Origin of the sequence: Virgisporangium aurantiacum (assembly GCF_016863635.1) — a bacterium.
Taxonomy (GTDB): domain Bacteria; phylum Actinomycetota; class Actinomycetes; order Mycobacteriales; family Micromonosporaceae; genus Virgisporangium; species Virgisporangium aurantiacum.
The window spans coordinates 56,872-113,049 of record NZ_BOPG01000037.1; the positions used below are offsets into that span (position 1 = coordinate 56,872).

Genomic DNA, 56,178 nt, shown 5'->3' on the forward strand with positions numbered 1-56,178 from the left:
GCGTCCTGCGCCCGGCGATGGCGCGGGCCGCCGGCGCCGTGGCCGACGTCGCGGTCACCTGGATGACGCCACCGGAGTACGTGCGCGACGTGCTCAACCCGGCGCTGGCCGCCGGCGCCGTCGGCCGGCGCCGGCCACCGCGGACGGCGACGGTGGTGCACGCGGCCATCGCCCGGCCGGGGCGGGACCCGCGCCGCCTCGCGCTGGCCGGCGCGCGCCGCCACCTCGGCGCGCCGCACTACACGGACATGTTGCGGCGGGCCGGGATCCCGGCCGATCCGGCGGATCCGGAGGCCGGAGCGGCGGCGCTCGTGGACGCCGGCGTCTACGCGTACGGCACCGCGACCGACGTCGCCAAGCAGGTGCGCGCCTACCGCGACGCCGGCGTCGACGAGGTGGTGCTGAACCCGGCCGGGGTCGCGCTGACCGAGGGCGGCGACGCGGCGGTGGCGGACCTGTCCGAGCTGCTGGCGGCGATCGGGGACGACGATGCATGACCTACCGGCCACCACCGAGGCGCCCCCGTTCGGCGCCCGACGGCTGCTCCTGTTCGGGACCGGTTCCCTGTCGGTGGCGTTCCTGCCGTGGTGGCTCACCTGGCTGCGGACGGCCTACCCGGCGCTGGAGGTCCGCACGGTGGTGACGCGCAGCGCCCAGCGGTTCGTCAGTCGGCACGCGCTGACCGCTCTGGCCGGGCAGGCGGTGCCGCTCGACGCGTGGCCCGACGAGCGCGACGAGCCGGTTCCCGGCTCGGTGCACGTCGACTACGCGAGCTGGCCCGACGCGATCGCGGTCTACCCGGCGACGTTCCACTTCCTCGCGCGGTTCGCCCTCGGGCTCGCCGACACGCCGATGCTGCTGGCGTTGCAGACCACGGCGGCGGTGGTGGGGGTGGCACCGGCGGTGCCGCCCGGCGCGGTCGACTCGTTCACCTACCGGCGCCACCTCGCGGCGCTGGCGCGGCGGCCGAACACCACCGTGGCCGGCCCGGTGGAGGGCCGCAGCGCGCACACCGGCGACCGGGCGATCGGCACCGCCGCGCCACTGCCCGTGCTGCTGGCCAACCTGGAACTCGTGCGCCGTAGCGCCGGCGGCAACCACACCGGCGAGCTGCGGAAGGACGCGATCCCATGGCCGGGCTGATCAGGCGGTTCGGCACGGGCTACGTGCGCACCACGGTGCTCGACGCCGGCGGCGGACAGTACGTCTGGATCCGCCGGCCCGGCCCGGACCGGACCACGATCGACCGTCCGGGCGACGCCCTGCGGGCGACCATCGCCGGGCTGCCCGGCCTGGCAGTTCCCGAACCCGACGCGGAGTGGGCCGGACCGGACGCGGTCGTGTACCGCGTCGGCGGACAGTCCTCGGTGGCCGCCGCGTTGTTGGCGGAAGCCGCAACGGCACAGACCATCGACGTCGCGGCGATCCTGCGCGACACGGCGGCGACGCTGTCCGCCCTGCATCACCGCGCGGCACCGGCCACCGAACGGCTGCCCGCCCCACCGGGCCCGGTACGCCTGCTCGCCTGGCTGCGCAGCGGAACCGGGTCCCGGTCGGCGGCGCGGCTGCACGGGCACGCCAATGCGGTGCTGGGGCACCGGCGGATCACCACGGCGATCGACTGGTGCGCGGACCTGATGGCCGGCGACACCCTCCTGCACGGCGCGCCCGGCACCGGCGTGCTGGTACCGGACGGGTCGGGACCGGCACTGCTGCTGACCGGGGAGGACCTGTCCCGCGGACCCGTGGAGGCCGACCTCGGATGGCTGGTCGGCGAGTTGGTGGAGCACCGCGAGACCCGGCACCGCCCCGACTTCGACGACCTCGTCGCCGCGTTCCTCGGCGGCTGTCGGTCCGATGTGGACGGTGCCCGGGTCGGCCGGGCGGCCGCGCTGCGGTACCTCACGCACACCCACGACTTCGCCGCCTACGTGGGCTGGCACGACGAACTGCTGACGAGCCTGCGGACGCTGGCCGGCGTGCTCGACGACGCCGGGCGCGGTGCGCTGCTGCCGGAGGTGAGCCGGAGATGACACAGGTCGTGGAGCGGGCCGGGCCGGTCCGGCACCGGCTCGCCAACGGGTTGCGGGTCACCGTCGTGGCCGACCGGACCGCGCCGGTGGTCGGCGTGGCGGTCCACTACGGGGTCGGCTTCCGGTCCGAACCGGAGGGACGGTCGGGCTTCGCGCACCTCTTCGAGCACCTGATGTTCCAGGGCGGGGCCGACCTGGACGGCGACCACTTCCGTGCGGTGGAGGGCGTCGGCGGGCGCTGCAACGCGTCGACCCGGCAGGACTACACCGACTTCCACACGGTGGCACCGGCCGACGCGCTGGCGCACCTGCTGTCGCTGGAGGCGGGCCGGATGCGTGCGCCGCGGATCACCGCGCGGGCGATCCGGGCGCAGGCGGCCGTCGTCACGGAGGAGATCCTCACCAAGACCCAACGGCCCTACGGTGGCTTCCCGTGGCCGCTGATCTCGCCGGTGCTGTTCCGGACGTACCCGAACGCCCACGACGGGTACGGCGACCACACCGCCCTCGCCGACGTGTCCGTCAGAGACTGCGAGGAGTTCTTCGCGCGTCACTACGGCCCGGGCAACGCCGTGCTCACCGTCACCGGCGACGTCGACACCGACCGGACCCTCGACCTGGTGGAGACGTTCTTCGGCGGCATCGCGGCGCGGCCGGCGCCGCCCGCCGGTTCGTGGTGGGAGCCGGAACCGACCGCGCGCCGGGAGGAGGACCACCGGGACGCGTTCGCGGCGCTGCCCGCGGTGGCCCTCGGCTACCGCGTGCCCGACCCCGCGGCGGGACTGCGACCGCTGGTCGCGCTGGCGGTTCTCGCCGACGTCCTGGTGGGCGGCCCCCGTCCCCGCCTGGCGGCGCGGATGCGCGACAGCGCGGGCCCGCTGTCGGCCCGGTGCGGACTGTTCGACTTCGCCGACGCCCGCGACCCGGAGCTGTGGATGCTCACCGCGGTACACCGGCCCGGCGCCGGCCGGGAGGTCGTGGCCGCCGTCGACGAGGACCTGCACCGGCTGGCCACCGACGGCCCGCCCGCCGACGAGCTCGCGCAGGCCGTCGGACGGCGCGTGAACGCCCACCACCGGGCCATGGACCAGCTCGCCAACCGCGTCCGCGCGCTGGGCCGGTTCGCCGTGCTCTTCGACGATCCGGGCCTGGCCGACGCGCTGGTCGTCCACTATGGACGGTCCACAGTGGATGACGTCGCGGCCGCCGCCCGGTCGCTGGCCCACGACCGCCGGGCGGTGCTGACGCTGACACCGGCGTCGGCCGGAGAGAGCGCGGCCGGGGAGGACGCGCGATGATCGTCGACCGTACGCTCGCCAACGGCCTGCGGGTGCTGGCACTGCGCCCGGGCACGGGTCCGCTCGTCGAGGTCCGGCTGCACGTCCCGGCGCCGGCCGTCACCCGCCGGCAGATCGCGGCCCAGGCGCTGCTGGCCGCGTGCCTCACCGCGCGGCACACCACCGGCCGCACCGGATCGGCGTCGGCGGCCGGCGCCGCGGCGGAGTTCCGGGCCTGGTCCGACTACCGCCGCGTCGGAATGTCGGGCAGCTGCGCGGTCGGCGGGCCGGAGGCGGTGCTGCGGCTGGTCGCCGACGCGGTGACGGGCCTGTCGGCAACGGAGACCGACTACGCGACGGAACGCGGGCAGCTCGTCACGCGGCTGCGGCTGGGTCTCGCCCATCCGGACGCGCCGGTCCGGCTCGCGTTGTGGCGCCAGCTCTTCGGCGACCATCCGATCGGGCTGCAGCTGCCCGACGTCGACGAGGTGCTCGCCCTCGACGCCGACGACGTGGCGCGGCACGGCGCCGCCGCCCTGCGGCCCGACGGGGCGACGCTGGTGATCGTCGGACCGACCGACCCGGACCGGTCGGTGCGCCTGGCCGGGGACCTGCTGGGTGGCTGGCCGCCCGGCCCGCCACGGCCCGCGGTCCCCGCGCTGTCCGGCATCCCCGAGGGCGACGTGCGACCGTTCGCGCGTCCCGGCGCCGGCCGGGCGCAGATCCGCCTGCGCGCCGCCGCGCTGCCGCAGGACGACCTCCGGTACCCGGCGCTGATGGTGGCCTCGAACGTGTTCGGTTCCGGCACGTCGTCGCGGTTGGTGCGGGAACTCCGCGAGGACAAGGGATACGTCTACGGCGTCGCGTGCTTCTTCGACCCGGTGCCGGGCAGCACGCTGGTCGCGCTGGAGGCCGACACCGCCACCGGCACCGCGTTGCCGGCGGTCGGTGCGCTCGCCGCGGAGCTGCGCCGGCTGTTCGACAGCCCGCCGACGGTCGCCGAGGTCGACGCCGCCCGCCGGCGGGCCGTGGGCGCCGCGGTGACCAGCCTGGCGTCCCGGGCGGCGCTGGCCTCGTCCCTCGCCGAGCTGGCCGCCGCGGGGATCGACCCACCCTGGCTGTTCGGGTTCGCCGACCGGCTCCGGGAGGTCACCCACGACGCGGTGCTCGACGCCACCGCGCACTTCGCGCCGCACCGGTTCTCCGGACTGGTCGCCGGCGACCTTCCGGCCGATACCCACCTGGAGATGGCATGAGGCAGTTGCTGACCTACGTCCGTCCGTACGCCCGGGGGCTGCTCGCCGGCGCGCTGCTGGTGTTCGCCGGCGGCCTCGGCGCGCTCGCCCAGCCGATGGTCGCCAGGTACTTCCTGGAGGCGCTCGCCACCGGTCGCTCGGTGACCGGCTGGCTGGTGCTGCTGGGCGGCCTCCTGCTCGGCGCCGCGGCGGCGAGCGCGGTCGGGATGTACCTGATCGCGCGCACCGCCGAGAACGTCGTGTTCAGCGCGCGGCACCGGCTGGTGGCGCGGTTGCTGCGGCTGCGTCTGTCCGCTGTGGACGGTGCCAAGCCGGGCGACCTGCTGGCCCGCGTGACCGCGGACACCACGCAGCTGCGCGCGGCGGCGACGATCAACCTCGTCGACCTCGCGGTCGGCGCGTTCCAGGTGATCGGCATCATCGCGATGATGGCGTACCTGGATCCGTTGCTGCTGGCCGTCGTGGTGCTCGTGTTGACGTCGATCATCGGCTCGGGATACGCGCTGATGCCCCGCATCCGCCGGGCCAGCCTGCAGGCGCAGGAGGCGATCGGCGCGGTGGCCGCGTCGATGGAACGCGCGCTCGGCGCCTTCCGCACCATCAAGGCCAACGGTGCGGAGGAGCGCGAGACCGCCGCCGTGCTGGAGTCCGCCGGCCTGGCGCGGCGGCGCGGCCTGAGCGCGGCGCGGTGGATGTCGATCGCCGGAATCTCCACCAGCCTCGTGGTGCAGGTGTCGTTCCTGGTGGTGCTCGGCGTCGGCGGCGCCCGCGTGGCCAACGGAAGCCTGGAGATCGCGGCGCTGATCGCGTTCCTGCTGTACCTGTTCTACCTGACCGGTCCGGTGAGCCAGGTGGTGCGCGGCGTCGCCGGCCTGCAGGTCGGGTCGGCGGCGCTGCGGCGCATCACCGAGGTCGACACCATGCCCAGGGAAAATACGGACGCCGGCACGCTGCCGGCTTCGCTTCCCGACACGGGAATCGCGGTCTCGCTGCGGAACGTGTGGATGCGCTACCGCGACGACGGTCCGGCCCAGCTCGCCGGCGTCAGCGTCGACCTGCCCGAGCGCGGGCTGACCGCCGTGGTCGGCCCGTCCGGCGCCGGCAAGACCACGATTCTCGCGCTGCTGGAACGGTTCTACGACCCGACGGCCGGGCAGATCCGCGTCGGCGGCGTCGACGTCCGGGACTGGCCGCTGGCGCGGCTGCGCGACCTCATCGGGTACGTCGAACAGGACGCGCCGGTGCTCGCCGGAACGTTGCGCGACAACCTGGTGTTCGGCGCGCCGTCCGCCGGCGAGCGGGACCTGCGCGAGGTCATCGCGCTGACCCGGCTCGAACCGCTCGTCGCCGCGCTGCCCGACGGCCTGGACACGCCGGTCGGTCACCGCGGCGGCAGCCTGTCGGGCGGGGAACGGCAGCGCATCGCGATCGCCCGGGCGCTGCTCCGGCGTCCCCGATTGCTCCTGCTCGACGAGGCGACATCACAATTGGACGCGGTCAACGAGTCGGCGCTGCGCGAGGTGATCACCGCCGCCGCCCGCACCACCAACGTGGTCGTGGTCGCGCACCGACTGTCCACAGTGACCGGTGCCGACCGGATCCTGGTGCTGGAGAACGGGCGGCTGCGCGCCGCCGGTACCCACTCCGAGCTGATCGCCGGCGACGACCTCTACCGCACCCTCGCCACCACGCAGCTGCTCGCCGAGGCGGACAGCATGGTGCACTGACCGAATCGCCATGCCGACAGGCCCATCCGGTCCGGCGCGCCGGGCGAAGTATGTCCGTGGGCATTCTGTGCGGGGGCTGCCTCGGCACGTCACACGATCGCCTGCCGCTGATCGGGCGGGAGCGCGAGCTGGAGTCCATCGCGACGGTGATCGGGACGGACTCCAGCGTCGTCCTGCTGGGCGCCGCCGGGGTGGGAAAGACGCGCCTCGCCCGCGAGGCACTGCACCACCGGAGGCGCGCCCACCAGTGGGTGGTCGGCACCCGGGCTGCCGCCTCCATCCCGCTGGGCGCGGTGTCGCACCTGCTGCCCGACGGCGGGCAGCCGGGCGACACGGCCTCGCTCGTGCGCGCGGTGGCCGCCCGCCTGACCGCGCAACCCGGCGTCGTCGTCGGCGTCGACGACGCGCACCTCCTCGACGACGCCTCGGTGGCGCTGCTGCACCAGCTGGTGCTCTGCCGGGCGGCGACGGTGGTCGCGACCGTCCGCACCGGCGACCCGGGCAGCGACCCGCTCCTGGCGCTGTGGAAGGACACCGGTGAACGCCTCACCGTGCACCCGCTGCCGGACGAGGCCGTCGACCTGCTGCTGGCGCAGGCGCTGCCGGGCCCGATCGACCCGATCAGCCGCCGCCACCTGCGCCGGCTGGCCGCCGGAAACCCGTTGCTGTTGCGGGAACTGCTCGCCGACGCGCGCCAGTCCGGAACGCTGGCGACGCGGGAGGGGATCTGGCACTGGCGCGGCCCGGGCCCGGCCGGAGCGCGCGTCGGCGACCTGGTGCTGACCCGGGTACGCGAGCTGGACAAGGCGGCGCGCGCCGTCCTGGAGATCGTCGCCTGCGGCGAACCGCTCGCGCTGTCGGTCGTGGAACGGTTGGCCGGCACGGCGGCCGTCGACGCGGCCGAGCGCAGCGGCATGGTGGTGGCCGAGCGCTCCGGCGACCGGACCGTGGTGCGGCTGGCCCATCCCCTCTACGGCGAGGGGTTGCGGTCGGCCATGCCGGTCGCGCGGGCGCGGGCGATCTGGCGGGATCTCGCGGTCGACATGGCCGTCCGGCCGATGCGGCGCCGCGACGACGTGCTGCTCGCCGGCGTGTGGGAACTGCAGTCCGGCACCGTCCGCCGCCCGGACGTGCTGCTGGCCGCGGCCCGCCAGGCGATGGCGCGCTTCGACCTCGCGCTCGCCGAGCGGCTCGCCCGCGCCAGCCGCAGCGCCGCCACCGCGGCGAGGGGAAGCGGCGGTGAGCGGGAGGCGGACTGGCTGCTGGCCGAGATTCTCCAGTTCCGCGGCCGGGGCACGGAGGCCGCCGCGATGCTGCCCGACCACGGGTCGACGGTCGCCGATCCGGCCCGGGCGGTCACCCGGGCGATGATCCTCTACTGGGGGCTCGGCCAGCGCGAGGACGCCGAGAAGGCGCTCGACGCGTCCGACACCGCGGAGGCGACCCGGTCCTGGATCATGCTGTTCGACGGGCGGTGCCGGGAGGCGCTGGGCGCGGCGGAATCGGTGCTGCGCGCCCCGGACTCCGGTGACCAGGCGGTGATCTGGGCGGCCATGGGCGGCGGCTTCGCGGCCGGGTTGCTGGGCCGCACCGACCGGGCCGCCGCGATCGCGGAACAGGGCCGCGCCGTCGCCGACGCGCACGCCGAGCAGTACCCGTGGGGCCAGGCCCAGGTGGCCTACGGCCTCTGCATGGCGCGGTTCGCGGCCGGCGCGGTCGGTGCGGCGCGGGAGATCGCCGACGCGGGCTACGGCGCGGCGGTGGCGCGCGACGCCCGCGCCATGGCGGGGCTGTGGGCGGCGTTCCGCGGCGTGGTGGCGAAGGCCGCCGGGCGGATCGTGGACGCCGGTGACGCGCTGCGCGAGGCCGTCGTGCTGCTGGAGGACGGGGACACGTACCAGGTCACCCGGGTCATCCTGGCCGAGCTGGCGGGTGCGTACGCGCTCGCGGGCGACGCCACGGCCGCCGCCAACTGCCTGGCGCGGGCCGACGCCATGCGGGCGCCGGTGAACCGCCTCTTCCACGCCTGGATGGAGCTGGACCGGGCCTGGGCGACGGCGGCCGGCGGGGCCCGGTCGGCGGCGGCCACGCTGGCGCTGCGCGCGGCGGACCTCGCGCGGCGCACCGACCAGCCGACGATCGAGGCGATCTGCCGGTACGACGCCGCGCGCCTGGGCGAGGCGGCCCGGGTCCAGCAGCGGCTGCACGTCCTGGCCGGAGAGGTCGACGGAGAATTCGTCGCGGTCCTCGCCGGCGCCGCGCGGGCCCTCGCCGGCCGCGACGGCGCCGGGTTGGACCGGGCCACCGGGCAGTTCGGCGAGCACGACCACCGGCTGCTCGCGGCCGAGACGGCGACGGCCGCCGCACAGGCGTACCGGCGCGACGGCCGGGTCGGCCTGGCGCACCGCGCGGCGGAACGGGCGGCGACGCTGCGCGCCGGCTGCCAGGGCGCCCGCACGCCCCTGCTCGACCTGGACGGGCCGGCCAGCGTGCTGACCCCGCGGGAGCGCGAGATCGCCACGCTGGCGATCGGCCTGCCCAGCCGCGAGGTCGCCCGCCGGCTGGGCGTCTCGGTACGGACGGTCGACAACCACCTCGCCCGGATCTACCAGAAGCTCGGCATCACCGGCCGGGCCGAGCTGCGCGCCATCATCCGCTGAACGGGCTCATCGGGCCCAGACGTCCTCGTCGACCAGGTTGCCCTGTTCGGCGCTCACGTCCCGCGCGACCTCGAACGCCGCGGCGGCCTCCGGCAGCTTCGGCGCGCCTTCCAGTGCCGCGTCGAGCGTCTCCTGCGAGTCCCAGCACCACATGTCCACCCAGGTGCGCTCGTCGACGCGGATGATCCGCGCCTCGGCGGGACCGGCGAACCGCGCCCGGGTCGCGGCCAGGAGATTCCGGCGCCGTTCCAGGACCCGCGCCGCGTCGCCGGGGTCGGCGGTGAACCGGGTCGTTCGGATGATCGTCATTTCTGTAACCTTCCTCTAGAGTTAGACTCTAGTGTTACAGTACGGCTATGCCACTGGTCAAGAGCGCCGGCAAGAAGGGCGAGAAGTCGCGCCAGACGCGGCAACGGATCACCCAGGCCGCGTACGACCTGTTCGTGGAGCAGGGGTACGGCGCGACGACGCTGCAGCGCATCGCCGAGCGCGCCGGCGTCGCGGTCCAGACCATCTACTTCGCGTTCGGCAACAAGCCGTCACTGCTCAAAGAGGTTGTCGACGTCGCCATCGCCGGCGACGACGAGCCGATCCCGACCCTGCAACGCGCGTGGTTCCGCGACGCGCTCGCCGCCGACACCGCCGAGGCGCATCTGCGCGCACACGTGCACGGCACCTGCCAGGTGCTGCGGCGGGTCGCGCCGATCATGGACGTGCTCCGCGGTGCCGGCGAACAGGACCCGAGCATCGCCGGGTTGTGGCCGCAGGACGTCGACCCCCGCATCGTCGTGCAAACCACCGCCGCCCGAAGCCTCATGGGCAAACCCGGCGCCCACACCGGACTGTCCGAACAGGACGCCGCCGACGTGCTGTACGGCATTCTCAGCCCGGAGCTCTACCTGCTGTTCGTCCGCGAACGAGGCTGGACACCCGACCGCTGGGAAGCGTGGGCCTACGACACCCTCCGAACCCACCTCCTGGCGTAGGCGGCGGCTGCGGTCGCGGCGGCCGCCGCTTGACCTTGACACGGTGACAAGCCCTTCACTGTGCCCGGGAGGTGGTCCGGATGACCAAGGCAATTCGAGCACTGGAGAGCGGCAACCCGTCGGTGCGGCTGCGGGCGGCGATGGCGATCGGCGCGAACCCGGATCCGCGATACGTCGAGCCGCTCGTCGAGCGGTGCGCGGTCGAGCCCGAGTTTTCGGTGCGCGAGATTCTCACCTGGGCGCTCATGCGGCACCCGGCGTCGGTCACGGTTCCGCGCCTCGTCGCCGAACTCCGCCCGGAGCGGGCGGAGGAGCGGGCGCAGGCGCGGAGCCAGGCGTTGCACACGTTGTCGAAGATCGGCGACCGGCGGGCGTGGCCGGCGATCACCCGCGCGCTGCTCACGGACGCCGACGACGAGGTGGCGCGGAGCGCCTGGCGGGCCGCGGTGGTGCTCGTGCCCGAGGACGAAAAGGCCGGGCTGGCCGGCGTGCTGGCGTCACAACTCGGGCGCGGAAGCCGCGAGACGCGGTTGAGCCTCAGCCGGGCCCTCATCGCGCTCGGCGAGGCGATCACGCCGATCCTGCGGGAAAAGACAGTGGACGCCGACCAGAGCGTGCGCCAGCACGCGATCGCCACGGAACGGCTGCTGCACGACCCGGACCTCGGGTTCGAGTTCGCGATCGAGGAGGCGATGCGTGTCGTGGCCCTCGGCGTGGCCGGCCGCGAGGGAGACTAGGCGGTGTTGATCGGCGAGGTGGCGCGACGGTCCGGGGTCAGTGCCCGCATGCTCAGGCACTACGACCGGCTCGGGCTGGTGCGGCCGACGGGTCGTACCGGGTCCGGCTACCGGGAGTACTCCAGCGACGACATCCGGCGGATCTTCCACATCGAGAGCCTGCGGTCGCTGGGGCTGTCGCTGCGTGAGGTCGGGCGCGCGCTCGACGATCCCGGCTTCACGCCGGCCCACCTCGTCGACGACCTCATCCGCCAGACGCGGGACCGCATCGCGAGCGAGACGGAACTGCTCACCCGGCTGCGCCGGATCGGCGCGGCGGATCCGACCGGCTGGGAGGACGTCCTCCAGATCGTCGCGCTCCTCCAGGCGCTGGGGTCGGAGAGTGCCGGGAAGCGGCAGCGGGCCGCACTGTCCTCAGTGGACGATGCGGCGGTACCGGTGGAGGCACTGGTGGAGGCGGTGCTCGCCGAGGCCGACCCGAACGTCGCCGGCGCGCTGCGCTGGGCGCTGGTCCAGTCGGGTGGCGGGGCGGTGGCGCTGCTGGCCGACGGTCTCCTCGCACCGGACGCCGAGGTGCGCAAGCGCGCCGTCCAGTCCCTCGCCGAACTGCCGGACGGCGAGGCGACCGCGCGGCTGCGCGACGCCCTCACCAACCCCGACGCCGTGGTGCGCAGGTACGCGGCCGTGGCGCTCGGGTCCCGTGGGGAGGTCGAGGCGGTACCGACGCTCGCCGACATGATCGTCGACGAGACGAGCGACGCCGACGCCGCCGACGCGTTGAGCGCGCTCGCGGGCGATCCCGCGTTGGCCGACCGGATCGCCACCACGCTCGTCGACCGGATCGCCGCCGGCACCGTGGACCCGTCCGCCCGCCAACGGCTCACCCAGGCGCTCGCGGACATTCCCGGGCCCACGGCGTCCGCCGCCCTCACCGACCTGACCCACGACCGCGACCGCGCCGTCGCGCTCACCGCGACCTACGTTCTGACCCTGCGGGGTCGGGACGGGCGGTGACCCGCCCCGACCTTTACCTACTCAGGTGCAGGTCCAGATCGCCGGCCGCTCCAGGTCGGCGGCGCTGGAGGTGCCGCCGATCCGGCCGTCCTCGGTGACGGTGACGGCCCGGTTGGACCCGTAGAGGTCCACGTCCTCCGGATCGAGCGGCAGCGCGCGCCACTCACCGTCCTTGAGGTAGCTGGCCCGCGCGATGCCACCGGCGAGGCGGTCCAGCGGGAGGTGGCCGGTGTTGGCGACGACCAGTCCGGCGGAGTTCACCGCGACCGGGAACGCCGGCGCCGGCGGGATCGGGTCGCTGCTGAAGTTGTTCGGTCCGGGCGCTAGCGCGGGCAGTGCCTGCGCGACGCCGTTCTCCCACCGCAGCGGACCGGTTCCGGCGCCGCGCCCGACCACGAACGGCCCGGCCGTCGCGAACGCGTAGCCGCCGGTGGTACCCGGCTGCCCCGGCAGGGGTGTGACCGCGGTGACCGGTCCGGCCACCGCCCGCCCCGGCGCGTCCGCGCGTCCGGTGAACCCGACGACCCGGCCGTCGGCACCCACGTCGCTGAGCACGCCCGCCGTGGCGCCGAGGTCGCGCACCGTGCCGGGCGACGAAACCGACCAGGTCAGCCCCCGCGTTGTCTGACCGGTTCCGCTGCCGAACGTGGCGAATCCGACGATGACGCCGTTGTCGTCGACCGCCGTCGCCGTGGTCGAGGTCGCGCCGGCCGGCTCGGCCAACCGCACCGGTGTGGCCGGCGCACCCGCCCGCCACAGCACCGCGTGGTCGCCCGCCCCGCTCGCGTTGAGGTTGCCGACCGCGTCACCTGACCCGTTGACGTCGAAGGCCGTCGCCCACGGTTCCGCCGCCGTGCCCTCGAGATGTTGTTCCGTGGCACCGGTCCAGATGACGCCGACGGACCCGAACGACCACGGCGAGGTGACCGACCAGTGCCGCCAACCGGCGAACCGGTTCACGCCGTCGCTGCCGAGGATCTGTCCGAACCCCGAGAACCAGCGGCCTCCCGGCGGTCTCGGGAGCGGGTTGTCGAACTCCAGCACCGATATCCGGTAGGTGCAGTCCTCGGCGGCAACCGCGCCGGCGGCCGGCGGTGACGCCGTTCCGACCAGTCCCAGCGTGCCCAGATAGAGGGCAGCCGCCATGAGTTTTCCCCGTGTCACAACCGATCCCTTCATAGAGATACACGATCGTCGATCGATCGCGGGAAGTGATATTGCCCGGGGAGGTACCGGTCGTCAAGTCGCATCAGCGGTGCAGGATCGTCTCCCGCGTCATGCGCGCCAGCTTCTCGGGGTTGCGCACGACGTAGAGCCCGGTGATGAGACCGTCGTCGATGCGCACCGCCATGACGGTGTCGACCTCGCCGTCGCGGTGGAGGACCAGCGCCGGGTAACCGTTGACCTGTGCCGGTCGCATCGAGGCCGCGATGGTGGACTGGCCCAGGAACGCGGCCACGTCGCCGGCCCCCACGATGGGCGTCAGCACGGCCCGCGTGACCCCGCCACCGTCGGCCAGGAAGACGACGTCCGGCGCGAGAATGTCGAGCAGGCCCTGCAGATCGCCCGTTCCGGCCGCCCGTCGGAACGCCTCGATCGCGGCCCGGGTCTCCGCCTGGGAGACCACCTCGCGTGGCCGGCGCGCCGCGACGTGTGCCCGCGCCCGGTGCGCGATCTGGCGGACCGCGGCCGGGTTCTTCTCGACGGCCGCCGCGATCTCGTCGTAGTCCAGATCGAACACCTCGCGCAGCACGAACACCGCCCGTTCGGTCGGCGTGAGCGTCTCCAGAACCAGCAGCATCGCCATCGAGACGCTGTCGGCCAACTCGACGTCCTCGGCCACGTCGGGCGCGGTGAGCAACGGTTCGGGCAACCAGGGCCCGATGTACGACTCCTTGCGCCGGCCGAGCGTGCGCAGCCGGGTGAGCGCCTGGCGGGTGGTGATCCGGACCAGGTACGCCCGGTGGTCGCGCACGGTGTCGAGGTCGACGCCGGCCCACCGCAGCCAGGTCTCCTGCAGAACGTCTTCGGCGTCGGCCGCCGAGCCGAGCATCTCGTAGGCGACCGTGAACAGCAGGTTGCGATGGGCGACGAACGCCTCGGTGGCCGGGTCCATGTGTCTTTCCTTTCAACCGCGTCGTGCACCTGACGCCGCTCGGCACCGCGCTGTGACACCCGCTCTCGATGACCCACGTCACACGGCCACGCCGTCACACGGACCGCGTCGCCGGCATCTCGTGGTCGTCAACGATTTCCGGTACGGAAGGAACATCTCATGAGCCTCGAGAACTTCACCGGCGACATCGTCGAGCCGGGTGGGGCGGAGTACGAATCGGCCAGCCGCACGGTCCTGGCGTCCGGCCGCCCGGCCCGGGTGCTGCGGCCCGCCAGCGTCGCCGACGTGCGGGCGGCCGTCCGGTTCGCCGCCGCCGCGGGGCTTCCGCTGTCCGTGCGGGGCGGCGGCCACTCGTTCGCGGGCTTCGGCACGAACGACGGCGGCGTCGTGATCGACCTCGGCCGGCTCGCGGGCGTGGAGGTGGTCGACAAGGACCGGCACCTCGTCCGGATCGGCGGCGGCGCCACCTGGGGCCAGGTCGCGGCCGCCCTGGCCCCGCACGGCCTGGCGATCTCGTCGGGCGACACGAAGAGCGTCGGCGTCGGCGGCCTGACGCTGACCGGCGGGATCGGCTGGAAGGTCAGGAAATACGGCCTGGCGCTGGACCAGCTGGTCGCCGCGGAGGTCGTCACCGCCGATGGTGACGTCGTGCGCGCCGACGGCGGCGACCTGTTCTGGGCGTTGCGCGGTGGCGGCGGCAACCTCGGGATCGTGACCGCCTTCGAGTTCGCGGCCCACCCGACGACCGACGTCTTCCACGGCCGGATCGCCTTTCCGGCAACGGAAGCGGCCACCGTGCTCCAGGGCTGGGCCGACCACCTCCGCACCGCCCCCGAGGAACTCACCTCGATCGTGACGCTGGCCAACCCGTTCATCCCCGACGGTCCGGTGGAGGTCCACGTCGCCGTCGACAGCGACGACCCGGCGTTGGCCGCCGCGGCCCTCGACCCGATCCGCCGGCTCGGCACGGTGATCGCCGACGACGTCACGCAGATCCCGTACGCGGACGTCCTCGTCGACGGCATGGTCCCGCCGCCCGGAATCGCGTTCGAGGCCCGGAGCGCCTTCGTGGACAGGGATTCGGTGCCGGACGTCCTCCGGATCCTCGCGGAGACGGCGACCTCCGGACGGTCACCGATCATCGCCGTCCGCAGCGTCGGCGGCGCCGTGTCCCGGATCCCCGACGACGCCACCGCCTACGCCCACCGCCGGGCGGAGCTGATGATCGTCACCACCACGGCCGGCCCGAAGCCGGTGCTCGACGCCGCCCGCCCCGCCGTTGACGCGACCTGGCGGCGGCTCGCCCCCCACGTGATCGGCGCCTACGCGAACTTCCTCGCGTCCGCGACGGAGGAGGACGTGGCCGCGATCTATCCACCGGAGACCTACCGCCGACTGGCGGCGGTCAAGCACCGCTACGACCCCGACAACCTGTTCGCCGGAAACCACAACGTCCGTCCCGATCCGGGAGTGTGACGCGGCGGCACGTTCGGGCCGCGCCGGCGACGTTCCGGATTCGCGGTGTCGCCCCGGCTCACCGGTTCGGTGATGATCTCGCCCCCCGGGTTCCGACCAGCCGAAGGTGAGTGACTTACGTGGGGGAGTGGGTGGCGCTGCTGCCGCCGTTGTCCGTGGCGGACGGGAGGCCTACGAGCGCGCCATCGCCACCTGGCCCCGTCGGCCGAGGTCCGCCGCGATGCGCTCGCGCGCATCGTGCCCGAGAGTTACGTTTAAAGTTGATCGAGGAATGTTAGGCATGTCATGGCAAGCCTCTTCTTCCTCGATCAACCGCCCGGATCTGGGAGACAAAGTTCTGCGGCAGCCGAACTTTGTCTCCCAAGAGTGCGACCGGTTGTCGCGACCGTCCCAACGAGTCGATCTTGCAGTTGTGGTGGGCCGCAAACGGCAGCAAATGCGGCCGAGCAAGGCACCACAACTGCAAGATCGGCGACGAAGGGGTCCGCTGTGGACCGGGAAGCGTCGTCAGGCGGGCCGGGCGGGTGGGATGTTGTGGTTCAGGTGGAACACGTTGTCCGGGTCCCAGACGTTCTTGAGCGCGGTGAGCCGGGCCAGCTTGTGTTCCGGATAGGCGCGGCGCACCCCCGCGCTGCCCTCGTCGGTCAGGGCGTTGACGTAGGCGCCGCTGGAGAACGGCTCCATCGTGGCGCTGTACCGGCGCGCGAGGGCCATCCGCTCGAGGTCCTCGGCGGGCTCCTCCCAGCGGGACGCGGAGACGAACTCCACCAGCGCGTCGCGGTGGCTGAAGGCGGTCGCGTCGTCGGGGACGTCGGCGATGGCGCCGCCGTAGGACTGGAGGCTCGCGGCGGGCAGCAGGTCACCGGACCCGTCCGGGGCGCCGCGCAACAGGAACGCCTCGATGGCCTCGTCGGGCAGCCGGCGCAGGTAGTGGCCCTTCCAGTACCGGCGCAGCGCGTGACCCTGGTCGTCGTCCTCGCGGCGTTGCAGGTCGACGTACGAGTACTCGGTGACGCTCTGCTCGATCGGCGTGCTCGGGCCGGCGAACTCGCGCCGCAGGGCGTCGCTGTCGGCGGGGTCGCCGGTCCACACGAAACCCAGGCTGGCGCGCGGTTGCCCGTCGGCGGCGCCGACCCAGGCGGTGAACGTCGCGTGCCGTGGCGCCGTCGCCATCAGGTCGCGCCACCGGCGCATGGCCGGCAGCGCGTCGTCGAGCGTGTACGTGAAGCCGGCGACGACCGCGCGTCCGCTGATCGGATGCAGCCGGAACCGGAACCGGGTGACCACGCCGAAGTTGCCGCCGCCGCCGCGCAGGCCCCAGAACAGCTCGGTGTTCTCGGTGGCGCTCGCGGTGACGGTGTCGCCGGTGGCGGTGACGACCTCGAACGACTCGACGTTGTCGCACGTCAGCCCGTGCGCGCGGGCCAGCCAGCCCATGCCGCCGCCGAGTGTCAGGCCGCCGACACCGGTGTGCGAGACGTTGCCCGCGGTGGTGGCGAGCCCGTGCTCCTGGCTCGCCCGGTCGAGCGCGCCGAGCAGTGCCCCGCCCTCGATCCAGGCGGTGCGGCCGGCCGGATCCACACCCACCCGGTCCATCGCGGTGAGGTCGATCATGAGCCCACCCTCGGGCACCGCGTGGCCGATGACGCTGTGCCCGCCGCACCTGACGCCGATCTCCAGGCCGTGCTCCCGGGCGTGGCCGATCGCGGCCGCGACGTCGCCGGCGTTCGCACATTTCACGATGACGGCGGGACGCCGGTCGACCATGGCGTTCCAGACCGATCGAGCGGCGTCGTACCCGGCGTCCCCGGGCCGGACGACGCCGCCCGCAAGTCGGTTCCGCAGCGTGCTCACGTCCATGGTCCCCGCCCCCTCCGGATCACCCGGGACGTTAACGCATCCGGACCACCGGGGATCAGAGGCTGCGGGCGACGACGTCGCCGTAGCCGGTGGTCGCGTGGATGGTCAGCTGGGCGTTCGCGCCCTCGGTGTTGGTGAGCGAGTTCTGGATCCGGCCGTAGGTGGTGCCGGCGTCGAGGGACGCGGAGACGCCCGCCGCGGCGCCGACCGACACGTTGCCGGCCTCGGTGCGCAGGACGACCGTGCCGCGCACGGCCTCGGTGACGGTGATGTCGCCCTTCATGGTGCGGATCTCGGCGGCGCCGTTGAGGCGGCCGACCGTGACGTCGCCGGCGGAGGTGGTGAGCCGGACGCCGTCGGCCTCGTCGATCTTGATCGCGCCGTGCGCGCCCTCGTACGAGACGTCGCCGAACCGGCCGACGGCCCGGAAGTCGGCGCTGGCCGCCTTCGCCTCGATCCGGGACCCGGCGGGCAACTGCACCGTCACCTCGATGGAACCGGACGCGCCGAGGTACTGGTTCTTCGCCGTGGCCGTGATCCGCAGGACGCCGTCGCGGTAGTCGACCGTGGTCTCCTCCGCCACCTTCACGTCGCGGCTCTTGCCGGCGTCGGCGGGCCGGACCTCGACCGTGGTGTCGGCCCGGTCGGCGGCGATGAACTGGACGCGCCCGGCGGGGATGTCGAGGACGGCGGAGATCGGGGCGGTGGTGTCGAACGTGGTCATCATGCTCTCCTCGTTGGGTGTTTCGTTGTTTCGAACGAGGGAAACGCTACGTTGCCTTTCTAAAGCCTTCAAGCATTTTGTTGCACCAGAAACGCATTCCAGCATTTCAAAGCAATGAAATCGTTGCAACGAGTATCCGGGTAATGCAACGGAAGTTGGAGGAGATGTTGCAATGGGGTGGGAGTGAACGCTATGGTGGGGCCGCCACGGACGAAGGAGGCCGCGATGCCGGGAGGCAGACTCACCCAACCGGAGCGCCAGCAGATCGCGCTGGGTCTCGCCGACGGCCTCGCCTACGCGGAGATCGCCCGCCGCATCGACCGTCCGACCTCGACGATCACGCGTGAGGTGACGCGGAACGGCGGCCCCGCCGGCTACCGCGCCGACCTGGCCCACCGCGCCACCGAACGCCGCGCCCACCGGCGCCGGCCGGCCGTGCCCCGCGGGTCGGCGGCGCCCCCGCAACCCCACGGGCGCGACCCCGAGGCCGTGCGCGAGTACGAGGAGGCGTTCGTCACCGTCCTCATGCAGCAGGGTCTGTCCAAGATGATGGCCCGGGTGCTGGGCTGCCTCTACACCACCGACGCGGGCAGCCTCACCGCGGCGGAACTCGTGCAACGGCTCCAGGTCAGCCCGGCGACCATCTCCAAGTCGATCGCGTTCCTCGAGAGCCAGAACCTCGTCCGTCGCGAACGCGACGACCGCCGCCGCGAGCGCTACGCGGTCGACGACGAACTCTGGTACCAGGCGATGGTCGCCGCGGCCCGGTCCAACGCGCAGTTCGTGGAGACCGCGCGGCAGGGCGTCGGCATCCTCGGCGCCGGCACCCCGGCCGCCGTCCGGCTCGAGAACATCGCCCGCTTCCTCGACTTCGTCACCGAGAGCCTCACCCGCGCCACGGAACAGGCCCGCGAGGTCCTCCACACGAAGACCCCGAACCAGGCCTGACCGCGGCGCGGGCCGGCGACCTCAGGGGTTCTGGGTGAGCAGGTGGGCGCGGAAGCCCTGGCCGTAGGTGACGGTCGGGGTGCCGGCGTAGTCGGTGATGAGGACGTTGCCGCCGGTGCAGCCCCACGGGTTCCACGTCCACGCCGTGTAACCGAGGCTGTGGGCGTCGAGCCAGGTCATCAGCCGGTCGATGTAGTCGTGGGCGCAGGAGTCCTGGCCGATCTCGCCGGCGTGCACCGGCACCTGGGCGGCGACGGTCGCGATCTGGCTGTCCCAGCACGCCTCGGTGACGCAGGCGTTGAAGTTGTACGAGTGCCACGACGCGACCAGGTTGCCGGTCGGGTCGGTCGGCTTGTACGTCAGCCACTGGGTGAGGTCGTTGGTCCAGGTGAGTCCGGCGGCGAGGACGATGTTCGTGGCGCCGGTCGCGCGGACGGCGTCGACGAGATCCTGCATGCCGGCGACCTCGTACGTGATGCCGGTGCAGGTGCCGCCGTCGCGCAGGCAGCGCCAGGCCGCCGGGATGTCGGTCCAGTTGTTCGACGCGTCCGGGTAGGGCTCGTTGAACAGGTCGAACACGACGGCGTTGTTGCCCTTGAACGCGTTCGCGACCTGGGTCCAGAACGTCGGCGTGTACTGCATGCTCGGCATCGGCTTCTGGCACGTGGCGTTGACGTCGGCGCAGGCGGAGATGTTGCCGGTGTACTGGCCGTGGGTCCAGTGCAGGTCGAGGATCGGGTTCACGCCGTTCGCGACGAGCAACGAAACATAGTCCTTGACCGCCTGCTGGTAGGCCGACCCGCTCGGTGACCCCGACAACCCGAGCCAGCAGTCCTCGTTCAGCGGGATCCGCACCGCGTGCACGTTCCACGCCTTCATCGCGTCGACGGACGCCTTGTCGACGGGTCCGCTGTCCCACATGCCCTTGCCCTGCACGCAGGCGAACTCGCCGCTCGCGCGGTTGACGCCGAGGAGGCGGTAGGCGCGGCCCGCGGTGGTGACGATGCGGTTCCCGGAGACGCGCAGCGCCGGCGCCGGGCCGCTCGTGGGTGGCTGGGAGGACGACTGGGACGCCGACGGCGACGGGCTCGACGGCGTCCCGTTGCAGGCGACGCCGTTGAGCGTGAACGCGGTCGGCTTCGGGCCGGCGGACCCGGCGCCGACGAACGCCGGTTCGACCTTCCCGTTGGTGGGCAGCGATCCGTTCCACGACGCGTTGGTGACCGTGACGGTCGAGCCGGTCTGGCTCCACTCCCCGTTCCATCCCTGGCTGACCCGCTGGGTCGGGTCGGGGAACGTGAAGCCGAGCCGCCACGAGGTGAGCGGGTCGCCGAGGTTGGTCACCACGAGGCCGGCCTGGAACCCGCCGGACCAGCTGTTGGTGACGCTGTAGGTGACGGTGCAGCCGGTGGCCGCGTTCGCCGGGCTCCCCACCGCGGCGATGGTTCCGGCCGTGACGGCGAGCGCGGCCGTGGCGAGTAACGCGATCCGTCGTCGCATGGGATTCCTCCTGGGGGTGACATCGACGGAACTGGATGTGGGGAGGCCCGGCAAGTATGCTCGGTCGCGATAGCGATCGCAATCGATGAAGAAATGTTTCGTGGACGCCGAGAGGCCCCGGTGAGGGAGGTGCGCCGTGCTCGTCCCCGGTACCGGCACGGACGGCCCGCACGGCCGGACCGAGCGGGTCACCGGGCCCGACCACGACCCGTACCGGCAGGTGACGATCGCGTTCATCGCCGAACGGGCGGGCGTGTCGGTGCCCACCGTCTCGAAGGTGATCAACGGGCGCGCCGGCGTCGGCGCGGGTACCCGGGCCCGGGTCGAGTCGCTCATCACCGAGTACGGCTACCGGCGGCCGGAGAACGCCAGCCGGGCCGAGATCATGGAACTCGTCATGGGCGACCTGGAGAGCCTGTGGGGGCTGGAGATCATTCGCGGGGTCGAGCAGGTGGCCCGCACCCATCACGTGGGCGTCGTCGTCTCCGATTTCGACCAGCGGCCGACCGAGGCGCGGGGCTGGATGGAGGACGCGCTGGCGCGCCGGCCGCAGTGCGTCGTGTCCGTCGCGCAGCTGTCCCGGGCCCAGCGCGACCAGCTCACCGCCCGCGGCATCCCGTTCGTCGTCTTCGACCTGGCCGCCGACCTGCCCGACGACGCGCCCTACGTCGGCGCCACCAACTGGATGGGCGGCCGTTCCGCGACCCGGCACCTGATCGAACTCGGGCATCGCCGGATCGCCATGATCGCCGGGCCGGACCGCCTCCTGTGCTGCCGCGCGCGCTTCGACGGATACCGGGCAGCATTAGACGCGTCAAATATTCAAACCGACGATGGCCTGGTGGTCCGCGTGGACCTCAACCACGAGGGGGGTTGGGCCGCGGCCGGCGCCCTGCTCGACCGCCCCGACCCGCCCACGGCCCTGTTCGCCGCGAACGACGTGCTGGCGCTCGGCGCCTACCGGGCCGCGCGCGAACGTGGGCTGCGCATTCCGGAGGACCTCAGCGTGGTCGGGTTCGACGACCTGCCGGTGGTGTCGTGGATCGACCCGCCGCTGACCACCGTGCACCAGCCGCTGGTCGAGATGGCGGCGGCGGCCACCGAGCTCGCGCTCGCCCTCGGCCGCGGCGACCCACCCGCGCAGACCCGCCTCGAGATCGCCACGACGCTGACGGTGCGGCGGAGCACCGGAGTGCCCCGCCGCTGAACCGTCCGCTATGTGGTGGGTGCCGCGTCGTTCGTGTAGCCGGTGCGGAGGACGAGGGTGAAGCTCATGAGCGTGGCGCTCGACCGGTCGCTGCCGAGGAACCATGACTCCTCGGCCAGCACGCTGCCCGTCCCCTGGTCGATGATCAGGCGGATCTGCCCCCACCCGGCGTCACCGCGCCTGGTGTACGCGACCGCGAACCCGGACCGCCCGCCCTGGTCCACGACCTTGCCGAGGAGCTCGATGCCGGGAACGTCGGCGAGCATCCGGTAGGCGGCCGCGCGCACCTGCGCGCTCACCGGAAGATCGGTGATGAGACCCCGGGCGGCGTAGAAGAGCGCGTAGTTCTCGTTCTCCTGGCCGTTGCCGGCACGCAGCTTCGCGACCAGCCTGGTACGTAGCGCGGCCGGCTCGGTCGGCAGCGCGGCCAGTTCCGCCTCGGTGACCGGCTGCCCGGCCAGCAGCATCGACTCGCGCCGGGCACCCTCCCGCAGCGGCTCCACCTGCCGGGGACCGGCCGCGACGGTGTGCTCGATCTTCTTGGTGCCGGGCGGCGTGGCCTCGGTCCAGCGGTCGGGCGAGCCGGCGGCCCGCCAGACCTGTTCGTCGGCCGGGGTGGCGGGACGTGCACCGAGATACTGGTGGACCTCGACGCTCGGGTCGTCCGGGTCGGTGGCCAGCCACTGCTCGTGGGCGTTGCGGGTCATGATCGCGTAGCGCCCGACCTCCTTGCGTTCGCCGCGCTCGTACGCCCTGACCCGGTAGCGACCGTCGGTCGCCGTTCCGGAGCCGGTCTGTTCCGCCGCGACCAGGAGGAGGTCGCTCGCCGTCCGCGGATCGGGCCTTGCGGTTGTTGTTTTTGTGCCGTCCGTTCCCGCTTCAGGGTTGTTCGGGCTGCCGTTGGTGAGGACGAGCGCGCCGGCGACGAGCGCCGCTGCCGCCACCGGCAGCGCGCCGGCGAGCACGAGGCGGGTCCTGCGCGTCGCGCGGGTGGTGACCGTGCGCGTTGCGCGGGTGGTGACCGTGCGCGGGTGGGCGGTGATCGTCCCCGGGTCCGGCACGCTGCCCGGGTCGGGGTCGAGCCGGTCGGGCCGGGCGTCGGCGAGAAGCCGCATCACGTCGTATCTGGTCATCGGGTGTACTCCTTGGCAAGCCGGGCCGAACTGGTCTGACGGTCGACACCCAGGGCGTCCTGCAGCCGCTTCCGTGCCCGGTGCAGCCGCACGAAGAACGTGGCCGTCGAGCACCCGACCACCCGTGCGGCGTCCCGGGCGGCCAGCCCGTGCCACGCGGTGAGCGTCAGGATCTCGCGGTCCGCGTCTCCCAGAGCGGCCAGGGCGAGGAGCACGGCCGCGCGGTCGGTGACATGCTCGGCCACGTCCTCCTCGGCCTCCCGCACCCAGGCCCGCATCTCGGCCGCGAGCGCCGACTGACGAACCTGGTCGCGGTACCGTTCGTGGACCACGTTGCGCGCCACGCCGAGCAGCCACGGCAACGGGTTCGCCGGCACGTCGGCCAGCCGTCGCCAGGCGACGAGAAACGTTTCCGCCACCACGTCGTCGGCATGTTCCCGTCCGGCGCGGCCCACCGCGTACGCGAACACCCGCCGATGGTGTTCGTGAAAAATTGCGGTGAAGCGCCGGCACGCGTCGACATCTGTCACGGGCTCCTGCTCCTCGTGGTCGGAAGGTACGCCGTCACGAGTAGTGCGCGCCAACGCGTGATTCTTACCGCTGTTCTTTTCGCTGTCGCCTCTTCCGCCCGAGTGGGAGGCTGGATACCTTTCTCGGCCGCTTCAAGGTGCCTAGCCTCCCACTCGCTGAAGATCTTTTAGCGGGGTCGCCAGCGCCAGTTCATCTCGTCGGGGGAGGGGGCCGGGCCGGGCAGGTCGGTCTCGTGGGCGGCCGCCATGCCGTCCAACAGCAGTCGCAGGTGACGGTGGCGCAGTTGCCGCGTGCGGTCGGGATCGGGGACGCGGATCGCCGCGCAGCTCTCCAGCAGCAGCCCGATGTCCTCCGCCACCAGGTCGGTGCGCAGGCGCCCGCTCGCGTAGGCGCGCCGCACCAGGTCGAGGACGAGCGCGCCGGACCGCTCGGCGTCCGCCCGCATCTCCGGCGTCGGCGCGAACGTCCCCGCGAGATGGACGGTCAGCGAATGCACGTCGGCCTCGACCACTCCGGTCAGGAACGCCTCGAGCGCCTCCCACCCGTCCGCGTATTCCGAGGCCGCCTCGGCTTCGGCGATGAACCGGCGGAGCCCGTCGTGGCACAGTTTCCGGAGGAGATCCTCCTTGCCGGGGTACCGCCGGTAGAGCGCACTCATCCCGACCCCGGCCCGCTCGGCGACGGCCGCGACCGGCGCCTTCGGGTCATCGAGGAAGACGTCCCGGGCGGCGGCGAGGATCGCCCCGTCGTTGCGGGCCGCCTGCGCCCGCCGTCCCGCCATGGGCGCCCGGTCGGCGCCCGCTGTTCCAGCCGTGGGATTCGACATGAGCGCAGATTAGCACTGGAACGGATCGTTCCGCTCTGCTACTGTGAAGCGGAACGAAGTATTCCGTTCCGGAAACTGGGAGAGAGATCATGGGCGAGCAGAACTGGAAGACCGTGCTGACGGGGTCGCACGAGGCGCTGCGCACCGTGGTCGCCGGTGTCGGGCCCGACGCCTGGGACCTGCCGACGCCGTGTGACCAGTGGACCGTCACCCAGGTGCTGCAGCACGCCGCCGGCGACCAGATCGGCTACGCCGCCGCGATCACCGGGGGGCCGTACCCGACCGAGGACCCGTTCGCCCCGTCCGGGCGCATCGAGGGGGATCCGGTCGCCTACCTCGCGGCCGCTCTCGCGGCGTCGGCCGGCGCGTACGACACGGTTGCGGTCGACGCGGAGTCGGTGCCGACGCCGTTGCCCCAGGGTGCGCTGCCGGCCTGGCTGGCTGCCGGGGCCTGCGCCCTCGACGCGGGCGTGCACGCCTGGGACATCGCCGTCGCCACCGGACAGCCGTCGCCGCTCACGCCGGAACTGGCCGGTCCGCTGATGGTCGCGGCGCGGGCGATCGTCGAGCCGCTGCGTGCCTACGGCGCCTACGCCCCGGCCCTGCCCGCCGCCGACGGCGATGACGAGGTCGCCGCGCTGCTGCGGTACCTCGGCCGCAAGCCGTAAGGCCAGGTGGGCCCGGGCCGAGCGGCGGCGGCCCGGGCCGGCGCCGCGCCCAGCCCGAAGATTCTCCTCATCGCTCCCCGTGAAGTTGATGGGCATCTATGTTGTGGGGGAGTGACCGCTTTGTCAACGTTTCCCGATTTTTCCTCATATCGGACCCGCGTCCGCCGACGCTGGGTGCATAGCGGGTGCGGATCTGGAGCGGACGGGGCTCAACGGTGACCACAAACGAGCGATCCTGGTTGAGCTGGTTTGCCGACCGCTCGGTGAAGACGAAGATCATTTTGGTGGTGACGTTCGTCGCGTTGCTGAGTCTCGCCGACGGCCTCTTCGTGATGGGCGAGCTGGCTGACACGAACGACCAGGTCGGCATCGTGGCGAGCCACACCGAGCTGGTCGACGACGCCGGTGAGCTGCGCAGCGCCGTCTACGTGGCCCGGATCAACTCGCTCGACCTGTTCCTCGCCCAGGACCCGCAGACCGTCGCCGCCAAGACGGCGGCCCTCCCGGTCACCGAGAAGGCCGTGGCCGAGGCGCTCGCGGCGATGCGGGCGTACGACCTGACGGCCGACGAGACGCAGGCGCTCGACGCGTTCGACGGGGCGTGGGAGTCCTGGGTCACGATCACGAACGACGAACTGCAACCGCTCGCCGCGCGCGGCGACCTGGCCGGCATCCAGGCGATCCGGACCTCGAAGGTCGCACCGTTCGCGGCCACCATCGCCGGATCGCTCGACACCCTGGTCAAGGACACGGTGGACGACGCCCGGAAGGAGAAGGAACGGGCCGACGCCACCTACCGGTCGACCCGCGTGGTCGTGTACACGCTGCTGGTCGTGACGCTGCTGGTCGGCGTCGCCCTCGCCTTCGGCGTGGGCAGGTTCATCGCCGCGGCGCTCCAGCGGTGCGTGACCGCTCTTCACGCGATCAGCGCGGGTGACCTGACGGCGCGGACGAAGGTGACCACCCGCGACGAGGTCGGTGACCTGGGCACCACGGTGAACTCGACCGCGGCGGCGATCGGCGACATGGTCCGCCGGATCGTCGAGAGCTCCCAGCGGCTCGCCGGCACCGCGTCGAACCTCTCGTCGGTCGCGACGGAGCTGTCGTCGTCGGCACGGGACACCGCGAACCAGGCGGGACACGTGTCCAGCGACGCCGAGCGGGTGTCCGGCAACGTCTCGACGGTGGCCGCCGGCGCCGAGCAGATGGGCGCCGCCATCCGGGAGATCACCACGAACGCCAGCGAGGCGGCGCAGGTCGCCGGCGTCGCGGCGCAGACGACCGGGCACGCGCAGCAGTCGGTGGGGCGGCTCGGCGAGTCGTCGACGCAGATCGGTGCCGTGGTCAAGCTGATCACGTCGATCGCCGAGCAGACGAACCTGCTGGCCCTCAACGCCACCATCGAGGCCGCCCGCGCCGGCGACACCGGCAAGGGGTTCGCCGTGGTCGCCGGCGAGGTGAAGGACCTGGCCCAGGAGACCGCCCGCGCCACCGAGGAGATCGCCGGGCAGGTCAGCACGATCCAGAAGGAGACCGGCGAGGCGATCAACGCGATCGCCGAGATCGCCGAGGTCATGGGCCGGGTCAACGACTATTCGACGACGATCGCGTCCGCCGTCGAGGAGCAGACCGCGGTGACGGCCGAGATCTCCCGCAGCGTCAACGAGGCCGCCACCGGCGCCACGTCGATCGCCAGCAACATCTCCAACGTCGCCCTCAGCTCCGGCGCCGTGACCGACGGCGCCGCGCGCGCCCAGCAGGCCGCCGCCGAACTCGCCCAGATGTCCGGCGAACTGCGCGACCTCGTGGCGGCGTACCGCGTGTAGATCTTGGACTCCCCACGGTGCTGGAGCACCGCAGGGAGTCCAAGATCGCGCGGGCTAGATGCGCTGGACGGCCGTCGACGGGTTGCCGTCGACCGCGAACTTCAGCTGGGGGACGAGCTTGTCGAGGAGCATCGGCAGGCTCAACAGCGAGATGAACGACGTCGCCGCGCCCACCTCTTCCTCGCTCACCAGGAAGATGTCGCGGGCCTCGGTGTTGACCTTCAGCTTGGTGTAGAGCGGATCGCCCTGGACCTTCGCCTTGTCGGTGTCGTACGAGTCGAGGAGCCAGATCAGCACCTTGGTGTCCAGCAGGTCGATGCGCTCCTTGCTCAGGTTGGCGCCGAACTCCTGGCCGGTGACCTCGGCGAGCCCGTCGGGCATCTTGAAGCCCAGGTCCTGCAGCAGGCGGCCGCGCGGGTCCTGCGGTCCGTAGACCCAGTAGCCCTCGTAGGTGGTGGCCATGAGACCCGTGGCGCCGACGAACTCGGGGTGTTCCTTGCGGATGCTCGCGAACCGCGCCTCCAGCTCGGTGACGAGCTTCTCCGCCTGCGCCTTCTTGCCGACCGCCGTGCCGACGGTGCGAGCGACCTCCTGCCAGGAGACGCCGTAGTCGACCTGGTTCTTCGGCTGCGCCACGGTGGGCGCCATCTTCGACAGCGTCGCGTAGTCCTCGGCGGTGACGCCCGAGTACATCGCGATGATCAGGTCGGGCTTCAGCGCCGCGATCTTCTCGAACTGGATGCCGTCGGTGTCGGTGAGCACCTCCGGCTTCGCCGCGCTACCGAGCGCCTTCTCGGCCCACGGCCAGACCGCGCCCGGCTTCTTGCCGAACCACTCGGTGGTGGCGACCGGGACGACACCGAGCGCCAGCAGGGCGTCCTGCTCGACCAGGCCGACGGTGACGACGCGCTTCGGCTCGGCGTTGATCGTCGTGGTGCCGAACTTGTTCTCGATCGACACCGGGAAGCCCGAGGTGGCGGCCGCGTCGGAGCCCGAGGAGTCGGTGTCGTTGTTCGGGCCGCAGGCGGCGAGGAGGACGAGGAATCCGGCAGCCACCGCGATGGCGCTGCGCCGGATCGGGAAGAGCCGCACGGCTGATCCTTCCGGAGAGGTGAACTTGCAGGGAGTGTAGGTTAGCCTTGCCTAATTGCACGAGTCAGGAACCCCGGGAAGTGATGCGACAGGTCACCGAGAAGCGGACGTCCCGTGAAGCGCGGCGCTGGACCGGCCTGTGGGTCGGTGCCGGCGTCCTGGCTGTCGCGGTCGTGCTGAGCATCGCGATCGGCAGCCGGAGCACGAGCCCGGCCGACGTCTGGCGCGTGCTGTGGCACAAGGACGACTCCGCGACGTCGATCATCGTCTGGTCGCTGCGCTTTCCCCGCACCCTGCTCGGCCTCGCCGTCGGTGCCGCGCTCGGCCTCGCCGGCACCGTGATGCAGGCGCTGACCCGCAACCCGCTCGCCGAGCCCGGCCTGCTCGGGGTCAACCTCGGCGCGTCCACCGGTGTGGTGATCGCGATCGCGTTCGTCGGCGTGACCACTCCGGCCGGCTACGTCTGGTTCGCGTTCGTCGGCGCGGCGGCCACGTCGGCCGCCGTCTTCGCGCTCGGTGGGTCCGGCCGGGCACCCACCGTCGAGCGGCAGGTTCTGTCGGGGGTCGCGCTGACATCGGTGCTGGGCGCCATCGTCTGGGCCATTTTGGTGACCCAACGGAGGGCGTTCGACCGCTACCGCCACTGGGACGTCGGCTCGCTCTCCGACCGGGACACGACGGCGATGCTGCCGGTGGTGCTGCTCATGGTGCTGGGTGCGGTGCTGGCACTGGTCCTGGGCGGCCAGTTGAACGCGTTGAGCATGGGCGACGAGTCGGCGACCGCGCTCGGCGCGCATCCCGGCGTCATCCGCGGGCTCGGCATCCTCGCGGTCACCCTGCTGTGCGGGGCGGCGACGGCGGCGAGCGGGCCGATCTGGTTCATCGGGCTGGCCGTCCCGTACGCGGCCCGCATGGTGACGGGCTCCGACAACCGCTGGATCCTGGCGTACTCGCTGATCCTCGGCCCGATCCTGATGCTCGGCTCGGACGTGCTCGCCCGCGTGCTGGTGGCACCGGCCGAACTCCCGGTGGGTGTGGTGACCGCGTTCCTCGGCGCGCCGTTGTTCATCGCGCTCTGCCGGCGTCGCAAGTTGAGGCTGTTGTGAGCACGCTGGTCAAACCGAAGCGCGTTCCGGTGCGGGCCGGTCGGGTGTCGTTGCGGTTGCACCCGCGGTCGTTCGTGGTCGGCACCGCGCTGCTGCTCGTCGCGCTGGGCATGGCGCTCGTGAACCTGTCGTCGGGCGACCTGCCGGTGCCCGTCCCGGACGTGTTGCGCAGCCTCGCCGGGCACGGTGACGCCGGCACCGACTTCATCGTCTACGAACTGCGGCTGCCGCGGGTGCTCGTCACGCTGCTGGTCGGCGCGGCGCTGGGCGCGAGCGGCACCATCTTCCAGAGCCTGACCCGCAACCCGCTCGGCAGTCCCGACTTCGTCGGGCTGACGTTCGGCGCGGCGACCGGCGCGCTCGTCGTGATGCTGGTCCTCGGCGGTGGCGGGGTGCAGGTCGCCGTCGGCGCGATCACCGGGTGCCTGCTCACCGCCGTCGGCATCTATCTGTTGGCGTTCCGCCGCGGCATCCAGCCGTTCCGCCTGGTGCTCATGGGCGTGGGCGTCTCGGCGCTGCTGGAGGCCGCGAACTCCTACCTCATCTACAAGGCGCGGCTCGACGAGGCGGTCGCCGCGCAGGTGTGGATGATCGGCAGCGTCAACGGCCGCACGTGGACGCACGTGACGATCGTCGCCGTTGCGGTGGCGGTGTTCCTGCCGGTCGCCCTGTACTACGGGCGGCACCTGTCGATGCTGGCGCTCGGCGACGAGATCGCGGTGCTGCACGGGGTGCCGGTGGAACGGAGCCGGGCGGTGCTCGCCCTGAGCGCCGTCGGGTTGTCGGCGGGGGCGACCGCTGCCGCCGGTCCCATCGCATTTGTCGCGTTGGCGGCCGGACCGCTCGCGGCGCGACTCACCCGCTCACCGAACGCGGGGATCCTGCCCGCGGCGATGATGGGCGCGGCCATCCTGACGGTCAGCGACTGGGGCGCGCAGCGCGCACTGTCCACTCAGGACATTCCGGTGGGTGTGGTGACGGCCGCGCTCGGCGGCACCTATCTCTGCTGGCTGTTGTTCCGCGAACACCGGACGAGGAGCGTTTAAATGGACCGTCTGAGCGCGCGGGAGTTGACGCTCGCGTACGACAAACGGGTGGTCACCGAGAACCTCGACGTCCGGATCGCCGACGGCTCGTTCACCGTGATCGTCGGGCCGAACGCGTGCGGCAAATCGACGTTGCTGAAGGCGCTCGCCCGCGTGCTCAAGCCGTCGGCCGGCGCGGTGTACCTGGACGGGCAGGCGATCGCGTCGTACCCGTCGAAGCAGGTCGCCAAGCAGTTGGGCATGCTGCCGCAGTCGCCGATCGTCCCGGGCGGGATCGTCGTGGAGGAACTGGTGGCGCGCGGCCGGTTCGCGCACCAGCGGCTGCTGCGGCAGTGGTCGCCGTCGGACGAGGAGGCGGTGGCGTCGGCGATGCGGTTGACCGAGGTGAGCGACCTCGCCGACCGGTTCGTCGACGAGTTGTCGGGCGGGCAACGCCAACGGGTGTGGCTGGCGATGGCGCTGGCCCAGCAGACCCCGATCCTGCTGCTCGACGAGCCGACGACGTTCCTCGATCTGTCGCACCAGTTCGAGGTGCTCGACCTGTGCGCCGAGTTGCACGAGGAGGGCCGCACGATCGTCGCGGTGCTGCACGACCTGAACCACGCCTGCCGCTACGCGACCGAGCTGATCGTGATGCGCGGCGGCGCCGTGGTCGCGCAGGGCCGTCCCGCCGACGTGATGACCGCCGATCTGGTGGAGGACGTGTTCTCCATCCCGTGCCGCGTGATCGACGACCCGGAGACCGGAACGCCGATGGTCGTGCCGACGGATCGCAGCCGGCGCCGCGCCCGGTCCCGGCCTGTTTTGTCCGGCTGACGACCGGGTAGCCCGAATCAGATGAGAAGGATCGTGTTTCTGGGGACCACGCTCGCTCTCGTTTCGTTGACCGCGTGCGGTGAGGGAGCCACCTCCGCGTCACCCACGACAACGGTGACGGCCTCGGCGTCGGCGCGCGCCACCGGACCCATCCCGAGCGCCGGGCTGCTGCGTCCGTCCGACCTGAGCGGCGCCGCGATGGCACCGGTCGACGGCGACGTCGGCAGGGATCTGCGGCCGCCACGCCCGTGCGGCGACGCGCACCCGAGCGATCCGGCCCGGCAGGCATCGATCGCCATGACCGCCCCGATGACACCCGCCAACGGTCCCGGCGGAACCGTGCCCAGCGTGATCCTCGAGACGATCGTGCGGTACAGCCCCGGTTCCGGCGCGCAGGCGTTCGCCGAGTTGAGGTCCGCGCTGCAGCGCTGCCCCGGCGCGATCGGCCAGGGTAGGCGGAACTGGGAGATCGTCGGCGACGTCGACGCCGGTGACGAGGCGCTCCTGTTCCGCACCAGCGTCCAGACGACGTACGGCGACAGCCCCGACCTCACCATCCAGACGTGGCCGGTCGCGGTGGCCCGGACGGGCGACGACCTCGTGCTCGTCGGCGACCTCGGCTGGGAGAACATGAGCGGCGAGGAACCGGTCGTGCGCACCCTCATCGCCACCGCCGTCGACCGCCTGCGGGCCGCGTCGTAGAGATCCGGTGACGCGGCGGTGTACCCTGCTTCCCGATGATGACCTCCGTGTTCGAAGGGAGGCCCCGCTCCACCGAAGGTGAGTGCTGATGCGCTCATCCCACGTGGACGGTGACCTCCGTCTATCACTCTGGCGGCGCGTGCGCGAGTTCGCCGTGCCGCGGTCGATGATCGAAGCCGCAACCGCTCGCCGTGTCGCGGGCGACTGGGCCGGTGCGTGCGCGGTGGCGCGCGTCGACGTCGATCTCGACCTGCGGGCCGCGGCCCGCGTCCATGGCGCGGAACTCGCGGCCGAGGTCCGCGCCGATCTCCGTCATTTCGCGCCCGACCTGCTGCGTTGGCACATGCCGCGGATGGCGCCCGACGGGCTGCTGCGGGCCGGCCTGACCGTGACGCTGGCCCGGTACGGGGTGTCGGGCGCCGGCACCGTGCACCTGGTCGCGCGCACCGCACCCGCGTGGGCCGACGCCGCCCAGCGGATCAGCCTGGCACTGTGGACCGGCCACGCCACCGACCGGGACGTGCACCCGCATCCGCACCCCGACCGGCGGTTCCGGCTCGACCTGCACCGCCCGATGTGGGACGCGCGCCACGCGCCCGACCTCGCCGCCCGCGCCGGCGCCCAGCACTGGCCCCCACCCCGCGGCGGGCCCGGCACTTCGCCACCGGGCGAGCCCGGCGCCGTGCCGCGCGGCGAACCGGATGGGCTGCCACCCGGTTGTGCCACGCACCGGTGGGCCGCCGAAGCGGAGATCCTGCGCGACGCGGACGGGCGCACCGGCGTCCCCGTGCTCGTGCGGGCCGGCCGGCGCCGCCTGGTGCTCGACGGATCGGCGACGCCGCCGCGGGTCCTGAGAGGGCCGGCGCCGTCGTACCCCGTGCTGCCGCACGCCGCCACCTGGGTGCTGCCCGACCTGGAACTGCTGCGGGCCGGCCTGATCGACGCCGATCGGCTGCACCCGCTGGTCGCCGCCGCGCTCCGTCCACAGTGGACGCCAGCCGGCGCGGAGGCGGACACCGACCGCGCCTGGCGGACGGTCGAGTGCGGCGACGCGCGGCACCGGATCGGGCTGCGGCACGGGGTGCTGACCGCGCTCGACCACGATCCCGACGAGGTGCGGCGCGAGGAACTGTTCGCCGCGCTCGGCGGTACGCCGAGCCCGTGCCTGCGGGTGATCGACGCGGTGCACCGCGATCCGGAACCGCTCGCCGAGATACGGGCCCGCCTCGACCACGGTGACAACGACGGCGCGCTGGCCGCGGTCGAGGAGCTGCTCGGTCCGGCGGCGGTGCTGCGCGACGGCGCATTGCGCGACGAGTTCGAGTCGGCCGTCGCGCGTCAGGTCACGTACGGGCTGTACCGGTCGGGACTCGCCGGCCGCGGTCCGCTCAAAACCGTCCCCCAAAGAAAGGTGAATCTATGACGCAAACCCTGGATATTGCCGGCGAACTGCTCGACCTCCTCGCGACCACCGCGACCGAACCCCGGGCCAACGACCAGCTGGAGGCCCTCACCCTCGCGGTCGCCGCCGACCTGCCCGTGCTGCTGTGGGGCGAGCCGGGCATCGGCAAGACGGCCGCGCTCACCCAGCTCGCCGACTCGCTCGACCTGCCGCTGACCACGGTGATCGCGAGCGTGCACGAGCCGACCGACTTCTCCGGGTTGCCCGTCATCGGCGCCGATCCGGCGGTGCACGGCGTGCCGATGGCGCCGCCGGACTGGGCGGTACGACTGGTGCGGGCCGGCCGCGGGCTGCTGTTCCTCGACGAGCTGTCGACCGCGCCGCCGGCGGTGCAGGCCGCGTTGCTGCGGCTGGTGCTGGAACGGCGGGTGGGCGCGCTGCGGCTGCCGCCGGAGGTGCGGATCGTGGCCGCGGCGAACCCGCGCGCGTCCGCCGCCGACGGGTGGGAGTTGAGCGCGCCGCTGGCGAACCGGTTCGTCCATCTACAGTGGACGTTCGACCACGACGTGGTGCTCCGCGGCCTCGGCGGCACCTGGCCGCACACGGTGCTGCCCCGGCTCGACCCGGCCGGGCTGCCCGACGCCGTCGCCTACGCCCGCCGGGCGGTCTGCGGGCTGCTCACCGCGCGCGGGTCGCTGGTGCACCAACTGCCGACGACCGAGACGCGGCGGGGCGGGCCGTGGCCGTCGCCCCGCACCTGGGAGATGGCGATCCGACTGATCGCGTTCGGCACGGCCGCGGGCGCGTCCCGCGACGTGCTGTCGCTGCTCGTGCGCGGCGTCGTCGGTGACGGTCCCGGCCTGGAGTTGCTGGCGCACATGGACCGCATGGAGCTGCCCGATCCGGAGGACCTGCTCGCCGCTCCGGGCGAAGCGGTGCTGCCGGACCGGGGCGACCTGCGCCAGGCGGTGCTCGACGGCGTCGTGGCGGCGGTGCGGCAACGACCGGAACGCGAGCGGTGGGACGCGGCGTGGGCGGTGCTGGTGCGTGCGCTGGAGACGGGCGCGCCCGATCTGGTGGTGGTCCCGGCGACGACGCTCGCGAAGCTGCGCCGGGACGGATGGCCGGTGCCGCCGGAGATCGAGGGGTTGGCCGGCGCCGTGAGCATCTCCCGGAAGGCGGTGGCGGCGTGAATCTCGACCGGGAGAAGCTGTTCGCCGCCCGGCTGCTCGCCACCCGCGCCCGGCCCTACCTGGCGGCGGCGCTGTTCGCGCTGCACCCCGTCGAGTCGAGGCGGACGCCGACGATGGCGGTCGACAAACACTGGCGCTGCTACGTCTCCCCGGCGTTCGTGGACCGCACGTCGGTCGAGCACCTGGCCGGCGTCTGGGTGCACGAGGTCTCGCACCTGCTGCGCGAGCACCACGACCGCGGCGACCGCTACGCGCGGGCGCACGACCTGCGCGGCCCGGGCGAACGCCTCCGGATGAACATCGCCGCCGACTTCGAGATCAACGACGACGTCTACGGCGACGGGCTCGACCCACCGCCCGACGCCGCGTACCCGGAGCACGTCCAGCTCCCCACCGGCCGCCTGATGGAGGACTACCTGGGCCTGTTCCGGCTCGGCCCGGCCTTCGACGACCTCGCCTGGCTCGACTGCGGCAGCGGCGCCGACGGCGCGGAGCGCGAGTGGGACCTCGGCCCGGGCGGCGCCGACGGGCTCGCCCCGCACGAGCGCGATGCGGTGCGTTTCCGGGTGGCGGAGGGCATCAACGGCTGCCGGGGTAGCGTGCCCCGGGGCTGGCAACGCTGGGCGGAGCAGGCGTTCCACCCGCCGCAGCGGTGGCGCGACCTGCTCGGCGCGGCCATCCGGGCGGCGGTGTCGGGCTGCGGCTCCGGCCAGGACTACGCGTTCGGCCGGCCGGCGCGGCGGTCGTCGGCGCTGCCGGGCGTGGTGCTGCCGGCGTTGCGCACGCGGCCGCCGCGGGTGGCGGTCATCATCGACACGTCCGGATCGGTGAGCGATGCCGAGTTGGGCAGCGCGCTGGTCGAGGTGGCGGCGATCGGCACGGCCGTCGGTGGTCGACGGGACCACGTGAGCGTGCTCTCGTGCGACGCCGCCGCCGGGTTCGCCGGCCCGTGGTGCCGCGCCGAGGGCATCCCGCTGATCGGTGGCGGCGGCACCGACCTGCGCGCCGGGTTCACGACGGTGCTGGGCGCGCGTCCGCGTCCCGACGTGGTGGTGGTCCTCACCGACGGCCAGACCCCGTGGCCCGCCGAGCAACCGCCGTGCCGGACGGTGGTGGGCCTGTTCCCGCGCCGGGCGACGGACTGGGACGAGCGGCCACCGGAGTGGGCGCGCGTGGTCACTATCGGGTGCTGACCCCGGCGGCCATCCGCCGCACCAGGTCCTGGGCGATCCGCCCCGCGTCGGACGACGACGGGTAGATCTCCACCTGGATCAGCACGTTGGCGCGCCGGGCGACCACCGTCAGGCGGTCGCCGCCGTCGTCGGCGAACCCCTCGTCACCGACGTTGCCGAGCGTCCGCCGCCGGACCGCGTCGTCGTTCCGGTCGCGGTACTCGCGGATCGCCCAGCCGAGGGCGGTGCCCTCGCGGGTGCCCTCGTACAGCCACACGAACGAGTTCAGGAGCACGAACTTCTGGCTCGGCGTCTCGGCGTCGACGGTCCACGAGCAGTACGAGAACACGCCGAGGTCGTTGTGGTCGACGTCGTCGCGCGTGCGCTCACGCGGCGCGTCGGGCCAGGCCTGGCTCAACCCGGCGCGGTCGAGGGCCGGGCAGGCCGCCTCGGTGCCGGACGCGACCGGCGCCCACGGCACGATGACGCCCTTCCACGCGCCCACCAGGACCACCGCGATCAGCCCGGCGGCGACGATCGCGACCACCCGCCGGGGCGGCGGTGCCGCGGTTCGGCTCCGGGCCAACCGGATCGCGACCAGCGGCGCGACGATCACGGAGCCCAGCACCGCCGTGAGTCCGGCGACCAGGCCGAACGTGCGGTAGTCGAGCGGGCCGTCGTCGAGGAACCCTTCGAACACGGCCGCCATGCACCCGAACCCGAACACGGCGAGCGCCGTCCATCCCAGGACCGCACGCCATCGCGGCTTGTCAGACATGTCGCCCCCGTCGATCCGTCGAACGCCCCACAATAGGACGCCGAAGCTAGCCGACGTCCACCCCGTAGGGCATTCCGACCACCGGGGCGTCGGCGGACGCCAACGCGGTCGCGATCGCCGCCGCCGACGGGGGATAGGCGAGTTCGCCGAGGCCGCCGATCGGTGCGTCCGAGCGCACCAGGACCACGTCGATCTCGGGGCAGTCGGTGATGCGCGCCCACGCGTAGTCGCGGAACGACGACTGGACGACCGCACCGGCGCGCACGGTGATCTGCGCACCGAGCACAGTGGACAGTGCGTCCAGCACCGTGCCCTCGACCTGTGCCACCACGCCGGACGGGTGGATCGGCACGCCGACGTCGACGGCCGCGGTGACGCGCAGCACCCGTCGGTCGGCCGGCGACGCCGTGACGATCACCGCGATCGCCGAGTCGTACTCGAGGTGGCACGCCGCGCCCAGGCCCTGCCCGGCCGCCGGCGCGGGATGCCGGAGCGCCGCGGCGTCGAGCACCGCGCGCAGGCGGGAGCCGGCCGGCAGCAGCTGCCGCCGGAGGGTCACCGGGTCGTGGCCGCCGCGGCGGGCGATCTCGCCGAGGAAACACTCCTCGGCGTAGGCGAACTGGCCGGCGTAGACCGAGCGCCAGAAACCGGTGCGCAGCGGGGCGGGCCGCAGCGTCACCGACACCTCGCCCGGCACCGCGTAGGGGAAGTGGTCGCCGCTCGCCTTGACCACCGCCGGGTTGGCGAACGGCGGCGAGACGGTGAGCGGCCACGTCGCGACCTGGTGGACGCGGCCGGTGGGCACGCCGTCCGGGCCGAGCGTCGCGCCCAGCCGGTGCACCGACATCGGCCGGTACGAGTCGTGCCGGGTGTCGTCGTCGCGGGTCCACCGCACCGTCACCGGTTGCCCGACGGCCCGCGAGCAGGCGACCGCCTCCTGCACCGGGTCGATCTCGATGCGCCGGCCGAACGCGCCGCCGGCCAGCGTCGGCGTCACCGTCACCTCGGTCTCGGGCCGGCCGAGTTGGGCGGCCAGCACGGTGCGCAGCCCGCCGGGGTTCTGCACCGGCGCCCATACCCGCACCCCGGTCGCGGCGACGTGTGCCGTCGCGTTCATCGGCTCCATCGGCGCGTGCGCGAGCAGCGGCAGGCGGATCACGCGGAGGAGGTCCGGCGTACCCGCGAGCGGCGGCAGCGCCGTCTCCAGGTCCGCCAGCCACGCGCGGCTGTCGGCCGTCGGGGTCCCGCCGATCCAGGTGACGCGCAGCGCGTCCCGGCCGCGCAGCGCCGCGGCGGTGGACGTCGCGATCACCGCGACCCCGCCCTGCCCGTCTCCCGGCGGATTGAGCCGGACGACCGCGACCACCCCGGCCACCGATCGCGCCGCGGCATCGTCGACGGTGTCGACCTGCGCGCCGATCCACGCCGGCCGCGCCACGACCGCGATCAGGCTGCCGGCGGGCGCGGACTCGGTGCCGTAGCGGGCGCGGCCGGTGACGATCGCGCGCGCGTCGGCCCGCCCGGCCGGCGTGCGACCGATGAGCCGCCATTGGTCGGCCGGCGTGAGCGTGACCGGCACGGTGGCCGGGTCGATCGCGGCGGCGGCGGCGACCAGGTCGCGGTAGGGGAGCGGCCGGCGGCGCGGGTGCTCGACCCGACCGCGCCGCGCGACACACTCCGCGACGGGCACCTGCCACCGCGCGGCGGCCGCCGCCACGAGCAGGCACCGCGCGGTGGCCGACGCGGTACGCAACGGCTGGCTGATGTGACGGCTCGACATCGAGTTGCCCACCGACTGGGAGCCGTACCGGGCGGTGTCGCCGGGCGCCTGTTCCAGGGTCACGTCGGCGACCTCGACGGCCAGTTCCTCGGCGACGAGGACGGCGGCCATCGTCCGCACGCCCTGACCGGTGTCGGGCTTGGGGACCGTGGCCACCACCCGGCCGTGATGGTCGACGCGGACGAACACCGTCGGCACGAGGTCCGTCGTGGTGTCCAGCTTTATCGGGACCGCCACGACCAGCGCGCCCGCCGCCAGCAGCGACCGCCGGGTGATCACCGTTCACCCCGGGCGATCTCGGCCGCGCGCCGGACCGCCGCCCGGATGCGCGGATACGTCCCGCACCGGCAGACGTTGTCCCGCAACGCCTCCGTGATCTGCGCGTCGGTCGGGTCCGGCACGCGGGCGAGGAGCGCCACGGCCGTCATGATCTGACCGGGTTGGCAGTATCCGCACTGCGCGACGTCCAGTTCCAGCCAGGCCCGCTGCACCGGATGATCGTCGATTCCCTCGATGGTGGTGATCCGAACGCGCTCGGAGTCGGCGACCGACCGGACGCACGGCCGCGCGGCGGCACCGTCGACGAGCGAGGTGCACGCGCCGCAGGCGCCGATGCCGCAGCCGTACTTCGGCCCGGTGAGTCCGAGTTCGTCCCGCAACGCCCACAGCAACGGCGTGTCGCCCGGGACGTCGACCACCTGGCGTCGACCATTGACGTGCAACCGGTATCCGCCCACGATGCCCCCTCGATTGATGCACATGATTATGTGCCGCGCCGGCGAGCCGGGACAAGAACGGGGGCTTCCTCGATAACTAGAACGTGTTCTAGTCTGACGGGATGCGGTTCACGTTTGCTGAGGCGATGACGCGGGCGACGTACTACGCCCCACTGGCGAAGGCCGCCGAGGCGGCCGGCTACACGAGCATGACCGTTGCCGACAGCCTGATCTACCCGGAGCGGTCCGACTCGCGATATCCGTACACCGACAGCGGCGACCGGGAGTTCCTGCGGGAGAAGGAGTTCATCGAGACGTTCATTCTCTGCGCGCACCTGTTCGCCGTCACCAGCACGCTGCGGCTGACGCCGTTCGTGCTCAAGCTGCCGGTGCGGCCGCCGGTGCTCGTCGCCAAGCAGGCGGCGTCGTTGGCGTACCTGTCCGGCAACCGGCTCGGGCTCGGCGTGGGCCTGTCGCCGTGGCCGGAGGACTTCGCCGCGCTCGGCGTGCCGTGGGCGCAACGCGGGAAGCGCATGGACGAGTGCATGGACATCCTGCGCGGCCTGACGAGCGGCGAGTTCTTCGGCTACGCAGGCGAGTACCACGCGTTCGAGCCGCTGCAGCAGTGCCCGGCACCGTCCGAGAAGATCCCGCTCCTCGTCGGCGGCCACTCCGACGCGGCGTTGCGCCGCGCGGTCGTCAAGGGTGACGGCTGGATGCACGCGGGCGGCGACGGCGCCGAACTCGACCGGCTGCTCGACCGGCTGGCGGAGCTCCGCCGCGCCGAGGGCGACACCCGCGACGACTTCGAGGTGCACGTCATCTCGTTCGACGCGTACACGGTGGACGGTGTGAAACGCCTGGCGGACAAGGGAGTCACCGACCTCATCGTCGGCTTCCGGAACCCCTACGTCAACGGCGCCGACACCGAGCCGCTGGAAGCGAAGATCAAGCACCTGGAGTGGTACGCCGACAACGTCATCGCGAAGATCGACCGGTAGCCGGCCGGCACGAACCGGTGTGGTCGAGGGGCCGTCCGGACCGGGCGTCCAGCCGGATCATCACGGGCGAGTACCGCCCGCCCAGGGCGACGGTGTCGCGGTTCGGGAACGCTGCCGTGGTGACCGAGCCGGCGGGGCCGATCTCGCCGACGACCCGGGCCATCGCGCCGAGCCCCGACCACACCCGCAGGCACGCGTTCGGCGTGTCCGGGTGGTACAGGACGACGCTGCGCTCACGGTCGAAGGACTCGGCCAGGATCCGGTGCCTGCCGGGTTGGTGGACCAGGACCACGAGCTGGCACATGCTCAGGCACATCACCAGGGCGAAGTACCACCCGTTGAAAGGGCGGCGGGGAGACGAGAAGAGCCGCGGCCTCAGCACCGCCAGCGAGGCGAACAGGAAGAGCAGGAACAATCCCACCCCGACCAGCGGGGCGTCGAGGTACTCCAACGCGACCAGGTCGCCCGGAATCAGGTGACCGAACGAGAACACCACCGCGGCCACCACGCCCGTCCCCACCAGAACCAGGCCGCCCACGCGGCGCCGGCGGGCCGACCGCCGCATCGTCACATCGACATCCCCCATCACCCCATGGTGGCAACCCGGTGCGAGCGTCAGCCGATCTCGGTGGCCTCCCAGCCCCACCGGAGGCCGCCGAAGATGTCGACGACGCCCCGGCCGCTGTCGCGAACCAGGAACGTCTCCGCGGTGAACCGGTGGCGATCCGGCCGGGACAGCGACGGCGTCGCCTGGACGTTGACCACCGGGTGGCCGTTGACGGACGTGCGGCCGCCGTACGGATAGAACGGGTTCGCGCGTCCACCGTTGTCGAGCCCCGCCGCCGCGCCGTGATGGACGACCTGGATCCAGTGCATGGCGTCGTCGGCGGGCGGGTCGCCGCGCGCGAGGTCGGGCTCGTAGACGAGGTGCAGGTCGGCACCCACGCCGTCGGGGGAGGCGAAGACGCTGTGCGACCGGACCCGCAGTTCGCCGCACCCCGCGAACCCGCCCAGCCGACGGAACACGTAGTGCTGGCCGCACGCCCGCTCGACCACGGCGACGAACTCCTCCGTCGGGTGGTCCAGATACCGCGAGGCGAGCAGCGCGATCCGCCACGCCCGCCCGTCGACGACGAACTCGATCGCCGTGGTGTGCCCGCCGACCGTGGTCGACAACGGAACGGGCCACCCGGTCGGCCCACCCGGCCGGTGGTCCGCGACCACGTGAGCGGCCAGCACGATGCTCATGCCGCCCGCACCTCCCACCCGTACCGGATGCCGCCGGTCACCACGACCGGGCACGGGTCGCCGGCACCGGTGTCGTGCGCCAGGAACACCTCCGCGGCGTATTCGCCGGACAGGTCCGGCGCGTCGGGCGGCGGGGTGATCTCGGTGACGGTGTACAGGTTCACCAACCGCTCGCCGTGCACCGACGTCGGGCCGCCGGTGGGCAGGAACGGGTTCGCGCGCCCGCCATTGTCCACAAAGGACCGGCCAGCCGTGCGCACCACCTGGATCCACCGCAGCGCCCGCGCCGGATCCGGCCCGCCCTCGTGGACCACGTACAACTCCGCGCCGTACGACGACGGCGAGGCGATGACGCTGTACGACTGCACCCGGAACGCCGGCAGCCCGCCGCCGTACCGGAACGTGTAGGACCCGCCGAACGCGTCCTCGACCGTCCGCACGAAGCCGACCGACGGGGCCGCCGCGTACTCCGCCGGCGCGAGCGAGACGCGGTACGACCGTCCATTGTGGTCGAACGAACCGGCGGACACGTGCCCGCCGATGGTCGCGCGGCCGGGCCAACCGTGGGGCTGGCCCGGCCGGTAGTCGCGGACCAGCCGGGGTATCACCCGATGATGTCTACCGGTGCGGGCATAAGGCCGGTGTCAAGGATTCTGCAGACCCGGCCGCCCGTCGAGGATCGTGAACGACCGCAGCGTCCGCGCGGGCGCGTCCTTCCTGGTCACCGCGTCGACCGCGCGGAAGTCGGCCCGGAGCTGCCCGCGCGAGATGTGCGTGCGAACGTACCCGCGCCGGTCCGAGTAGAACCTCAGGTGCGGGTTGGTGCCGGCGTTGGGGATCGTCGACGTCGCGGTGCCGTCACCCCGCGAGGTGACCGACGTGCACACGAGTTCGGTGCCGATCGTCGCCGACCGGGGATCGGCGTAGTCGGCCTTGAGATCGTTGGCCCACGCCGTGTGGATGTCGCCGGTGAGCACCACCGGGTTGCGGACGCGCCGGTCGACCCACCCGCGCTGGACGCGGTTGCGCGAGGCGCGGTAGCCGTCCCACGCGTCCATGTTGCCGGCGCCGCTCGCGGTGAAGCGGCGGGCGAAGAACACCTGCTGGCCGATGACGTCCCAGGTGGCGGAGCCGAGCCCGTCGAGCAGCCACTTCTCCTGCGCGGCACCGGTGATGGTGCGGCCGGTCCGGTCGGCGTCGGCGCACACCTTCCACCCGTTGCCGCACGCCTGCGGGTCGCGGAACTGGCGGGTGTCGAGCATGTGGAACGTGGCCAGCGTCCCCCACCGCACCCGCCGGTACAGGGAGTCGCCACGCAGCGGCATGTTCTCGCAGTACGCCCGGTAGGCGGCGGCGCGCCGGGCCGTCCACTGCGCGGCGGTCAGCACGGGGTCGGTGTCGAAGCGCGCGGCGCCGGCCACGTCGTCCTCGATCTCATGATCGTCGGGGACGACCAGCCACGGCGCCGCGGCGTGCGCGGCCTGCAGATCGGGGTCCACCTTGTACTGTGCGTACCGCCGCCGGTAGTCCGCGAGCGAGACGGTCTCCTTGCCCAGGTGCTGCCGCACCTTGCCGGGCTTGCCGGGTCCCTCGTAGATGTAGTCGCCCAGGTGCAGGATCAGGTCGGGACGGTCCTCGGCCATCCGCCGGTACGCGGTGAAGTACCCGTGCTCGAGGTTGGCGCACGACGCGAACGCCATCACGAGGTCGCGGCCGGCGGTGGTCGCGGCCGGCGTGGTGCGCGTCCGGCCGACGGGGGAGATGTGCCCCTGTGCCCGGAACCGGTAGTGGTACTCGGTGTCGGCGGCCAGGCCGCCCGCGACGGCGTGCACCGAGTGGGCGCAGTCGTGCCGCGCGGTCACCGTGCCCCGCGCGACCGGTGCGCCGAACGTGGCGTCCCGCGACACCTGCCACTCGACGGCGACGTCGCCCGCCGGCATGCCGCCGTGGCCGTCGGCGTTCAGCGGTTTCGGCGCGAGCCGGGTCCACAGGACCACACTCGTCGCATCCGGATCACCGGAGGCCACGCCGAGCGTGAACGGGAACGGGACCGGCGCGGCGGCCCGCAGCCCCGGTGCCACCGCCGTGACCAGGCCACCCAGCACGAACGTCCGGCGATCAAGGCTCATGCCGTCAGGTGTACCGCAGCCCGTCGGCCGTGATGTGCCGAACGCGTACCCTGCAACGATGGCGAACGGTGTGCTGCTCGGGATCGACTTCGGCACGTCCAACACCGTGGCCATGGTGCGCCGGGGAGATACCGAGGCCCGGCCGCTGCTGTTCGACGGCTCGCCCCTCCTCCCGTCCGCCGTCCTGTTGGAAGGCCCGGGCGACGTCCTGGCCGGCACCGACGCGGTCCGCTCGGCGCGCCTGTACCCGGACCGGTACGAGCCCAACCCGAAGCGGCGCATGGCCGACGGCATCGTGCTCCTCGGCGGGCACGAGACCGACGTGGTCGATCTCGTCGCCGCCGTGCTGAGCCGCGTGGCGGTCGAGGCGCGTCAGGTCACCGGCCAGGTGCCGGACCACGTCGTGGCGACACACCCGGAGATCTGGGGGACGTCGCGGCTCGGCCGCCTCACCGAGTCGGTGGTCCGGGCCGGGCTGCCCGCGCCGAAGCTGGTGTCCGAGCCCGTGGCCGCCGCCGCGTACTTCCTCGCCGAGGGCAGTCGCGTCGGCCCCGGCCGCTGCGCGGTCGTCTACGATTTCGGCGCCGGAACGTTCGACGCCAGCGTCGTCCGCCGCGGCCCCGACGGCGCGCTCACCGTGCTCGCCAGCGAAGGGCTGCCGGAGGTCGGCGGCCTCGATCTCGACGCCGCGCTCGTCGAGCACCTCGGCCGCCTCATCGCCCAACGCGACCGCGACGCCTGGGACCGCCTGCGCCGCCCCACCTCCGTCGCCGACCGCCGCGCCCACTGGCAACTGTGGGAGGACGTCCGGTTGGCGAAGGAGTCGCTCAGCCGCCGCCCGCAGACCTCGGTACACCTGCCGTTCCTCGACGAGAGCGTCCCGGTGAGCCGCGAGGAGTTCGAACACCTCGCCGAACCCGTCATCGCCCGCACGGTCACCGTCACCCGCGCCGCCGTGCGCAGCGCCGGCATCGGCCCGCAGGACGTCGGCGGCATCTTCCTCGTCGGCGGTTCGAGCCGCGTCCCGCTCGTCGCGACCCTGTTGCACCGCGCGTTCGAGATCCCACCGACCGTCCTCGAACAACCGGAACTCGTTGTCGCGGAAGGCGCCCTGAGCCGCCTCGACGCGCACGAGGAACGCACGCCCGCGGGCGTCACCATGACCCTGCCCGTCCCCGAGACGGAGAGCGAGCCACCGACCCAACGCATCCCCGCGAAGGGCACGGCGCGTCCGGTGGTCCCGGCGGCCCCGCCGGTTCCGGCGCCGGCTCCGGAAAATCCGGGATTACGCCATGAGCGTCCCCCCGTACGTCGACACCTTGCCGATCCCTGGGGCGTCGCCGCCGCCGCCGTGCTCGGCATCCTCGCCGGCGTGGTGGCCGCCGCGGCCGACGCCGCCGCACTCACAGCGATCGCGGCGGCCGCCGCCGTGGCGGTGCTGGTGTACGCCGTGCGCGTCGTGCTCGGCCTTGCCTTCGACCGTTAGAAGTTGCTCAGGACCGAGCTGAAGATCTTGTCCACACTGGACGGATCCGTCGCGTCGTAGGCGGCGGCCCGGGAGACCTTGGCGATCTCCTGGAGCGTCGTCAGGTCGGCCTCCTCGCCGAACGCGATACCGAAGATGCGCACCGAGTCCTCCAACGCCGAGCCGTCGAGGTCGCGCAGCAGCCTCGCCTTGTCGTTGTCGGCGGGGTACTCGTTGCGGCCGTCGGTGAGCAGGACGACGGCGTTGATCCGGTTGGCGTCCAGCCGTTGGCGCATGTACAGGTCGGCCGCGCGGGTGGTGTGGTACAGCGCCGTTCCGCCCTCGGCGCTCAGGCCGCGGATGAGCGTGGTGAGTTGCTGCTTCCTGTCACCCAACCGCGACATCGGCAGCCGCTCGTTGTACGGGCTTTCGCCGTTCGGCTTCTGCCCCGAGAACGTCCACAGCGCCACCTCGTCGTCGGGATGCAACAGGTCGAGGCTCGCGATCGCCGCCTTCTTCGCGGCTTCGAGCTTGCTGACGCCGCCGAACGCGTTCTCCTTCATCGAACCCGACACGTCGAGCACCAGCAGCACCCGCGCCTTCTTCCGCAGGTCGTCCCAGCCGGTGAGCATCCGGTCGAGGACCTCGCCGACGGGCGCCTGGATGAGGCTCAGCTTCTGCCCGGCCGGGATCTGCAACGCCTTGGTCAGTTCCGGACCGGCCTTGCCCTCGTGGTCGCGGAAGCCCATCGCCGCGAACGCGGCCTGCTGCTCCGGCTTCTGCAGGAACGCGAGGAAGTCGGCGGCGGCCTCCTTCTGCGCGTCGCTCGCCGACGGGAGGACCACGTACGGGTGGTCGAGCATCAGGGTGCCGTCCTTGGGCACCATCGGAATCAGCGGGACCGTCGGCGGCTTGCCGTTCTCCTTCGGGTCACCGGTGGTGTTGCCCTTGTTGTACAGGTAGGTCAGCTGCTCCTGGTGCACCACCGCGCTCACGTACGACATCGCGGCGCCCTTGGCGTCGGCCTCGGCCATGTTCGCGAGGAACTTCACCGCGTCGTCGGTGTAGTGCAGCACGCCGGCCTCGACCCCGCGGACGAACGTCGTGACGGCCGGCTGGGCGAGATCGGCCTGGGTGAGTTCCCGCGACAGCCCCGTGGCGGCGTAGTACGTGGCGACGGTCGCGGCGAGTCCCGACGTCGACCGGTGCGGGTTGTCCTTGCCGAAGGAGAAGCGGCCCCACTCGGGGTGGCCGTACCGGCCCCAGCCCTGCGGGTCGGCGGCCAGCGCCAGCACGTCGCTCCACCCGAACTCGCGGTCGGGCCACCCGAACGCCTCGGCCATCGGCTTCGGCATCGCGATCACCAACGGGCTCTGCGCGATCGACGGCAGCTTCTCGGTCGACGCCGGCAGCGTCTTCTGCGGCTTCGCGCTCTCGCGGTGGCGGGCCAGTTGCAGCCACAGCGACGACGTGGGCGTCCACACCTGCGGCGCCGGGGCACCGTCGCGCTGCTCGTCCCAGCCGGAGACGAGGGCGTCCATCGCCGCTCCGGACGTGAGCCGGTGCACCGACACCGACGCGCACCGCTTGCCGCCGTACAACTCGTCGGACGCGTTGTACTTCCGGGCCAGGTCGATCATCAGATCGGCCTTCTCCGTGGACGAACTGACCTCGATGGCTTCGCACCCGGCCCGCTCGGCGGCGCCGGCCGGGCCGGGATCGCGCCGGACCACCACGAAGTACGTCACCACCACGGCGACCAGACCGACAATGACCGCGATCACGAGCGGAAGTCGTGTGCGCGTCCCCGTGCCAACGCCCATTGGTGATCTCCTGTCCTGCACCGATGGAGCCCCGCATCGTAACGGGCCGCCACAACGTCGTCCCGCTCGGTCTACCGCCCCGACGAACTGGGCGACGGTGATGCCGGTTGAGACGCGGGCAGGTCCGGCGGGGCGGTCTGACCGGCCGCCTCGGCGGCGGCCCGGCGCCGGTCCTCCTCCAGCGCGCGGAACGCGCAGTCGCGCAGCTGCTCGCGGGTGGCCCTGGCGAAGTCCGCGCACGGCGAGGCCGCCGCGCCGTCGCCGGGTTGATTCGTCGGCGGGGTGGTCGCCTGGCCTCCGGTCAGCAGGTTCGCGACGGTGACCGGCTTCGATTCGTCGACCGGCACGGTGAACAGGTACTTCACCTGGCCGTCGAGTTCGCCGTACGCCTGCCAGGTGCGGCCGTCGAGCGGCAGGAACTCGATCACCCGTCCGCCGGCCGGGTAGAAGCCCGGATCGGACGCCAGCACCGCCTTGATGCGGTTCTCCAGGCGGGTGAGCGCGGTGATCCGCTCGTCGCCGTCGTCGAGGACGTAGATGCGCTGGGTGTTGAAGGAGCCGGCGGTGACGGTGTCGGCCGGTGTCACGGCGTACGCCACCAGTTGCTCGGAGTCGGAGCCGCGCGCCCGCAGCGGCGACACCCAGTACCGGCGCCCGTCCTCCTTCGACAGCAACTGGTAGACGCCGATGTTGTCCTGCTGGGTGCCGGCGCCGGTGAGCTCGAACCCGAAGCCGCCGTCGTCGTCGGGGCTCTTGCCGGCCGCCCAGGCGCTCATCTCGCGCTGCTTGATGACCATCGTGATCGGGTACGACGGGCCGGGCAGGTCGTCGGGCGCCACCGTGCGGAGGTGGTCGAGGTGCGTCTTCCCGTTCTTGCCGCTGACGACCAGAACCCCGGCGGGACGCAACACTGTGCGGTTGCGGTAGTCCACCTGCCGGACGACGGGCACGACGACCTTCGGCTGGTCGCCGTCGCAGTAGCCCCAGACGTCCTCGTCGTCGTACAGGAGGTCGGGATACCTGTCGGCCAACAGGTCGCGGAGGTTGCGGCTGTGCGTCCCGTTGAAGGACGTGTCGATCGCGTACCCGCCCGCGAACAGGCACGAGGTCGGGTTGCCCCGCCCGTCCCATTCGACGACGCTGTGCAGCGGCCGGTCGTCCTTGCCGTCGCGTACCGCCGAGACCTTGACCTGCAGCGCGCCGTCCTCGCCGCGGCGGTACAGGTAGCCGGCCGTGTTCTCGCGCAGTTCGGTGTTGGCGACCGACGCCGAGTTCGTCTTCATCTGGTACTTGGCCGCCGCGATCGAGACCACCCGCGGCTCCCAGTTGACCGACAGCTCACCGCGGTCGACGCAGCCGACGACGTCGTGCCGCCCGAGCAGCACGCACGGCCCGCCGGACGCCGGCTCGGCGTCAGCGGTGAGGTCGCGGACGAAGCTCGGCGCGTTGCCGGGGTCACGCACCACGAAGACGGTCGTGGGCGACGTGGCGGTGCCGTCGTAGCCGCGGGCCTCGTCCATCCCGTTGCCGACGACGGCGACGAAGAACATCACGCCGCAGAACAGCATGGCGAGCACGAGGCCGACGATGCCGACCTCTTCGAAGTCGACGCCGGAGGCGGCCAGCGCGCCGACGCCCGCGATCAGCCACGCGATCACCATGAGGTAACCCCAGCCGGTCCACCGCAGGGGGTTCAGGCCGCCCGGGAAGAAGTAGCGTTCCAGCCCGGTCCAGAAGTGCTGGTGGGCCGCCCACTCGCCGCCCGTGAAGATTCCGGCGCCGGCGTACCAGACCAGCCAGACCCCGAGGATCAGGACCAGCGGTGTCAACAGCCACGCGATCAGCGGACCCCTGTCATACACGGCACGACAGTAGCCATGCGCCACAACCCGTGCGTGCGCACGCATCTCCACTACGCTGGCGGCGTGTTCGAGAACGACGACAAGATCGCCGCGTGGGCGGCCCTGCTGCGGACGCACGCCGCCGTGCTGCCCCGGCTGGAGAAGGCGCTCGGCCGGGCCGGCCTGCCGATCACCTGGTACGACGTGCTGCTGGTGCTCAACGCCGCGCCGCAGCGGCGGCTGCGGATGACCGACCTGGGGCACCAGGCGACGGTCAGCCGCGAGCGGGTCAGCCGCGTGGTGGGTGAGCTGGAGCGGGAGGGCCTGGTCGAGCGGCAGGCCAACCCGGACGACCGGCGGTCGGCGTTCGCGGCGGTCACCCCCGAGGGACGCAAGCGGCTGCGGGCCGCGGCACCGGTCTACCTGGCGGCGGTGGAGGAGCACTTCCTGTCGTACCTGAGCGACCGGGAGGCGAAGGTGATCGCCACCGCGCTCGGGCGGGTGCTCGGCGCCGAGGAGTCCGGCCCGCCGGGCTAGAAGTATGTGCGCACGCACACAGTTGACGCGCCGCCTCTCGTGGGGAAAGAATGTGCGTACGCACGCACTTATGGAGGAAACCATGACCGCCACCCGCACCCTTGCCGGCACGATCCTGCCCGTCCCCGGCGTCTGGGACCTCGATCCCGGCCACACGGAGGTGTCGTTCACCGGCCGGCACTTCATGCTCACCAAGGTCCGCGGGCGCTTCACCGGCGTCACCGGAACCGTGGTGGTGGCCGACGACCCGGGGGAGTCCGTCGTCGACGTCGCGATCGACATGGCCACCGTCGAGTCCGGCAACCCCACCCGCGACGAGCACCTGCGCTCGGCCGACCTCTTCGACGTCGAGAACCACCCGCGCGCCACGTTCCGCAGCACCTCGATCGACTGGCACGGCACCACCGGCACGATGACCGGCGACCTGACGATCCACGGCGTCACCCGCGGCATCACGTTCGAGGTCACCTACGAGGGCCACGCGAGAGACCCGTGGGGCGCCGACCGCGCCATCGCGTCCGCCCGCACGACCCTGAACCGCGAAGACTTCGGAATCACCTGGAACATGCCCCTTGAGACCGGCGGAATCCTCGTATCCAAGGAAATCCACCTCGAGATCAACCTCGAAGCCATCCTCCGCCCCTGAGCCCCCACGCCGCCCGCGCCGCCCGCGCCGCCCGCGCCGCCCGCCGCCCCCTCCGCGCCGATCTTGCAGTTGTGCTCGCCCGTTAGCGCTGATTCGCCCCGTTTTGGGGCGTGCACAACTGCAAGATCGACTCACGGGGGGCGTGGCGGGGGGGTCAGTGGAGGCGGTAGACGCGACTCGCGGTTCCGGCGAGGACCTCGCGCCGGGCCTCGGCGGGGTACGGGGCCAGGGCCTGCTGCCAGGCCGACACGAGGGTTTCGAGGTCGGTCCAGAGCTTCTCGATCGGGAAGTTGCTGCCCCACATGCAGCGGCGCGGGCCGAACAGGTCGAGGCACGTCGCGGTCACCAGGTCGATCGTCGGCTGGTCGACGCGGTGCGTGAACGTTCCCTGGCCGGTCAGCTTGACCACGACGTTGGGCAGGTCGGCCAGGCGGCGCATGCCCCGCGTCCATTCGTCCACCGTGGACGGTCCGACATCGACCGGCATGCCGGCGTGCACGAGCACGAACGTCGTGTCGGGATGGTCCCGGGCGAGCACGGCCGCGTCCGCCATCTGGGGTGCGAAGACCTGGAGTTCGAACAGCCAGTCCAGGTCGGCCAGGGCCGCGATGTTGCGCCGGAACACCGGATCCGTCATCCGGTCGGGCGCCGACGCGAAGCGGAACTCCGCCCGCTCGTGCCAGTGCAACTGGAGGCGCACGCCGCGCACCAGCGGGCTGATCGCCGCCTGCCGACGCATCACCGACAGCGCGTCCGGTGCGAACAGGTCGGCGCAGCCGATCACGGCCGTCGGCCAGCCGCTCTCGGCGTGCACGTCGCGCAGCCACCGGATCTCGTCCTCGACCCGGTCGAGCGGCCAGTTCGTCTGGACGTAGACCGAGGCACCGATGCCGCACGCGGTGGCCTCCGCGACGTACTCGTCGACCGGATAGTCACGCCGGATCGGTTCGTATGGACCGAAGATGCGGGGCACCGGCGGACCGGCGAGCCAGGGCAGGTCGGCCTGCCGCCAGATGTGGTGGTGAGCGTCCACAATGGTCATTCGACTGAGCCCTTCCAGCGGCGGTACGCGGCCCGGCGCGGGCCGGCGACGATCGTGGGGATGCGGCCGACCTCGGCCAGTCCGGTCGCCAGGTCGCGCACGCCGCCGAGGTGGTCGAGGTGGGTCAGCACGCCGGCCATGCCGCGGGTCACCGGGCGGTACGCGGGGGAGCAGGCCAGCGGCGACCACCAGATGAGCCGGTGACCCAGCCGGGAGAGCCGGGCGGTCGCGGCGACCATGGGCGCGCAGTCGCCCCGCTCCAGCCCGTCGGAGATCACGACGATCAGCGCGCCGCGGGCGAGCGCGAGGTGCCGCGGGTTGGCGAGGAACCGGTGCAGTGACACGCCGATCGCCGTCCCCCCGTCCGCGTCCCGGACGATCCGGGAGACGGCCGCGAGTGCCGCGTCGACGCCGCCGGTGAGTGCCGCCGTGATCCGCGTGAGCCGGGTGCCGAACGTGAAGACCTCGGTGCGGTCGCCCATCGCGGTGTGTGCCAACCGCAACAGGTCCGGCGTGTGGAGTTTCAGGGACCCGGAGACGTCGACGAGGAGTAGCAGGCGGCGCGGGTGCGACGGCCGGGCGGTCCACCGGAGCCGCGTGATCTCGCCGCCGTCGCGCCGGGCCTGCCGCCAGATCCGCGGCATGTCCAACCGGCGACCGGCGGGCGCGGGGCGGCGCCGGCGCGACGGGATCACCGGCAGGCACCGCGGCCACGCCTCGCGCAGCGCCCGCATCAGGTCCGGTTGCCGGGCGCCGGCGAACGTGCGGTGTCCGGTGGTGGCGAGGGCGCTGGCGGCGGTGCCGCCACCGGGCCGGGTGTCCATTGTGGACAGCTCGGATCCGCCGGGGCCGCGGTGCGCGGGCAGCTCACCCTCCGCGTCCCGGGGCGACGGGACGCGCGTCAGCGCGGCCGGGTGGCGGAACCACGCGTCGAACACCTCGTCGAACGTGGCGAGATTCGCGACGTCGGTGAGCAGCGTGACGCGGGCGTACCAGTACAGCGCCGTCAGGTCGCGGGGTGCCGCGTCCGCGATCGCGCGCAGGAAGTCCGCCTGCTTCGCGGGTCCCGTGCCGAGGCCGGCGCGGCGCAACGCGTCCAGGAATCCCCGGAGGTGGTCGGCGGCCTCACTGATGGCTCCACACCCCCTCGGCGGCGACGACGAGGGCGGTGTCCTCCTCGTCCTTGATGAGCAGACCCAACGCGCGACGCAGCGCGAGCGGCCAGGCCGCCCCGTCGTCGACCAGCGTGACCGCCCCGCGCGCCCAGTCGACCGTCTCCGCGACGCCCGGCCGCTTGAGCAACGGCAGCGCCCGGATCTCCTGGACGGCGCGCACCAGTGCGGTCGCCGCCTCCTCGGTGAGGCCGGGCACGTGCGCGTGCAGGATGGCGCGCTCGCGATCGGCGTCGGGGAACGCGATCCAGTGGTAGAGGCAGCGGCGGCGGAGCGCGTCGTGCAGTTCGCGAGTGCGGTTCGACGTCAGCACAACCACCGGCGGCACGGTCGCCGTCAGCGTCGCGAGTTCCGGGACCGTGATCTGGAAGTCGCTCAGGAACTCCAGCAGGAACGCCTCGAACTCGCTGTCGGCGCGGTCGATCTCGTCGATCAGCAGCACCGCGCCGTCCGATCGCACCGCCTTCAACAGCGGGCGCTGCAACAGGAACTCCTCGGCGTACAGGTCGCCGATCTCTTCGCCGCGGGACTCGGCGGTGCGCACCCGCAGGAGCTGCTTCGGATAGTCCCATTCGTAGAGCGCCTGGCCGGAGTCGAGGCCCTCGAAGCACTGCAGGCGGATCAGCTCCCGGCCCAGCACGCGGGAGAGCACCGGGGCGAGCGCGGTCTTGCCCACCCCGGGCTCCCCTTCGAGCAGCAGCGGCCGCCCGAGTCGCAACGCCAGGTGGACGGCCGTGAGCAGCCCCTCGTCGGCGAAGTACCCCTGGGCCCGTAGCTGCTCCTCCATCGCTACGTGATCAGTTCGTGCTCGACACTCAGGACGTGCACCCGGCTCGACGTGTGCGCACCGGCGTCACCGGCGGCGGCCTTGCCGGCATCGGACGCGAACGCCGCCGCCCGGGCGTCTTCGTCGTCGAACCACATCTCGTTGACGGCGTCGAACGCGGCATCCTCCGCGACGGCCACGTTCACCGTGTACTTCCGGAGCCCGGGCAGGTTCTTCGCGAACTCGAAGTGGTCTTCCGCCACCCATTTCGCGAAGTCCTCTTTGGACAGTCCGTCGGCCCGCTTGAGCAGCGAGATGAGCTTGATCATTCGTCGACCTTCCGTAGTTCGTCGAGCCCGCGGAGGACCCGTTCCGGCGTGAACGGCATGGTGTCGAGGCGGACGCCGCACGCGTCGAAGATCGCGTTGGCGATCGCCGGTATCGGCGCGTTCGCGGTCATCTCGCCGATGCCCTTGGCGCCGAACGGCCCGTTGTCGGCCGGCCGTTCGAGGATCGCGTTGTGGTACACGGGAATGTCGGCCGCGGCGGGCATCAGGTACTCGGTGAAGTCGGCCGGACCGTGATCGCGGTTCGGGTAGTAGGGCTCGGTCGCCTCGAACAGCGCGTGCGACATGCCCATCCAGGCACCGCCCTCGACCTGCTGCGCCACCATCGCCGGGTTGAGCGCCCGGCCGATCTCGTAGGCGTTGTACATCTCCAGCACCTCGACCACGCCGGTCTCGTCGTCGACCTCGACGACGGCCACCGTGCACGCGTGCGCCTGGCAGGAGTCGGGGTCCATCGCACCGGTCTCCGGTACCGGGTCGTTCTTCTCCTTGAGGAAGATGCCCCGGCCGGAGATCGTGCGGCCGTGCGTGAAGTGCGCGGCGAGCGCCAGATCGGTGACGTGGATGCGCTTGTCCGGCGTGCCGACCACCCGGATGAACCCGGTGCCGTCGGTCTCCAGGTCGGCGGCGTCCACCTCCATCTCCTCGGCGGCGACCGCGAGCATCACTTCGCGCGCCTCGGTCGCCGCCATGATCACGGCGTTGCCGACCCGGTGCGTGCCGCGGCTGGCGAACGTGCCCATGCAGTGCGGCCCGGTGTCGGTGTCGGCGGTGTCGACGAGGATGTTCTCCATCGGCATGCCGAGCGTCTCCGCCGCGCACTGCGCCACCACGGTCTTGAGCCCCTGGCCGAGGTCCACAGAGGACAGTGAGATCACGAACGTGCCGGTGGTGGTGGCGTGGATCAGCGCCTGCGACGGGTCACCGCCCAGGTTCATGCCGGTGGGGTAGTTGACGGAGGCGTACCCGCGCCCGCGCAGCCTGGTCATGACGTCTCCACAGAAGACATCCGTCGGTACTCGTCCGGGAGTTCGTGGCCGACCATCTCGGCGGCCTTCTGGATCACCTCGATCAGCGCCGTGCCCGACGCGACCTTGCGGTGCGCCTTCAGATCCCCGTCGCGGTAGGCGTTCTTCAGCCGTAGCTGCAACGGATCCATGTTCAGCTCGCGGGCGACGCGGTCCATCTGCGACTCCAGCGCGAAGTCGGCGATCGTCACCCCGAACCCGCGCATCGCGCTCGACGGCGTGCGGTTGGTGAACACGCAGTGGCAGTCGGCCCAGACGTTGGGGATGCTGTACGGCCCGGGCATGTGCGCCGCCGCCTTCGTCGTCCCGTACGGGCTGTGCCGCGCGTACGCGCCCGCGTCGACATACAGTGTGATCTTCCGGCCGGTGATGCGGCCGTCGGCCATCACGGCGTCCTTGATGTAGAGGCGTTCGGCGGCCCGGGGCGACGAGACCTGCATCTCCTCGTACCGGTTCCACACGTACTTCACCGGCTGCCCGGTCAGCATCGCCGCGACGCAGGCGACCGGCTCGACCTGGATGTCGACCTTGCCGCCGAAGCCGCCGCCGACCGTGCCGCCGACGATGCGCAGCTTGTTGAACGGCGTTCCCAGGATCAGCGCGGTGTTGTCGAGCGTGAAGAAGCACGCCTGGGTGTCGGAGTGGATGCGCAGCCGCCCGTCGGCCTGCGGCACCACGATGCAGCCGGTCGTCTCGGTGGGCGCGTGCTCGATCGGCGCCGACTGGTACCGCCACTCGAAGACGTGGTCGGCCGCGGCGAACGCGCTGTCGACGTCACCGAACCGGATGCGCCGGCAGTGGTGCCCCTCGTAGGTGAAGTAGTTGTTGCCCTGGTACTCGTTGACGATCGGGGCACCCTCTTTCAGTGCCTCCTCGACGTCGAACACCGCCGGCAGGTCGTCGTACGTGACTCCGACGCGGGCCGCGCCCTCGTACGCGGCGGCCTCGCTCTCGGCCACCACCGCGCAGATCGGCTCGCCGAGGTAGCGCACGGTTCCCTCGGCCAGCACCGGTTCGTCGTCGGGTTGGACGCCGATGAGCTTGAGCGGCGTGAAGACGTTGTTCGGGATGTCCTCGTGGGTGAGGATCCGGACGACGCCGGGCACCTCCAGCGCGGCGGTCAGGTCGACGCTCGTGATGCGCGCGTGGTGGCGGGCCGAGCGGTGCATCTTCAGGTGCAGCAGGCCGGGCGGCGCCACGTCCTCGAAGAACGCGGTGCGGCCGGTGACGTGCCCCAGCGCGTCCGACCGTTGCACCGCCGAGCCGATCACGGTGAAGGGGCCGGCCGACTCGTCGGGAAAGTACGTGCGGTCGATCGGGTCGGTCTTCACGAGCGACGCCTTTGCTCGGCCGCGGCGAGGATCGCGGCGACGATCGGGCCGTACCCGGTGCAGCGGCACACGTTTCCGGAGATCGCCTCCAGCACGTCGTCGCGGGTGGGGTCGGGGTTGCGGTCCAGCAGCGCCTCGGCGGCCATGATCATGCCCGGGGTGCAGAACCCGCACTGGGTGGCGAAGCCGTCGAGGAACGCGCTCTGCACCTCGTCGAGCTGTTCGCCGCGGGCCACACCCTCCAGCGTCCGCACGTCGGCGCCGTCGACGGTCTCGACCGCCACCAGACACGACATCACCGGGCGCCCGTCGAGCAGCACCGTGCACGTGCCACAGCTGCCCTGCGCGCACCCGCGCTTGGCGGCGGTGAGACCGAGCGCGTCGCGCAGGCTCGACAGCAACGACGTCCCCGGCGGCGCCAGGAACTCGCGAGAGCGTTGGTTGACCCGGAGATTGACCACCGATGACGCCATACCGTCCTCCTAACCGATGAAGGCACGTCGCAGATGAACGGGGAGTACCCGGCTGCGGTACCAGGCGCTGGCGTAGCTGTCGTCGAACGGGTCGATGTCGGCGCGGGCCGCGCGGCCGGCCTCGTCGAGCACGTCCGTCTCCAGTGGACGTCCGATGAGGACGGTCTCGGCGGACCCGGCCCGGACCGGACGCGGTGCCACGCCGCCCAACGCGATCCGCGCCGACGTGACCGTGCGACCGGCCGGACCGTCGGCCGTCTCCACCACCGCGGCGACCGCGACGATCGCGGCCGAGTTGAGCCGGCGGCGCATCGCCTTGTGATAGAACCACGTTCCCGCGGCGGGCACGGCGAACCGCACGGCGGTGACGATCTCGCCGCGATCGAGGCGGAGCCGTTCCACCGGTGCCGTCCGGTCGCCGTCCGGCCCGGTGATGTTGACGGTGGCGTCGAGCGCGAGCAGGCACACGGCGAGATCGCCGTAGGGCTGGGGGACGAAGAGGTTGCCGCCGACCGTCGCCAGCGTGCGGATCGTCGGTGAGGCGATGGTCCGTACGGCGGCACGGAGGAAGGCGAGGTCGGTCGACTCCTCGACCTCGGCGAGCGTCGTGGTGGCGCCGACGCTCACGTGCGTCCCCTCGACCGCGATACCGGAGACACCGGCCCGACGCAGGCTGACCAGTTCGGACGCCGCGGCCGTTCCGTGGTTGACCTGGGCCATGACGATCGTGCCGCCGGCCATCACCCGTCCGCCGGCCGCCGCGTGGATCACCGCAGCCGCAACGGAATCGGGAATTCGCACCGCCGTGATCATGAAGCACGCTCCCGATCTATTATCGATAATCGGTTACACGGACGTTAAGACCACCCGCCGCGCGCGTCAATAGCACTGCTTAAGATGGCGGCATGACCTCCGACGTGCCCCCGCCGATCCCGTTCCCGACGGCGGCGCCCGAGGTGTCGCGCATGACGCTGGCGCAGCAGATCCGCGAGTCGCTGGTGGTGCGCATCGTGTCGGGCGA

54 protein-coding genes (2 of these 54 cut by a window edge) are annotated in these 56,178 nt (G+C 72.6%); 27 read left to right on the top strand and 27 right to left on the bottom strand.

What is annotated here, in order from left to right:
- The 7 genes in view from Vau01_RS29905 to Vau01_RS29935 are tightly spaced (at most 56 nt apart) and all read left to right on the top strand, a layout consistent with a single transcriptional unit that may run on beyond the window.
- On the top strand, positions 1–497 hold the 3' portion of the coding sequence (locus Vau01_RS29905; protein WP_203999374.1) for an LLM class flavin-dependent oxidoreductase. Its footprint begins 484 nt before the window's first position; only the last 497 of its 981 coding nucleotides appear in the window; the start codon falls outside the window, past its left edge; its stop codon occupies positions 495–497.
- On the top strand, positions 490–1,143 hold the full coding sequence (locus Vau01_RS29910; protein ID WP_203999376.1) for a flavoprotein: 654 nt from the start codon (positions 490–492) through the stop codon (positions 1,141–1,143). Before Vau01_RS29905 ends, Vau01_RS29910 begins: the two co-directional genes overlap by 8 nt.
- Positions 1,131–2,033: a hypothetical protein gene (locus Vau01_RS29915; protein ID WP_203999377.1), complete on the top strand. Its 903-nt coding sequence runs from the start codon at positions 1,131–1,133 to the stop codon at positions 2,031–2,033. The genes Vau01_RS29910 and Vau01_RS29915 overlap by 13 nt, the downstream gene beginning before the upstream one ends.
- Entirely contained in the window at positions 2,030–3,331 is a 1,302-nt protein-coding gene (locus Vau01_RS29920; RefSeq protein ID WP_203999378.1) for a M16 family metallopeptidase, read from the top strand. The genes Vau01_RS29915 and Vau01_RS29920 overlap by 4 nt, the downstream gene beginning before the upstream one ends.
- The gene (locus tag Vau01_RS29925; protein ID WP_203999379.1) at positions 3,328–4,566 is read left to right on the top strand and encodes a M16 family metallopeptidase; all 1,239 of its coding nucleotides are present in this window, start codon (positions 3,328–3,330) and stop codon (positions 4,564–4,566) included. Before Vau01_RS29920 ends, Vau01_RS29925 begins: the two co-directional genes overlap by 4 nt.
- Entirely contained in the window at positions 4,563–6,293 is a 1,731-nt protein-coding gene (locus tag Vau01_RS29930) for an ABC transporter ATP-binding protein (RefSeq protein ID WP_203999380.1), read from the top strand. Before Vau01_RS29925 ends, Vau01_RS29930 begins: the two co-directional genes overlap by 4 nt.
- Before the next feature lie 56 nt (positions 6,294–6,349).
- Positions 6,350–8,953, top strand: coding sequence for a LuxR C-terminal-related transcriptional regulator (locus Vau01_RS29935; protein WP_203999381.1), 2,604 nt, complete (start codon positions 6,350–6,352; stop codon positions 8,951–8,953).
- Positions 8,954–8,959: 6 nt separating this feature from the next.
- On the opposite strand, the gene Vau01_RS29940 is transcribed toward Vau01_RS29935, so the two are convergent.
- Positions 8,960–9,262 carry a hypothetical protein gene (locus Vau01_RS29940; RefSeq protein ID WP_203999382.1) on the bottom strand — a complete coding sequence of 101 codons (303 nt, stop codon included), beginning with the start codon at positions 9,260–9,262 and terminating at the stop codon, positions 8,960–8,962.
- A gap of 47 nt (positions 9,263–9,309) precedes the next feature.
- Between Vau01_RS29940 and Vau01_RS29945 the strand changes: the two genes are divergently transcribed.
- The 3 genes from Vau01_RS29945 (at position 9,310) to Vau01_RS29955 (ending at position 11,690) form a co-directional block, all read left to right on the top strand.
- Positions 9,310–9,939, top strand: a complete 630-nt coding sequence (locus Vau01_RS29945) for a TetR/AcrR family transcriptional regulator (RefSeq protein ID WP_203999383.1) — start codon at positions 9,310–9,312, stop codon at positions 9,937–9,939.
- Positions 9,940–10,019: 80 nt separating this feature from the next.
- Positions 10,020–10,676 (top strand): HEAT repeat domain-containing protein, encoded by a 657-nt coding sequence (locus Vau01_RS29950; RefSeq protein ID WP_203999384.1) that lies wholly within the window; start codon positions 10,020–10,022, stop codon positions 10,674–10,676.
- 3 nt (positions 10,677–10,679) lie between these two features.
- Complete coding sequence (locus tag Vau01_RS29955) at positions 10,680–11,690, top strand: MerR family transcriptional regulator (protein WP_203999385.1); 1,011 nt, start codon at positions 10,680–10,682, stop codon at positions 11,688–11,690.
- A 21-nt stretch (positions 11,691–11,711) separates the two neighbouring features.
- Here Vau01_RS29955 and Vau01_RS29960 read toward each other — a convergent pair whose 3' ends face one another.
- Positions 11,712–12,836: a hypothetical protein gene (locus Vau01_RS29960; protein WP_203999386.1), complete on the bottom strand. Its 1,125-nt coding sequence runs from the start codon at positions 12,834–12,836 to the stop codon at positions 11,712–11,714.
- A 103-nt stretch (positions 12,837–12,939) separates the two neighbouring features.
- Positions 12,940–13,806, bottom strand: a complete 867-nt coding sequence (locus tag Vau01_RS29965; RefSeq protein WP_203999388.1) for an RNA polymerase sigma-70 factor — start codon at positions 13,804–13,806, stop codon at positions 12,940–12,942.
- Between the two features lie 159 nt (positions 13,807–13,965).
- On the opposite strand from Vau01_RS29965, the gene Vau01_RS29970 reads away from it, so the two are divergent.
- Complete coding sequence (locus Vau01_RS29970) at positions 13,966–15,282, top strand: FAD-binding oxidoreductase (RefSeq protein WP_203999391.1); 1,317 nt, start codon at positions 13,966–13,968, stop codon at positions 15,280–15,282.
- Between the two features lie 507 nt (positions 15,283–15,789).
- Here the strand turns inward: Vau01_RS29970 and Vau01_RS29975 are convergent.
- The gene (locus tag Vau01_RS29975) at positions 15,790–17,136 is read right to left on the bottom strand and encodes an FAD-binding oxidoreductase (protein ID WP_239151958.1); all 1,347 of its coding nucleotides are present in this window, start codon (positions 17,134–17,136) and stop codon (positions 15,790–15,792) included.
- Positions 17,137–17,197: 61 nt separating this feature from the next.
- Complete coding sequence (locus Vau01_RS29980) at positions 17,198–17,866, bottom strand: DUF4097 family beta strand repeat-containing protein (protein WP_203999396.1); 669 nt, start codon at positions 17,864–17,866, stop codon at positions 17,198–17,200.
- Positions 17,867–18,091: 225 nt separating this feature from the next.
- Here Vau01_RS29980 and Vau01_RS29985 point away from each other — a divergent pair, with 225 nt between their 5' ends.
- A complete protein-coding gene (locus Vau01_RS29985; protein ID WP_203999399.1) occupies positions 18,092–18,814 on the top strand; it encodes a GbsR/MarR family transcriptional regulator in 723 nt (240 codons plus the stop codon).
- Between the two features lie 21 nt (positions 18,815–18,835).
- Here Vau01_RS29985 and Vau01_RS29990 read toward each other — a convergent pair whose 3' ends face one another.
- Positions 18,836–20,314: a cellulase family glycosylhydrolase gene (locus tag Vau01_RS29990; protein WP_203999401.1), complete on the bottom strand. Its 1,479-nt coding sequence runs from the start codon at positions 20,312–20,314 to the stop codon at positions 18,836–18,838.
- 136 nt (positions 20,315–20,450) lie between these two features.
- Here Vau01_RS29990 and Vau01_RS29995 point away from each other — a divergent pair, with 136 nt between their 5' ends.
- Positions 20,451–21,521: a LacI family DNA-binding transcriptional regulator gene (locus Vau01_RS29995; RefSeq protein ID WP_203999403.1), complete on the top strand. Its 1,071-nt coding sequence runs from the start codon at positions 20,451–20,453 to the stop codon at positions 21,519–21,521.
- 8 nt (positions 21,522–21,529) lie between these two features.
- On the opposite strand, the gene Vau01_RS30000 is transcribed toward Vau01_RS29995, so the two are convergent.
- The 3 genes from Vau01_RS30000 to Vau01_RS30010 all read right to left on the bottom strand — a co-directional run bounded on the left by Vau01_RS30000 (position 21,530) and on the right by Vau01_RS30010 (position 24,011).
- Positions 21,530–22,654 carry a CU044_5270 family protein gene (locus tag Vau01_RS30000; protein WP_203999406.1) on the bottom strand — a complete coding sequence of 375 codons (1,125 nt, stop codon included), beginning with the start codon at positions 22,652–22,654 and terminating at the stop codon, positions 21,530–21,532.
- Positions 22,651–23,184 (bottom strand): RNA polymerase sigma factor, encoded by a 534-nt coding sequence (locus Vau01_RS30005; protein ID WP_203999410.1) that lies wholly within the window; start codon positions 23,182–23,184, stop codon positions 22,651–22,653. Before Vau01_RS30005 ends, Vau01_RS30000 begins: the two co-directional genes overlap by 4 nt.
- Positions 23,185–23,351: 167 nt before the next feature.
- Positions 23,352–24,011 carry a TetR/AcrR family transcriptional regulator gene (locus Vau01_RS30010; RefSeq protein ID WP_203999413.1) on the bottom strand — a complete coding sequence of 220 codons (660 nt, stop codon included), beginning with the start codon at positions 24,009–24,011 and terminating at the stop codon, positions 23,352–23,354.
- A gap of 89 nt (positions 24,012–24,100) precedes the next feature.
- Here Vau01_RS30010 and Vau01_RS30015 point away from each other — a divergent pair, with 89 nt between their 5' ends.
- Together Vau01_RS30015 and Vau01_RS30020 are read left to right on the top strand one after the other, a co-directional pair.
- Complete coding sequence (locus tag Vau01_RS30015) at positions 24,101–24,679, top strand: TIGR03086 family metal-binding protein (protein ID WP_203999415.1); 579 nt, start codon at positions 24,101–24,103, stop codon at positions 24,677–24,679.
- Between the two features lie 239 nt (positions 24,680–24,918).
- Positions 24,919–26,505: a methyl-accepting chemotaxis protein gene (locus Vau01_RS30020; RefSeq protein ID WP_203999416.1), complete on the top strand. Its 1,587-nt coding sequence runs from the start codon at positions 24,919–24,921 to the stop codon at positions 26,503–26,505.
- 54 nt (positions 26,506–26,559) lie between these two features.
- On the opposite strand, the gene Vau01_RS30025 is transcribed toward Vau01_RS30020, so the two are convergent.
- Positions 26,560–27,597 (bottom strand): iron-siderophore ABC transporter substrate-binding protein, encoded by a 1,038-nt coding sequence (locus Vau01_RS30025; RefSeq protein ID WP_203999418.1) that lies wholly within the window; start codon positions 27,595–27,597, stop codon positions 26,560–26,562.
- Positions 27,598–27,680: 83 nt separating this feature from the next.
- Between Vau01_RS30025 and Vau01_RS30030 the strand changes: the two genes are divergently transcribed.
- The 7 genes from Vau01_RS30030 (at position 27,681) to Vau01_RS30060 (ending at position 35,055) form a co-directional block, all read left to right on the top strand.
- The gene (locus Vau01_RS30030; RefSeq protein WP_203999419.1) at positions 27,681–28,703 is read left to right on the top strand and encodes a FecCD family ABC transporter permease; all 1,023 of its coding nucleotides are present in this window, start codon (positions 27,681–27,683) and stop codon (positions 28,701–28,703) included.
- The gene (locus Vau01_RS30035; protein WP_239151959.1) at positions 28,700–29,749 is read left to right on the top strand and encodes a FecCD family ABC transporter permease; all 1,050 of its coding nucleotides are present in this window, start codon (positions 28,700–28,702) and stop codon (positions 29,747–29,749) included. The genes Vau01_RS30030 and Vau01_RS30035 overlap by 4 nt, the downstream gene beginning before the upstream one ends.
- Positions 29,750–30,565 (top strand): ABC transporter ATP-binding protein, encoded by an 816-nt coding sequence (locus Vau01_RS30040; RefSeq protein ID WP_203999420.1) that lies wholly within the window; start codon positions 29,750–29,752, stop codon positions 30,563–30,565.
- 21 nt (positions 30,566–30,586) lie between these two features.
- On the top strand, positions 30,587–31,267 hold the full coding sequence (locus Vau01_RS30045; protein WP_203999421.1) for a hypothetical protein: 681 nt from the start codon (positions 30,587–30,589) through the stop codon (positions 31,265–31,267).
- A gap of 88 nt (positions 31,268–31,355) precedes the next feature.
- Positions 31,356–32,690, top strand: a complete 1,335-nt coding sequence (locus Vau01_RS30050) for a serine/threonine-protein kinase (protein ID WP_239151960.1) — start codon at positions 31,356–31,358, stop codon at positions 32,688–32,690.
- Positions 32,687–33,862, top strand: coding sequence for an AAA family ATPase (locus tag Vau01_RS30055; protein ID WP_203999423.1), 1,176 nt, complete (start codon positions 32,687–32,689; stop codon positions 33,860–33,862). Before Vau01_RS30050 ends, Vau01_RS30055 begins: the two co-directional genes overlap by 4 nt.
- Positions 33,859–35,055: a vWA domain-containing protein gene (locus Vau01_RS30060; RefSeq protein WP_239151962.1), complete on the top strand. Its 1,197-nt coding sequence runs from the start codon at positions 33,859–33,861 to the stop codon at positions 35,053–35,055. The genes Vau01_RS30055 and Vau01_RS30060 overlap by 4 nt, the downstream gene beginning before the upstream one ends.
- Here Vau01_RS30060 and Vau01_RS30065 read toward each other — a convergent pair.
- From Vau01_RS30065 to Vau01_RS30075, 3 genes are read right to left on the bottom strand one after another with little or no spacing between them, the layout of a single operon-like run.
- The gene (locus tag Vau01_RS30065) at positions 35,042–35,812 is read right to left on the bottom strand and encodes a YidH family protein (RefSeq protein ID WP_203999427.1); all 771 of its coding nucleotides are present in this window, start codon (positions 35,810–35,812) and stop codon (positions 35,042–35,044) included. The two genes, Vau01_RS30060 and Vau01_RS30065, sit on opposite strands and share 14 nt — an antisense overlap.
- Before the next feature lie 46 nt (positions 35,813–35,858).
- A complete protein-coding gene (locus tag Vau01_RS30070) occupies positions 35,859–37,871 on the bottom strand; it encodes a xanthine dehydrogenase family protein molybdopterin-binding subunit (RefSeq protein ID WP_203999429.1) in 2,013 nt (670 codons plus the stop codon).
- On the bottom strand, positions 37,868–38,329 hold the full coding sequence (locus Vau01_RS30075) for a (2Fe-2S)-binding protein (RefSeq protein ID WP_239151963.1): 462 nt from the start codon (positions 38,327–38,329) through the stop codon (positions 37,868–37,870). The genes Vau01_RS30070 and Vau01_RS30075 overlap by 4 nt, the downstream gene beginning before the upstream one ends.
- Before the next feature lie 101 nt (positions 38,330–38,430).
- Between Vau01_RS30075 and Vau01_RS30080 the strand changes: the two genes are divergently transcribed.
- Positions 38,431–39,309, top strand: coding sequence for a TIGR03619 family F420-dependent LLM class oxidoreductase (locus Vau01_RS30080; RefSeq protein WP_203999435.1), 879 nt, complete (start codon positions 38,431–38,433; stop codon positions 39,307–39,309).
- On the opposite strand, the gene Vau01_RS30085 is transcribed toward Vau01_RS30080, so the two are convergent.
- Genes Vau01_RS30085 through Vau01_RS30100 form a run of 4 tightly spaced genes read right to left on the bottom strand, consistent with a single transcriptional unit; the run spans position 39,287 to position 42,686 of the window.
- The gene (locus Vau01_RS30085; RefSeq protein ID WP_203999438.1) at positions 39,287–39,895 is read right to left on the bottom strand and encodes a hypothetical protein; all 609 of its coding nucleotides are present in this window, start codon (positions 39,893–39,895) and stop codon (positions 39,287–39,289) included. The genes Vau01_RS30080 and Vau01_RS30085 overlap by 23 nt on opposite strands.
- Positions 39,896–39,924: 29 nt before the next feature.
- Positions 39,925–40,557 carry a hypothetical protein gene (locus tag Vau01_RS30090; protein ID WP_203999441.1) on the bottom strand — a complete coding sequence of 211 codons (633 nt, stop codon included), beginning with the start codon at positions 40,555–40,557 and terminating at the stop codon, positions 39,925–39,927.
- Positions 40,554–41,165, bottom strand: a complete 612-nt coding sequence (locus Vau01_RS30095; protein WP_203999444.1) for a hypothetical protein — start codon at positions 41,163–41,165, stop codon at positions 40,554–40,556. Before Vau01_RS30095 ends, Vau01_RS30090 begins: the two co-directional genes overlap by 4 nt.
- 36 nt (positions 41,166–41,201) lie before the next feature.
- Positions 41,202–42,686 carry an alkaline phosphatase D family protein gene (locus tag Vau01_RS30100; protein ID WP_203999447.1) on the bottom strand — a complete coding sequence of 495 codons (1,485 nt, stop codon included), beginning with the start codon at positions 42,684–42,686 and terminating at the stop codon, positions 41,202–41,204.
- A 58-nt stretch (positions 42,687–42,744) separates the two neighbouring features.
- Here Vau01_RS30100 and Vau01_RS30105 point away from each other — a divergent pair, with 58 nt between their 5' ends.
- Positions 42,745–44,172 carry an Hsp70 family protein gene (locus Vau01_RS30105; protein WP_203999451.1) on the top strand — a complete coding sequence of 476 codons (1,428 nt, stop codon included), beginning with the start codon at positions 42,745–42,747 and terminating at the stop codon, positions 44,170–44,172.
- Here the strand turns inward: Vau01_RS30105 and Vau01_RS30110 are convergent.
- Positions 44,169–45,935, bottom strand: a complete 1,767-nt coding sequence (locus Vau01_RS30110; protein WP_203999454.1) for a vWA domain-containing protein — start codon at positions 45,933–45,935, stop codon at positions 44,169–44,171. The genes Vau01_RS30105 and Vau01_RS30110 overlap by 4 nt on opposite strands.
- Before the next feature lie 110 nt (positions 45,936–46,045).
- Positions 46,046–47,836 carry a hypothetical protein gene (locus Vau01_RS30115; RefSeq protein WP_203999457.1) on the bottom strand — a complete coding sequence of 597 codons (1,791 nt, stop codon included), beginning with the start codon at positions 47,834–47,836 and terminating at the stop codon, positions 46,046–46,048.
- A 63-nt stretch (positions 47,837–47,899) separates the two neighbouring features.
- Here Vau01_RS30115 and Vau01_RS30120 point away from each other — a divergent pair, with 63 nt between their 5' ends.
- Positions 47,900–48,352 carry a MarR family winged helix-turn-helix transcriptional regulator gene (locus tag Vau01_RS30120; protein WP_239151964.1) on the top strand — a complete coding sequence of 151 codons (453 nt, stop codon included), beginning with the start codon at positions 47,900–47,902 and terminating at the stop codon, positions 48,350–48,352.
- 82 nt (positions 48,353–48,434) lie between these two features.
- Positions 48,435–48,998: a YceI family protein gene (locus Vau01_RS30125; protein ID WP_203999463.1), complete on the top strand. Its 564-nt coding sequence runs from the start codon at positions 48,435–48,437 to the stop codon at positions 48,996–48,998.
- Between the two features lie 154 nt (positions 48,999–49,152).
- On the opposite strand, the gene Vau01_RS30130 is transcribed toward Vau01_RS30125, so the two are convergent.
- The 8 genes from Vau01_RS30130 to Vau01_RS30165 are packed head-to-tail and all read right to left on the bottom strand — an operon-like array spanning position 49,153 to position 55,958.
- A complete protein-coding gene (locus Vau01_RS30130) occupies positions 49,153–50,040 on the bottom strand; it encodes an amidohydrolase family protein (protein WP_203999466.1) in 888 nt (295 codons plus the stop codon).
- Positions 50,037–51,173 carry a vWA domain-containing protein gene (locus Vau01_RS30135; protein WP_506019238.1) on the bottom strand — a complete coding sequence of 379 codons (1,137 nt, stop codon included), beginning with the start codon at positions 51,171–51,173 and terminating at the stop codon, positions 50,037–50,039. The genes Vau01_RS30130 and Vau01_RS30135 overlap by 4 nt, the downstream gene beginning before the upstream one ends.
- Positions 51,166–51,999: an AAA family ATPase gene (locus Vau01_RS30140; protein ID WP_203999471.1), complete on the bottom strand. Its 834-nt coding sequence runs from the start codon at positions 51,997–51,999 to the stop codon at positions 51,166–51,168. Before Vau01_RS30140 ends, Vau01_RS30135 begins: the two co-directional genes overlap by 8 nt.
- A 2-nt stretch (positions 52,000–52,001) precedes the next feature.
- A complete protein-coding gene (locus Vau01_RS30145; protein WP_203999473.1) occupies positions 52,002–52,307 on the bottom strand; it encodes an EthD family reductase in 306 nt (101 codons plus the stop codon).
- Positions 52,304–53,314: a xanthine dehydrogenase family protein molybdopterin-binding subunit gene (locus tag Vau01_RS64705; RefSeq protein ID WP_203999475.1), complete on the bottom strand. Its 1,011-nt coding sequence runs from the start codon at positions 53,312–53,314 to the stop codon at positions 52,304–52,306. Before Vau01_RS64705 ends, Vau01_RS30145 begins: the two co-directional genes overlap by 4 nt.
- Positions 53,311–54,684 carry a xanthine dehydrogenase family protein molybdopterin-binding subunit gene (locus Vau01_RS64710; RefSeq protein ID WP_203999476.1) on the bottom strand — a complete coding sequence of 458 codons (1,374 nt, stop codon included), beginning with the start codon at positions 54,682–54,684 and terminating at the stop codon, positions 53,311–53,313. Before Vau01_RS64710 ends, Vau01_RS64705 begins: the two co-directional genes overlap by 4 nt.
- Complete coding sequence (locus Vau01_RS30160) at positions 54,681–55,157, bottom strand: (2Fe-2S)-binding protein (protein ID WP_203999478.1); 477 nt, start codon at positions 55,155–55,157, stop codon at positions 54,681–54,683. Before Vau01_RS30160 ends, Vau01_RS64710 begins: the two co-directional genes overlap by 4 nt.
- Positions 55,158–55,166: 9 nt before the next feature.
- A complete protein-coding gene (locus tag Vau01_RS30165; protein ID WP_203999480.1) occupies positions 55,167–55,958 on the bottom strand; it encodes an FAD binding domain-containing protein in 792 nt (263 codons plus the stop codon).
- Between the two features lie 104 nt (positions 55,959–56,062).
- On the opposite strand from Vau01_RS30165, the gene Vau01_RS30170 reads away from it, so the two are divergent.
- Positions 56,063–56,178: the 5' end (the start) of a GntR family transcriptional regulator gene (locus tag Vau01_RS30170; RefSeq protein ID WP_203999482.1), read on the top strand. Its footprint extends 589 nt past the window's final position; the window shows 116 of its 705 coding nt (coding positions 1–116); the start codon lies at positions 56,063–56,065; its stop codon lies beyond the right edge, outside the window.

Excerpts from the sequence above, each read along its gene's own strand:
- Vau01_RS29910 (WP_203999376.1), top strand. The coding sequence starts at position 490 with ATGCATGACCTACCGGCCACCACCGAGGCGCCCCCGTTCGGCGCCCGA.
- Vau01_RS29915 (WP_203999377.1), top strand. The coding sequence starts at position 1,131 with ATGGCCGGGCTGATCAGGCGGTTCGGCACGGGCTACGTGCGCACCACG.
- Vau01_RS29920 (WP_203999378.1), top strand. The coding sequence starts at position 2,030 with ATGACACAGGTCGTGGAGCGGGCCGGGCCGGTCCGGCACCGGCTCGCC.
- Vau01_RS29925 (WP_203999379.1), top strand. The coding sequence starts at position 3,328 with ATGATCGTCGACCGTACGCTCGCCAACGGCCTGCGGGTGCTGGCACTG.
- Vau01_RS29930 (WP_203999380.1), top strand. The coding sequence starts at position 4,563 with ATGAGGCAGTTGCTGACCTACGTCCGTCCGTACGCCCGGGGGCTGCTC.
- Vau01_RS29940 (WP_203999382.1), bottom strand. The coding sequence starts at position 9,262 with ATGACGATCATCCGAACGACCCGGTTCACCGCCGACCCCGGCGACGCG.
- Vau01_RS29945 (WP_203999383.1), top strand. The coding sequence starts at position 9,310 with ATGCCACTGGTCAAGAGCGCCGGCAAGAAGGGCGAGAAGTCGCGCCAG.
- Vau01_RS29950 (WP_203999384.1), top strand. The coding sequence starts at position 10,020 with ATGACCAAGGCAATTCGAGCACTGGAGAGCGGCAACCCGTCGGTGCGG.
- Vau01_RS29960 (WP_203999386.1), bottom strand. The coding sequence starts at position 12,836 with ATGGCGGCTGCCCTCTATCTGGGCACGCTGGGACTGGTCGGAACGGCG.
- Vau01_RS29965 (WP_203999388.1), bottom strand. The coding sequence starts at position 13,806 with ATGGACCCGGCCACCGAGGCGTTCGTCGCCCATCGCAACCTGCTGTTC.
- Vau01_RS29970 (WP_203999391.1), top strand. The coding sequence starts at position 13,966 with ATGAGCCTCGAGAACTTCACCGGCGACATCGTCGAGCCGGGTGGGGCG.
- Vau01_RS29980 (WP_203999396.1), bottom strand. The coding sequence starts at position 17,866 with ATGACCACGTTCGACACCACCGCCCCGATCTCCGCCGTCCTCGACATC.
- Vau01_RS29985 (WP_203999399.1), top strand. The coding sequence starts at position 18,092 with ATGCCGGGAGGCAGACTCACCCAACCGGAGCGCCAGCAGATCGCGCTG.
- Vau01_RS29990 (WP_203999401.1), bottom strand. The coding sequence starts at position 20,314 with ATGCGACGACGGATCGCGTTACTCGCCACGGCCGCGCTCGCCGTCACG.
- Vau01_RS30000 (WP_203999406.1), bottom strand. The coding sequence starts at position 22,654 with ATGACCAGATACGACGTGATGCGGCTTCTCGCCGACGCCCGGCCCGAC.
- Vau01_RS30010 (WP_203999413.1), bottom strand. The coding sequence starts at position 24,011 with ATGTCGAATCCCACGGCTGGAACAGCGGGCGCCGACCGGGCGCCCATG.
- Vau01_RS30015 (WP_203999415.1), top strand. The coding sequence starts at position 24,101 with ATGGGCGAGCAGAACTGGAAGACCGTGCTGACGGGGTCGCACGAGGCG.
- Vau01_RS30030 (WP_203999419.1), top strand. The coding sequence starts at position 27,681 with ATGCGACAGGTCACCGAGAAGCGGACGTCCCGTGAAGCGCGGCGCTGG.
- Vau01_RS30040 (WP_203999420.1), top strand. The coding sequence starts at position 29,750 with ATGGACCGTCTGAGCGCGCGGGAGTTGACGCTCGCGTACGACAAACGG.
- Vau01_RS30045 (WP_203999421.1), top strand. The coding sequence starts at position 30,587 with ATGAGAAGGATCGTGTTTCTGGGGACCACGCTCGCTCTCGTTTCGTTG.
- Vau01_RS30050 (WP_239151960.1), top strand. The coding sequence starts at position 31,356 with ATGCGCTCATCCCACGTGGACGGTGACCTCCGTCTATCACTCTGGCGG.
- Vau01_RS30055 (WP_203999423.1), top strand. The coding sequence starts at position 32,687 with ATGACGCAAACCCTGGATATTGCCGGCGAACTGCTCGACCTCCTCGCG.
- Vau01_RS30065 (WP_203999427.1), bottom strand. The coding sequence starts at position 35,812 with ATGTCTGACAAGCCGCGATGGCGTGCGGTCCTGGGATGGACGGCGCTC.
- Vau01_RS30080 (WP_203999435.1), top strand. The coding sequence starts at position 38,431 with ATGCGGTTCACGTTTGCTGAGGCGATGACGCGGGCGACGTACTACGCC.
- Vau01_RS30085 (WP_203999438.1), bottom strand. The coding sequence starts at position 39,895 with ATGGGGGATGTCGATGTGACGATGCGGCGGTCGGCCCGCCGGCGCCGC.
- Vau01_RS30090 (WP_203999441.1), bottom strand. The coding sequence starts at position 40,557 with ATGAGCATCGTGCTGGCCGCTCACGTGGTCGCGGACCACCGGCCGGGT.
- Vau01_RS30100 (WP_203999447.1), bottom strand. The coding sequence starts at position 42,686 with ATGAGCCTTGATCGCCGGACGTTCGTGCTGGGTGGCCTGGTCACGGCG.
- Vau01_RS30105 (WP_203999451.1), top strand. The coding sequence starts at position 42,745 with ATGGCGAACGGTGTGCTGCTCGGGATCGACTTCGGCACGTCCAACACC.
- Vau01_RS30125 (WP_203999463.1), top strand. The coding sequence starts at position 48,435 with ATGACCGCCACCCGCACCCTTGCCGGCACGATCCTGCCCGTCCCCGGC.
- Vau01_RS30130 (WP_203999466.1), bottom strand. The coding sequence starts at position 50,040 with ATGACCATTGTGGACGCTCACCACCACATCTGGCGGCAGGCCGACCTG.
- Vau01_RS30140 (WP_203999471.1), bottom strand. The coding sequence starts at position 51,999 with ATGGAGGAGCAGCTACGGGCCCAGGGGTACTTCGCCGACGAGGGGCTG.
- Vau01_RS30145 (WP_203999473.1), bottom strand. The coding sequence starts at position 52,307 with ATGATCAAGCTCATCTCGCTGCTCAAGCGGGCCGACGGACTGTCCAAA.
- Vau01_RS64705 (WP_203999475.1), bottom strand. The coding sequence starts at position 53,314 with ATGACCAGGCTGCGCGGGCGCGGGTACGCCTCCGTCAACTACCCCACC.
- Vau01_RS30160 (WP_203999478.1), bottom strand. The coding sequence starts at position 55,157 with ATGGCGTCATCGGTGGTCAATCTCCGGGTCAACCAACGCTCTCGCGAG.